The sequence below is a fragment of the uncultured Bacteroides sp. genome (genome assembly GCF_947632445.1).
Lineage (GTDB): Bacteria > Bacteroidota > Bacteroidia > Bacteroidales > Bacteroidaceae > Bacteroides.
In genome coordinates this window covers 1-51,295 of record NZ_CANRPM010000015.1, presented here as the reverse complement: position 1 = coordinate 51,295, position 51,295 = coordinate 1, and the positions used below count along the sequence as shown (strand labels likewise).

41 protein-coding genes and 2 pseudogenes are annotated in these 51,295 nt (G+C 44.3%); 17 read left to right on the top strand and 26 right to left on the bottom strand.

The annotated features are described in order from the left end of the window. The first annotated feature begins 848 nt into the window (after positions 1 to 848). The 3 genes from Q0Z70_RS05060 (at position 849) to Q0Z70_RS05050 (ending at position 3,839) form a co-directional block, all read left to right on the top strand. Positions 849 to 1,064, top strand: coding sequence for a DUF4492 domain-containing protein (locus Q0Z70_RS05060; RefSeq protein ID WP_298073032.1), 216 nt, complete (start codon positions 849 to 851; stop codon positions 1,062 to 1,064). Positions 1,065 to 1,126: 62 nt separating this feature from the next. Next, on the top strand, positions 1,127 to 2,704 hold the full coding sequence (locus Q0Z70_RS05055; protein WP_298073031.1) for a cytochrome ubiquinol oxidase subunit I: 1,578 nt from the start codon (positions 1,127 to 1,129) through the stop codon (positions 2,702 to 2,704). 4 nt (positions 2,705 to 2,708) lie between these two features. Beyond that, positions 2,709 to 3,839 (top strand): cytochrome d ubiquinol oxidase subunit II, encoded by a 1,131-nt coding sequence (locus Q0Z70_RS05050; RefSeq protein ID WP_298073030.1) that lies wholly within the window; start codon positions 2,709 to 2,711, stop codon positions 3,837 to 3,839. 844 nt (positions 3,840 to 4,683) lie between these two features. Here Q0Z70_RS05050 and Q0Z70_RS05045 read toward each other — a convergent pair. Then, positions 4,684 to 5,439 carry a NigD-like protein gene (locus Q0Z70_RS05045; RefSeq protein WP_298073034.1) on the bottom strand — a complete coding sequence of 252 codons (756 nt, stop codon included), beginning with the start codon at positions 5,437 to 5,439 and terminating at the stop codon, positions 4,684 to 4,686. A 162-nt stretch (positions 5,440 to 5,601) separates the two neighbouring features. On the opposite strand from Q0Z70_RS05045, the gene Q0Z70_RS05040 reads away from it, so the two are divergent. Next, on the top strand, positions 5,602 to 6,153 hold the full coding sequence (locus Q0Z70_RS05040; RefSeq protein WP_298073029.1) for a sigma-70 family RNA polymerase sigma factor: 552 nt from the start codon (positions 5,602 to 5,604) through the stop codon (positions 6,151 to 6,153). A 17-nt stretch (positions 6,154 to 6,170) separates the two neighbouring features. Beyond that, a complete protein-coding gene (locus Q0Z70_RS05035; RefSeq protein ID WP_298073028.1) occupies positions 6,171 to 7,445 on the top strand; it encodes an outer membrane beta-barrel protein in 1,275 nt (424 codons plus the stop codon). Positions 7,446 to 7,671: 226 nt separating this feature from the next. Here Q0Z70_RS05035 and glf read toward each other — a convergent pair whose 3' ends face one another. From glf to Q0Z70_RS04925, 22 genes and pseudogenes are all read right to left on the bottom strand, one after another. Beyond that, positions 7,672 to 8,799, bottom strand: a complete 1,128-nt coding sequence (gene glf, locus Q0Z70_RS05030) for a UDP-galactopyranose mutase (protein WP_298073027.1) — start codon at positions 8,797 to 8,799, stop codon at positions 7,672 to 7,674. Positions 8,800 to 8,950: 151 nt separating this feature from the next. Beyond that, complete coding sequence (locus Q0Z70_RS05025) at positions 8,951 to 10,684, bottom strand: thiamine pyrophosphate-binding protein (RefSeq protein WP_298073026.1); 1,734 nt, start codon at positions 10,682 to 10,684, stop codon at positions 8,951 to 8,953. 2 nt (positions 10,685 to 10,686) lie between these two features. Beyond that, the gene (locus Q0Z70_RS05020) at positions 10,687 to 11,184 is read right to left on the bottom strand and encodes an RpiB/LacA/LacB family sugar-phosphate isomerase (protein ID WP_298073025.1); all 498 of its coding nucleotides are present in this window, start codon (positions 11,182 to 11,184) and stop codon (positions 10,687 to 10,689) included. Positions 11,185 to 11,197: 13 nt separating this feature from the next. Continuing rightward, entirely contained in the window at positions 11,198 to 11,917 is a 720-nt protein-coding gene (locus Q0Z70_RS05015) for an IspD/TarI family cytidylyltransferase (RefSeq protein WP_298073024.1), read from the bottom strand. Between the two features lie 272 nt (positions 11,918 to 12,189). Beyond that, positions 12,190 to 13,107 (bottom strand): annotated as a pseudogene (locus Q0Z70_RS05010) (UDP-galactopyranose mutase). Positions 13,108 to 13,115: 8 nt separating this feature from the next. Continuing rightward, positions 13,116 to 14,024, bottom strand: a complete 909-nt coding sequence (locus tag Q0Z70_RS05005; protein ID WP_298073023.1) for a phosphorylcholine transferase LicD — start codon at positions 14,022 to 14,024, stop codon at positions 13,116 to 13,118. Further along, positions 14,011 to 15,474 (bottom strand): oligosaccharide flippase family protein, encoded by a 1,464-nt coding sequence (locus tag Q0Z70_RS05000; protein WP_298073022.1) that lies wholly within the window; start codon positions 15,472 to 15,474, stop codon positions 14,011 to 14,013. The genes Q0Z70_RS05005 and Q0Z70_RS05000 overlap by 14 nt, the downstream gene beginning before the upstream one ends. A gap of 7 nt (positions 15,475 to 15,481) precedes the next feature. Then, positions 15,482 to 16,516, bottom strand: a complete 1,035-nt coding sequence (locus Q0Z70_RS04995; RefSeq protein WP_298073021.1) for a hypothetical protein — start codon at positions 16,514 to 16,516, stop codon at positions 15,482 to 15,484. A 281-nt stretch (positions 16,517 to 16,797) separates the two neighbouring features. Then, complete coding sequence (locus Q0Z70_RS04990) at positions 16,798 to 17,853, bottom strand: glycosyltransferase family 2 protein (RefSeq protein WP_298073020.1); 1,056 nt, start codon at positions 17,851 to 17,853, stop codon at positions 16,798 to 16,800. Next, positions 17,850 to 18,527, bottom strand: a complete 678-nt coding sequence (locus Q0Z70_RS04985; protein WP_298073019.1) for a ribulose-phosphate 3-epimerase — start codon at positions 18,525 to 18,527, stop codon at positions 17,850 to 17,852. The genes Q0Z70_RS04990 and Q0Z70_RS04985 overlap by 4 nt, the downstream gene beginning before the upstream one ends. A gap of 7 nt (positions 18,528 to 18,534) precedes the next feature. Further along, positions 18,535 to 19,572, bottom strand: coding sequence for a galactitol-1-phosphate 5-dehydrogenase (locus Q0Z70_RS04980; RefSeq protein ID WP_298073018.1), 1,038 nt, complete (start codon positions 19,570 to 19,572; stop codon positions 18,535 to 18,537). After that, the gene (locus Q0Z70_RS04975; protein WP_298073017.1) at positions 19,553 to 20,260 is read right to left on the bottom strand and encodes an IspD/TarI family cytidylyltransferase; all 708 of its coding nucleotides are present in this window, start codon (positions 20,258 to 20,260) and stop codon (positions 19,553 to 19,555) included. The genes Q0Z70_RS04980 and Q0Z70_RS04975 overlap by 20 nt, the downstream gene beginning before the upstream one ends. Next, positions 20,257 to 21,108 carry a phosphorylcholine transferase LicD gene (locus tag Q0Z70_RS04970; RefSeq protein ID WP_298073016.1) on the bottom strand — a complete coding sequence of 284 codons (852 nt, stop codon included), beginning with the start codon at positions 21,106 to 21,108 and terminating at the stop codon, positions 20,257 to 20,259. Before Q0Z70_RS04970 ends, Q0Z70_RS04975 begins: the two co-directional genes overlap by 4 nt. Positions 21,109 to 21,155: 47 nt before the next feature. After that, positions 21,156 to 22,190, bottom strand: a complete 1,035-nt coding sequence (locus Q0Z70_RS04965; protein ID WP_298073015.1) for a glycosyltransferase family 1 protein — start codon at positions 22,188 to 22,190, stop codon at positions 21,156 to 21,158. Continuing rightward, entirely contained in the window at positions 22,187 to 22,945 is a 759-nt protein-coding gene (locus Q0Z70_RS04960) for a WecB/TagA/CpsF family glycosyltransferase (protein ID WP_298073014.1), read from the bottom strand. The genes Q0Z70_RS04965 and Q0Z70_RS04960 overlap by 4 nt, the downstream gene beginning before the upstream one ends. Positions 22,946 to 22,949: 4 nt before the next feature. Further along, positions 22,950 to 23,600, bottom strand: a complete 651-nt coding sequence (locus Q0Z70_RS04955; protein ID WP_298073013.1) for an SIS domain-containing protein — start codon at positions 23,598 to 23,600, stop codon at positions 22,950 to 22,952. Then, entirely contained in the window at positions 23,590 to 24,846 is a 1,257-nt protein-coding gene (locus Q0Z70_RS04950) for an HAD-IIIA family hydrolase (protein WP_298073033.1), read from the bottom strand. Before Q0Z70_RS04950 ends, Q0Z70_RS04955 begins: the two co-directional genes overlap by 11 nt. Further along, complete coding sequence (locus Q0Z70_RS04945; protein WP_298073012.1) at positions 24,843 to 25,847, bottom strand: kinase; 1,005 nt, start codon at positions 25,845 to 25,847, stop codon at positions 24,843 to 24,845. The genes Q0Z70_RS04950 and Q0Z70_RS04945 overlap by 4 nt, the downstream gene beginning before the upstream one ends. Then, positions 25,847 to 26,500, bottom strand: a complete 654-nt coding sequence (locus Q0Z70_RS04940; RefSeq protein WP_298073011.1) for a sugar transferase — start codon at positions 26,498 to 26,500, stop codon at positions 25,847 to 25,849. Before Q0Z70_RS04940 ends, Q0Z70_RS04945 begins: the two co-directional genes overlap by 1 nt. Before the next feature lie 127 nt (positions 26,501 to 26,627). Beyond that, the gene (locus Q0Z70_RS04935; RefSeq protein ID WP_298073010.1) at positions 26,628 to 27,542 is read right to left on the bottom strand and encodes a hypothetical protein; all 915 of its coding nucleotides are present in this window, start codon (positions 27,540 to 27,542) and stop codon (positions 26,628 to 26,630) included. Further along, positions 27,524 to 28,069: a transcriptional regulator gene (locus Q0Z70_RS04930; RefSeq protein WP_298073009.1), complete on the bottom strand. Its 546-nt coding sequence runs from the start codon at positions 28,067 to 28,069 to the stop codon at positions 27,524 to 27,526. Before Q0Z70_RS04930 ends, Q0Z70_RS04935 begins: the two co-directional genes overlap by 19 nt. Positions 28,070 to 28,648: 579 nt before the next feature. Beyond that, positions 28,649 to 28,801, bottom strand: a pseudogene (locus Q0Z70_RS04925) (site-specific integrase); the annotation flags it as partial. Positions 28,802 to 29,016: 215 nt separating this feature from the next. Between Q0Z70_RS04925 and Q0Z70_RS04920 the strand changes: the two are divergent. Further along, complete coding sequence (locus tag Q0Z70_RS04920; RefSeq protein WP_298073008.1) at positions 29,017 to 31,236, top strand: beta-N-acetylglucosaminidase; 2,220 nt, start codon at positions 29,017 to 29,019, stop codon at positions 31,234 to 31,236. A gap of 667 nt (positions 31,237 to 31,903) precedes the next feature. On the opposite strand, the gene Q0Z70_RS04915 is transcribed toward Q0Z70_RS04920, so the two are convergent. Together Q0Z70_RS04915 and Q0Z70_RS04910 are read right to left on the bottom strand one after the other, a co-directional pair. Beyond that, positions 31,904 to 34,066, bottom strand: a complete 2,163-nt coding sequence (locus tag Q0Z70_RS04915) for an alpha-N-acetylglucosaminidase (RefSeq protein ID WP_298073007.1) — start codon at positions 34,064 to 34,066, stop codon at positions 31,904 to 31,906. A 46-nt stretch (positions 34,067 to 34,112) separates the two neighbouring features. Beyond that, positions 34,113 to 34,328, bottom strand: coding sequence for a hypothetical protein (locus tag Q0Z70_RS04910; protein WP_298073006.1), 216 nt, complete (start codon positions 34,326 to 34,328; stop codon positions 34,113 to 34,115). A gap of 315 nt (positions 34,329 to 34,643) precedes the next feature. On the opposite strand from Q0Z70_RS04910, the gene tig reads away from it, so the two are divergent. The 11 genes from tig to mutL all read left to right on the top strand — a co-directional run bounded on the left by tig (position 34,644) and on the right by mutL (position 49,796). Then, positions 34,644 to 35,999, top strand: coding sequence for a trigger factor (gene tig, locus Q0Z70_RS04905; RefSeq protein ID WP_298073005.1), 1,356 nt, complete (start codon positions 34,644 to 34,646; stop codon positions 35,997 to 35,999). A gap of 121 nt (positions 36,000 to 36,120) precedes the next feature. Beyond that, entirely contained in the window at positions 36,121 to 36,783 is a 663-nt protein-coding gene (gene clpP / locus Q0Z70_RS04900) for an ATP-dependent Clp endopeptidase proteolytic subunit ClpP (protein ID WP_298073004.1), read from the top strand. Positions 36,784 to 36,785: 2 nt separating this feature from the next. Then, positions 36,786 to 38,030 carry an ATP-dependent Clp protease ATP-binding subunit ClpX gene (gene clpX, locus Q0Z70_RS04895; protein WP_298073003.1) on the top strand — a complete coding sequence of 415 codons (1,245 nt, stop codon included), beginning with the start codon at positions 36,786 to 36,788 and terminating at the stop codon, positions 38,028 to 38,030. A 180-nt stretch (positions 38,031 to 38,210) separates the two neighbouring features. After that, a complete protein-coding gene (gene recQ, locus Q0Z70_RS04890) occupies positions 38,211 to 40,394 on the top strand; it encodes a DNA helicase RecQ (protein ID WP_298073002.1) in 2,184 nt (727 codons plus the stop codon). Positions 40,395 to 40,493: 99 nt separating this feature from the next. Continuing rightward, entirely contained in the window at positions 40,494 to 41,969 is a 1,476-nt protein-coding gene (gene guaB / locus Q0Z70_RS04885) for an IMP dehydrogenase (protein ID WP_298073001.1), read from the top strand. A gap of 207 nt (positions 41,970 to 42,176) precedes the next feature. Continuing rightward, positions 42,177 to 43,613 carry a peptidylprolyl isomerase gene (locus Q0Z70_RS04880; RefSeq protein ID WP_298073000.1) on the top strand — a complete coding sequence of 479 codons (1,437 nt, stop codon included), beginning with the start codon at positions 42,177 to 42,179 and terminating at the stop codon, positions 43,611 to 43,613. 36 nt (positions 43,614 to 43,649) lie between these two features. After that, positions 43,650 to 44,519 (top strand): peptidyl-prolyl cis-trans isomerase, encoded by an 870-nt coding sequence (locus Q0Z70_RS04875; RefSeq protein ID WP_298072999.1) that lies wholly within the window; start codon positions 43,650 to 43,652, stop codon positions 44,517 to 44,519. A 10-nt stretch (positions 44,520 to 44,529) separates the two neighbouring features. Further along, complete coding sequence (locus Q0Z70_RS04870) at positions 44,530 to 45,897, top strand: peptidylprolyl isomerase (RefSeq protein ID WP_298072998.1); 1,368 nt, start codon at positions 44,530 to 44,532, stop codon at positions 45,895 to 45,897. 43 nt (positions 45,898 to 45,940) lie between these two features. Then, positions 45,941 to 47,602, top strand: coding sequence for an OstA-like protein (locus tag Q0Z70_RS04865; protein ID WP_298072997.1), 1,662 nt, complete (start codon positions 45,941 to 45,943; stop codon positions 47,600 to 47,602). Between the two features lie 11 nt (positions 47,603 to 47,613). Beyond that, the gene (locus Q0Z70_RS04860; RefSeq protein WP_298072996.1) at positions 47,614 to 47,907 is read left to right on the top strand and encodes a hypothetical protein; all 294 of its coding nucleotides are present in this window, start codon (positions 47,614 to 47,616) and stop codon (positions 47,905 to 47,907) included. Between the two features lie 11 nt (positions 47,908 to 47,918). After that, positions 47,919 to 49,796, top strand: a complete 1,878-nt coding sequence (gene mutL, locus Q0Z70_RS04855; protein ID WP_298072995.1) for a DNA mismatch repair endonuclease MutL — start codon at positions 47,919 to 47,921, stop codon at positions 49,794 to 49,796. Between the two features lie 81 nt (positions 49,797 to 49,877). On the opposite strand, the gene trpS is transcribed toward mutL, so the two are convergent. Beyond that, complete coding sequence (gene trpS, locus Q0Z70_RS04850; RefSeq protein WP_298072994.1) at positions 49,878 to 50,975, bottom strand: tryptophan--tRNA ligase; 1,098 nt, start codon at positions 50,973 to 50,975, stop codon at positions 49,878 to 49,880. Positions 50,976 to 51,295: the final 320 nt, after the last annotated feature.

Genomic DNA, 51,295 nt, shown 5'->3' with positions numbered 1-51,295 from the left:
AATGGCGGTCGAGGAGTAAGTGAAATAAGCGTTACGCATGTTTGGGCCTGATTATTTTAAATACTGGATAGCAGGGCTCGGGTATCGGCTGGATGCTTTCGTTCAGCTCCGCCTCGAAGCAAACAGGGTGATGAGGCGAATACGTAGAAAGCCAGTTTGCGGCTGTTTATCATTCATACGCGCGACTTGTTCATGAGCTTGCAGAGTTCATTATAAATCCTAATGAAGGCAAAAAAAATTAAGAAAACGTGTTATAGGACATGTTTTTTTATTTGGCTTGTCAAACGAAAAGCCCCTATATTTGCACCGTTATCCTAAAAACAATCTTTTTACCTTAAAAAAAGACTAATACCTATTGAAAACTGAAAACGGGACTTTGCGAAAAGTCCCGTTTTTTTTGCTCTATTTTAGAGGTCAAAAAGAATAAAAAAGAACAACTGCCATGTCAGAAGAGCATGGAATATAATTGTATTAAGTATTTGAATATTAGTAATAGAACGGTAATTTCTGACGTGAAAGAGCCTAATAAAATAAACTATATTTAGCCAAACTATTCTATGGAAGAGTTTCATAACTCCATTTTTCTATTCACTAATAAATATACGAATTATTTTTGGATATTAGATATGGATGTATCTTTCTTCTTTTTTTGACACAAAAGTAGTAAGACTGCTTGCTACAGGTGTGAAAAAATGAATATATACCAGATGGATAACGACCGGTTGACAGATTTCACTGATCAATAGGCTTTTGTGTCGGTAAACGATTTCTATTGATTTTTCCAGTGAAAATGATTGGTAGTTTCAAAGATTGGATTATCTTTGTATTATTATGTATAATCTTAAACCATGAAACATCTTAGTCTGACAGTTTGGCAATTCTATCGCGACGGCTTTCGTAGTATGAAGCTGGGACGCACGTTGTGGCTGATTATCCTTATCAAGCTTTTCATCCTGTTTTTCATTCTTCGATTGTTTTTCTTCCCTGATTTTTTGAATCAGGTAACCGACAGCGGAGAAAAAGACGGATACGTGAGCCATGAATTGATCGAAAGGATGCCGTAAGAAAGGTTTATCTGTATACAACCTATAACCATTTTATTTTCTGATTAAATTCTTTATTATTTATGATTGAACACATTGATTCTTCGCTGATTGACTGGTCGAGGGCACAATTTGCACTGACCGCCATCTACCATTGGATTTTTGTGCCGCTGACCTTGGGCTTGGCCGTGGTCATGGGGCTCATGGAGACATTCTATTATCGGACGGGCGACCCTTTCTGGAAGCGGACTGCCCGATTCTGGATGAAACTTTTCGGTATTAACTTCGCCATTGGTGTGGCCACGGGGCTCATTCTGGAGTTTGAGTTTGGTACTAACTGGAGCAACTACAGTTGGTTTGTGGGTGACATCTTCGGGGCTCCTTTGGCCATTGAGGGAATCGTAGCCTTCTTCATGGAGGCGACATTCATAGCTGTGATGTTCTTCGGATGGCAGAAGGTGAACCGTGGCTTCCATTTAGCCTCCACCTGGCTGACGGGTTTGGGAGCCACTATTTCAGCTTGGTGGATACTGGTAGCTAATGCGTGGATGCAGTACCCTGTTGGAATGGAATTCAATCCCGACACGGCCCGCAACGAGATGGTGGACTTTTGGGCTGTGGCCACTTCGCCTATGGCTGTCAACAAGTTCTTTCACACCGTTCTTTCGAGTTGGGTGCTGGGAGCCTTGTTCGTAGTAGGTGTGGGTTGCTGGTATCTGTGGAAAAAGTGCGAGCACCGTTTTGCCCTGAGTAGCATCAAGGTGGGTGCATCTGTCGGCCTGTTTGCAGCACTGATGGCCGCTTGGACAGGTGACGAGTCGGGTTATCAAGTGGCCCAGCACCAACCGATGAAGCTGGCTGCCATGGAGGGCTATTACGAAGGGCAGGAGGGAGCCGGCCTGGTAGCCTTCGGCTTATTGAATCCTGCCAAACAGAAGGCTGATGACGGCATAGATCCTTTCCTCTTCCGCGTGGAGATTCCTAAGATGCTCTCGTTGCTGGCCGAACGTAAGACCGACGCCTTTGTGCCGGGCATCAACAATCTGCTGAAGGGCGGCTATGAACTGAAAGATGGCACGACGGCTCTTTCTGCTATGGAGAAGATGGCCTACGGGCGCAAGGCCATCGAGGCTTTTGCTGCTTATCGGGAGGCACATGCCGAAGGTGACGAAGCGGCGGCCGAAGTGGCTGCCCGCGAGTTGAAGGATTATATGCCTTACTTCGGTTATGGATATATCAAGGATGCGCACGAACTGGTGCCCAACGTGCCACTCACCTTCTATATGTTCCGCGTGATGGTGATGATGGGCGGATACTTCATAGTGTTCTTCCTCGTGGTGCTTTTTGTAGCTTTCAGGAAAGATTTGAGTCGCTTGCGCTGGTTGCAAATGGTGGCCATGCTCAGTGTACCGTTGGGTTATCTGGCTGGTCAGGCCGGTTGGGTAGTAGCCGAGTGCGGACGCCAGCCGTGGACTATTCAGGATATGCTGCCTGTAGGTGCGGCCATCTCGAAGCTGGAGGTAGGTTCGGTACAGACGACCTTCTTCCTTTTCCTGTTCCTCTTTACTATCTTGCTGGTGGCCGAGGTAGGCATTATGCTGAAAGCTATCCGCAAAGGTCCCGAGAATTCAAACGTAGACATTCACTCTTCAAATTATTGACGTTATGGCATTACTTCAACAATATTGGTGGTTTGTGGTTTCCCTGCTGGGAGCCATCTTAGTGTTTCTGCTTTTTGTACAGGGAGGCAATTCGCTTCTGTTCTGTTTGGGCAAGACAGAAGAACAACGGCGCATGCTGGTATTCTCGACGGGTCGTAAGTGGGAATTTACGTTTACAACGCTCGTTACTTTCGGAGGAGCCTTCTTCGCTTCTTTTCCCCTGTTCTACAGTACCAGCTTTGGCGGGGCTTACTGGTTGTGGATGATTATCCTCTTTAGCTTCGTGTTGCAGGCCGTCAGCTATGAATTTCAGCTGAAGGCGGGCAATCTGTTGGGCAAGAATACCTACCGTGGCTTTCTGGTATTGAACGGCGTATTGGGCCCTGTTCTGTTGGGTGGGGCGGTGGCCACGTTCTTCACAGGCTCGGCCTTCTATGTGGACAAAGGCAGCATGACGGAAACGATGTTGCCCGTCATCAGCCGTTGGGCTAACGGATGGCACGGGCTCGACGCGCTGGCCAATCCTTGGAATGTAGTGTTAGGTCTGGCGGTGTTTTTCCTGGCGCGGGTACTGGGTGTTCTGTATTTTGTGAACAGCATTGCCGACGAAGAGTTGGTGGGCCGTTGTCGCCGTTCGTTGTGGAGTAATGCGGGCCTGTTCTTGGTGTTTTTCCTGACTTTTCTGGTACGCACGTTGCTGGTCGATGGCTATGCAGTCGACCCCGAGACAGGGCTTGTATATATGGAACCCTACAAATATCTGACGAATTTCCTCGATATGCCGGTGGTGTTGGCGCTGTTTTTGGCGGGCGTGGTCAGTGTGCTTTGGGGTATCGGTCGCACGTTGTGGAAGAAGGGCTTCGATAAGGGCATTTGGTTTGCAGGCATCGGCACGGTGCTGACGGTATTATCTCTTTTATTGATAGCGGGTTATAACAATACGGCTTACTATCCTTCGACGGTCGACCTGCAAAGTTCGCTCACCTTGCAAAATAGCAGCTCCAGTGAATTTACTCTGCGAACTATGGCTTATGTTTCCATTCTGGTACCGTTTGTGTTGGCCTACATTTTCTATGCATGGCTAAGTATTGACGACCGCAAAATAGAGCAACACGATACGGTGGTTGATGAATGACAGTAGGAATTCTATTGTCGTCCTAAATAAAAAAGGCACGGATACTACAGCTTGTGAACTGTCTGGTATCCGTGCCTGAATAATATAGAGACGTGAGTTCGACATAAAATCAAAAGATAGCCGGTTGCCCGTCATTGATAAAGTTCGCTTCAATGGCGGGTTCCTTTTCAAAACAACAACAGGTTGCGATAACTGACAATGAATCGGCAGTGAAATGTCTATTTTCTTCCGCCGCCACGCAGCACTTCCTGAAGTCCCGACGCAGTGCTGCGTGAGGGTGTCATGCAGTGCTTTCTGGGGAGGAGACGAAGCACTTCGTCAGAGGGTCAGCAAGCACGGTGTCAGGACGGAAAAATCTGCCCGTGAAAAAAAGAGGAAGAAAAACGGGGTTTTATCACGAATAAAATAGTCCTGTCACACCAATTTGCTGATATACAGTCGGTTACTGCGACGGTGACAGGAGCTGTGCAAACTTTTTTGAAATAAAATAAAAAATAGGCTGCCTTTAAAGGCAAGGTATTTTTTATTTTTTCGCGGAAATGTTTACCAAAGGTACTAAGGTGTCGCACTAATTTATTGATAATCTGCTACTTGATGTGACAGGACTATTTTGAGCCCCCTCCCGGATTATTTTCAGGATGTTTGTTGTCCTCCCTTTTTTATGGTCATCCGATATTTATTCCCAATAAACTATAACTTTAGACTCTGAAAACATAGTGATAATCGTTTAAATGTGATAACTTGACACTATAAATTTAATACTTTTATGACTATGTGCTTATTAATCAGATAAATATATTATTTATTATATCGAACTCACGTATAGAGGGTTTCAGAGTTTACTTTATTTGACCAAAGTCGATGAGGGGTGATGTCCTGAGCGGGCAGTGGCATTGGTTGCCGCATCTTTGAACTTTACTTGATAGAACTTTTCGTTCTCATAGATAGTGTTTACGCGGATATTCAGTCCCTCCTTGCCTTCCAATAAGTCTGCTATGTTGTCCAGTTTGTAAGATACAATGGCCGAACCGGGTACGAGTTGTGAATCTTCGTTGGCATTATGGCGGAATTCCAATGTCACATAACCAGCCTGGTCATTTTCACCTGTTGAGGCTTCGTTTACTACTAAGCTCAGCATATGCTTTTTGTCGGGAGTTTCACTGTGCATGAACTGGCATTCAATGTTCAGATAGTCTTTGCGCGTGAGCCATATCTGCGTAATGTTGATTTTGTCATTGCCGATGCTGTCTTCTTTTTCGGCAGGCATGAAGTAGATATCCTTGGTCAGGATGTCTTCTATCCAGCGAATTTTTGCATTGTAGTCATAGCCGGGCATTTCTTCGGGTAGTTCGTCAAAGAAAACGAACGCTCGCTGGCCGTCTACTGCCTTGTAGCTGTGCAAATTGCTAATGTCGCCGGGAAAAAGCTTACTATCTTCATCCAAGAGGACATAAAAATCTCCTTCACTGTCACTCAGCGTCTTGATAGTTCCCACTGTGAACAGGGGATTGTCTTTGTCGTCGTCCAGACATGACTGAGATATCGGCATGACCGATAGCAGAAGTATGCACGCAATAAAAGTCGATCGGATTTGTTTCATCATGTTCATATAGTTTTTTTAATGCTTTTTTGTCTGATAAACGTTGCTTTAAATAGAATACTGCATTCCGATTTGTTAAAGAAACAAAAGTGTATTTTCCTTCTCGGATGATGCAGTATTTTTGCGTCCAACGCATTTTATAGACAAACACGTGTAAGGAGAATGGAAGAAAAAGAGTTGGCCGAACAATGTCGGCGGGGTGACAACCGTGCCCGTCGGGAATTGTACGAACGCTACGCAGGGCGTATGTTAGCTTTGTGTCTGCGTTATTCGGGCAATCGTGAAGTAGCTGAAGACCTGCTGCATGACGGTTTTTTGAAACTGTTCTCTTCCTTTGATAAGTTTACCTGGCGTGGCGAAGGTTCGTTGCGGGCATGGATAGAGCGGGTGATGGTGAACACGGCGCTGCAATACCTGCGACAGAACGATGTGCTCAATCACAGCGCAACTTTGGACGATCTTCCTCTTGAGGCTTACGATGAACCTGAACCTGAAGCCTGTGAAACCATTCCCCGGCAAATGTTGATGCAATTTATCGGCAGGCTGCCTGTAGGTTATCGTACAGTATTCAACTTGTATGTCATGGAAGGCAAGTCGCATAAGGAAATTGCGGCCCAATTGGGTATAAACGAACGTTCGTCCGCTTCACAACTGGCCAGGGCCAAGGCTTCATTGGCAAAACAGGTGAAGGCGTGGATGAAAGCGAATGAATAACACATTATATTAGAGATATGAACGACGAATTGTGGTTAAAGAAAATAAAGGAACGTCTGGACGACTGTTCGGAGCCTCTGCCTTCCGGTGGTTGGGAGAGGTTGCAACGAGAGTTGGATAAGGCTGCTCCTGCCTTGGTTTCCCGTCGAGGTCGTCCGGTGATGATGTACCGATGGCCGGTAGCGGCTGCCGCTTCGGCATTGGTAGCGGTAGCTGCAGTCGGTCTGTGGTTGCTTCAAAGTCCCGTAGGGCAGGAGGTACAGCGTGTTGAAGTGCCTGTCGTTACTCGGCCGGATGAGATACCGGGGCCCGTTCCCGAAAACGAACAATTGGCTTCAGCGTCTGAAGTTCCTTCGCGGACACGGGATTTCAGAACAGTTATTCCGGTGGAGGTGGCTGTTTTGCCCGTATCGGAAGCGACAGAGAACAGAGAGACTGAGGAACGTGAAGATGTCATTGCCACAGTGCCTGTTGTAGAAGCTCTCAGGGCAGAAGATGGGAGCGTTTCCAACGAAGTGGAAAAGGAACCTGTGCGTCGTTCTACTCCGAAGAAGACCAGACTGGACGAACCACGTGTGATCAGCCGGCCACAAAAGACAGATGGCGGGTGGGCGTTTAGCTTGTCTGTGGGAAACCGTAGCGGTTCTTCCGCCGGCGGTGATAAAAAACTTGTTTATGATGATCCTGCGCCCGGTACAGGTTGGGTACAGGGCAGTAACGTCAACCTGAGTGAAACCGCTAATGGCGTGATAGTCATTCCCGGCGAGCAGGAGCTGACGTTCAAGGGCGGTATGCCCTATGTGTTGAAACGAACTGAAGATCCGGTCGATGCAAAACATCGTCAGCCTGTCAGTGTAGGTTTTTCAGTCAGGAAAGATTTGAATCATGGTCTGTCTGTAGAGGCCGGACTGATGTACACTTATTTGTATTCCGACCTGTATTTTGGCAAAGGCGGCAGTAGCCTGGAACAGAAGCTGCATTATTTGGGTATCCCGTTACGTGTCAATTGGAATTTTGTCGATACGCACAAGTTCTCGGTTTATTTGTCTGCCGGTGGTGCCGTAGAGAAATGTGTGTATGGTAAGTTAGGGGACGAAAAACAGACAGTAGACCCTGTACAGCTTTCGGTTTTGGGTGCATTTGGCATCCAGTATAATCTTTCCCGACGATGGGGTCTGTATGTAGAGCCGGGTATATCTTATTATTTTGACGACGGCTCTAAAGTGCAGACTATCCGCAAGGAACGTCCTTGCAGCTTTACGTTGCAGGCAGGTTTGAGGCTCACTTATTGAGTGAAAATTTGATGATAAAACCGGTTTGGCCGGTTGACTATTACTATGGGGAAATACTCCTTGAACAGCGCTTCGGCTCGTGCCGGTTGTTTGGGAGTATTTTCTTTTTGTCTCTTTTAGCTGGTAGTCCGACTATGGTTTCGTATTTTTGTACTCCCGGCCGATGGCAGAGCAATAACTCCATCACGTTGTAGATTTTTGTAGGTTTTAGGTGTTTTGCCGGTATCTATTTCTCGCACCTCCGGGCATTTTTACTCATCTCCATAGCGGCTGCCACAACCTGATCCATGTCATAATACTTATACTCCGCCAATCTTCCGCCGAAAATGACATTCTTCTCAGCATCTGCGAGCTTTTTATATTCTGCATAGAGATTGCTGTTTTTCTCATCATTCACCGGATAATACGGCTCGTCGCCTGGCTTCCACTCGCTGCTGTACTCCCGGCTGATGACGGTTTTAGGCAAGTAGTTCCCCTGCTCATCCTTGCCGAACTCGAACCATTTATGCTCGATGATCCTTGTCCATGGAGTTTCTCGGTCGGTGTAATTGACGGCGGCGTTGCCCTGGAAGTTCGGCATGTCGAGAAGCTCTGTCTCGAACCTGACAGAACGATACTCAAGATAACCTAATTTATAATCAAAATAAGCATCAATCGGGCCGGTGTAAACGATGGTTCCGGCAAGTCTGTCCAGCTCGGCTTTATGCTCCAGATAGTCCACGCCGAGCCGTACCTCGATGCCGTCGAGCATATTCTCAACCATCTTTGTATAACCGCCGACAGGAATGCCCTGATAGAGCGCGTTGAAATAGTTATTGTCGAACGTAAACCGCACCGGCAGACGCTTAATGATAAACGCAGGCAGGTCTTTGCAGTCGCGTCCCCACTGTTTCTCGGTATAGCCCTTGACCAGCTTTTCGTATATGTCGGTACCTACGAGCGAGATAGCTTGCTCTTCTAAATTCTGAGAATTCGTAATACCAGCCGCTTTGCGCTGCTCGTTGATCTTTGCCGCCGCTTCTTCGGGCGTCGTTACGCCCCACATACGATTGAACGTGTACATATTGAAGGGAAGCGAGTAGAGTTCGCCTTTGTAGTTCGCGACGGGCGAATTCGTGAACCGGTTGAAGGTCGCAAAACGGTTCACGTAGTCCCAGACAGCTTTGTTATTCGTGTGGAAGATATGAGCGCCGTATTTGTGAACGTTAATTCCCTCCATGCACTCGGTATAAACGTTACCGGCGATATTCGGGCGCTTGTCAATGACGATAACTGATTTTTCTGCGGCGTGGGCCTGTTGGGCAAATATGGCACCGTAAAGGCCGGAGCCTATTATCAAGTAATCGTATTTCATGTAGCCTCCTATATTTTAAGCTGATTTGTTATAATGAGTATCACCAGTCTTCAGCAAAATCTTTTAGCCGATAGTTTTTTTATTATTCCTGTTTTAATACAAGTTTCTGCACTCCATCCCAAGTCTTTGGTCCTGTGATACGATTTTGAATCTATATCTCTATAATTTTTCTAATTTGATTAACAACGTCATCAGAAAGCTTCGAACCATTTGTCAATGGATCAAGACCGCCATGTATATTGGGGAGCATAGAACAGTCTCCAAATTCAACTTCTAATAAAAGTGGCTTTTTGTCAACAAGCATTTCCTGATACCGTTCCAAATCCGATACATCTTTAATCTTATAACTGCGGATTCCATATGCCTGACCAATGGCAGAAAAATCGCACGAATAGTAGTCATTGCCTATCTCTGTCGTCGCCACCCGCCGACAGTCCAAATAGTGATCCTGAAACAGTATGATATGTCCCAGAGCATGATTATTAAGAACCAATATCTTAACCGGCAGCTGCTTTTTCGCAATAACATTTAGTTCCTGTATATTCATTTGTGCACCGCCATCGCCTGTTACCGCATAGGTCACTTCATCATTTCCGATTGCTACGCCGACCGATGCGGGAATCGCATAACCCATGGATCCCAATCCGCAAGAAGTAAATACCCTTGTTCCCTTTTTGATAACAGAAGACTGCGCTCCATATACCATGTTATTTCCCACATCAAGGAGAATATTTGCTTCTTCGGGCATTATTTCGCTAAAACGTTTCACAAGTGTATTTCCAAAAGTAATATCCTCCGCAGACATAAGTTTCTTCATTTTATTAACTGCATCGACCCATAATGAATGGTCATAATTATTTGTCGCTATTTTTGCATATGCAGTTGCACTTACTAAAAACGACCTGATATCTGCTTCAATATCCACCTCACATCCTTTTAGCTGACGTTCAAACTCGAACGTATCGATGTCCACGCGAATGAGTTTAGTTGCTTTAGGAATAAAATCGGCATGATTGTATCCGATGGCTTTGTTGCATAGACGCGTGCCTATGGAAAGAACGAAATCCGTATTTTTAAGAACTATACCCGCCTCACGTCTTCCGGTTCCCCCAAAATACCCAACGTGATAGGGAGAATCGGTAGGAATTAAATCAACGCCCGGTAATGTCGTTACTACCGGAATCCTAAGCAGATTTACAAGCTCACGGAATGTTTCCCGTTCACCGCACTGCGTAATTCCAGCTCCGGCAATAATAGTGGGCTTCTTGTTTTTTAACAGTTCGTCTATATAAGACGCTGCGTCAAAATGCTTTGGCGCGGGAGGTTCAATAGCGAAGAGCTCATCGCCTGCATCTATGACGTATCTCTCAATATTGATTGGGAAGTCCAAAAAGACAGGGCCCTTTCGACCCTCCATAGCTGTAACATAAGCGTCATACATAACTGCCGGGACATCCGTGTTATCGTCCACTTCGTAACATTTCTTAGTTATACTCTGCGCTGTTGCGATTGTTTGCATTTCCTGAAAACCGTACTGCCGAAATGTATAGCTCCGCTTCTTGTCTTTTGTATTTACCTGTCCGGATATGAGCATCACGGGAATTGAATCAAACCATGCATTTGCAAGACCTGTTAAGGCGTTTGTAAAACCGGGACCGCTCGTTGTAATAATTACTCCAAGCTTTCCGGTTGCTTGCGCATATCCGCACGCCGCAAATGCTGCCCCTTGCTCATTGCAGCAAGAATGATACCGTATTTTGTCTCTGTACGAACCAAGTGAATCAAAGATATGACACACCATACCGCCCTGGTATCCGAAAACATCCGTAACACTGTTGGTAATTAAAAATTCCACTAAATAATCTGCAACCGTAATTTTTCTCATAGCTATTTCCCTTTCATATGCGAATTTATCTTGTTTATAATCTCTGTCTGACAAATAGGCTTTCCCTCTTCCAAATCTTTAATCTGCTGAATTCTGGAGCAATGATAACCTCCGAGAAATTCCGTTGCCAGAAAGATATCCAAACGTCTTTCAACTTCATCATATGTCATATAATCCTGTCCAAAGGCAATTACATTTGCATCATTGTGCTGACGCATCAGCCTTGCGACATCGTCAGTATATCCAATTCCTGAACGTATTCCTTTGATTTTGCCGACCGTAAGACAAATACCGATTCCGGTGGCGCAAATCACTACCCCGCGGTCACACTTTCTGGATGCAACGAGTTTACCGACCTTTTCCGCATAAACCGGATAATCTGCTGGAAAATCCTCATCAGTTCCACAGTTTATAACAGTGTGACCTATTGATTCAAGATGTGCCTTGAGCCTATTTTTATAATCAATTCCGTTCCTATCGTTACTGATTGCAATTTTCACTCAAATATCTCCTCTATTTTTTCAACCAGTTCGGCCTTTTTGACTCCAAAAGGGCTTGAAAAATCTCTATATCTTCAGATGTTGTTATTTTTATGTTTTTCTCCGAGCCCAAAGAAAGGTAAACCTTTTTCCCCATTTCAATGTATAATGCACAAGATGAAATTGACGGGAGTAAATCCATCGTGATTGCCTTTTTGTGAACCTCAAGCAATTCATTTAGGAAAAAAGCCTGAGGAGTTTGCGTAATTTTAAGGTTATCGCGAGGAATCTGCCCCTCTGATATTACAGAATCATCTGTTGTTAGCATAACTGACGTACATGGAATTACTGTAGTAGCATTTCCACGTTCTCTGCAAACGCGAATATTGTCCGAAATAACCTCAGCACTCACCATTGGACGGATTGAATCATGAATAAGCACAATATCCTTATCGTCATAATATCGTGTTGCCAAATCGTATAAGCCGTTTCGAATAGAATCCTGCCCTGTTACGCCTCCGATTACAATGTTCTCTAACTTGGTGATTGAAAACTGTTTGGCATACGCTCGGAGAACATCATGCCACCCCTCTAAGCAAACAACCTCAATCGCATCAATCTGCGGATGAGTCTGAAATGCTTCGAGTGTATATATAATCACCGGAATATCATGAACATTAATAAATTGTTTCGGAATGTCTTGATGCGTTCTTGAGCCGATTCCACCAGCTATTACCAAAGCCAAATTTCTCATTTCTGTCACCTCAAATTATATTATTATGTATACAAATCATATTTCAGCCCTTTTTGCCTGAATTTATGTTTCATGAACGTGTTACATTTTCAAATACGAGCTGTCTGCTGATTCAGACTAGCCTTTTGTATCACATTTCTTTTCGGCACAGTATCTGCGGTTGTGTTTTTACACCTTTTTCAGTTTCCTCGGATTTTAGTTCGTTTCAACCTTATTCTCCTACTTTAATTTGTCTATGCTTATTTCTTATGTGAAAAATCCTGCTGGGATTTTTACACAACCTGATCCATATCATAATATTTATACACCGCGAACCGTATGCCGAGAACAACATTTTTCTCAGTGTCTGCAAGCTTTTTGTACTCAGCATACAGTGCCGAATTCTTCTCGTCGCTGACAGGATAATACGGTTCGTCGCTGGACTTCCACTCACTGCTGTACTCGCGACCTATGATGGTTTTCGGAGGTCATTTCCCCGCTCGTTTTTGCCAAATTCAAACCATTTATGCTCAAGAATCTGCGTCCACGGGGTCTCGCTGTCAGTGTAATTGACGACGGCGTTGCCTTAAAATTCGGGATGTCCAAGATTCTGAGTTCAAAGCTCCTCGAACGATATTCTAGTTAACCAAGTTTACACCCAAATAAACAGCAATCGAACCGATGTAAACGACCGACTCGATAAGCTTATCCAACTCGATTTTGTAATCTAAATAATCGTATAGCCGCCGATTGGAGTCCTTAATATAGTGCGTTGAAGTAGTTGTTGTCAAATGTGAGCCGCACAGACAGACACTTTATGATGAAAGAGGGTAAGTCTTTGCAGTCGCGTCCCCACTGCTTTTCGGTATAGCCTTTGACGAGCTTTTGATAGATGTTGGTGCCGACGAGCGAGATTACCTGTTTCTTCCAGATTCTGCGGACTCGTTAGAGTTCGCCCTTGTAGTTCGTGACCAGCGAGTTTGTGAAGCAGTTGAATTTGGCGAATTGGTTGAGGTAGTTCCACACGGCTTTGTTGTTCGTGTGAAAGATATGCGCACCATATTTATGGACGTTGATGCATTCGACTCGCTCGGTGTATACGTTGCGCAGATATTGGGGTGTTTATTGATGACGAGAACGGTTTTACCTGCGGCATGAGCCTGCTGGGCGAAAGTGGCACCATAGAGACGGCATAGATGAGATAGATGTATTTACTATTTTAAATTTTAGCTAAATACTCCGTATAAGATTTTTCTGGATCCATTATGGTTTCACCATGCAAGGAATTAACTTGTGTCGGTTTCATGTAATCTCCATAATTTGTACGTAAAATGTTGTCATAACCCTTCGGCACAGATAGACTCATGAACTCAAACGGCATCTCAATGGATTGCTTAAAGTTTGATTTCTTCCAGATATTTTTATTCCAAGGAGGGTTGATAAACTCGATAGGTGAAATAAATTCATTATATTTATTAGACATTTTTCGGCACTTAGCTTCATATCTATCATGAGCACGCTGAAAATTGTCCCCTGTGATCTTCTCCCAAAGCAAAAGATACATATGCAATAATTTGCCTAAAAACCGCTTGTGAATCTTACTTCTCCTATTCATTAAACATTTAGACATTAATCTCAGTTTTAAATATGTAAATCGTTCTTTCTTGTTCTCCTCAGGAACACCATCAAGTGGGAAAATATCAATCCATATACCCTGATTATAGCTAAACTTCTGCTTTAATTCTGAAGGCAAAATTCCAGTTGTCATACGATTACGCAATTGGGCGTGTCCTCTGAAAAAGTGCTCGATTTTACCTGATGCCATAAAATCATACGGTGCTGAAAAGACGCTCGATGCAATAGAAATCAATTTGTCGTAATCTTCTCTAAACATAACGACATCAACATCATCATCCCAAGGTATAAAGCCTTGATGACGAACCGCACCCAAAAGAGTACCTGCAATCGCATAATACTTCAAATTATACTGATTACATACCTTTTGAAACTCATTTAGAAGATCAAGTTCGACCGCCCATACTTTTTTCATTTTCTCCGTGACCGTGTAACCGTATCTCACTTCTTCATCCAAAAAATGCTCAGGTAGTTCCAGTTTAATCGGCAGCATCTTTTTTACCTCCTCTTTTTAATATTCCCAAAGCTATCAGTTCTCGCAACATATTATCTTTCATAAGAAGCAGTAATCCGAAATATATTGCAACGCCAGCAACGACTTGAATTGCTGATACAACAAAATTCCCGTATGGCAAATATTTTCCGAGAATCGAAACCAATATCAGCATAATAAGTCCGCTTAATATCCTTTTCCAGCTCAACTTTAATAATATCGTTCCTGACATATATTCACCGCTCATATGAACGTAAAGCACGGATATGACCGCTTCTGCAATAATAGATGCAATTACTGCCCCGGTTGCCCCGATAAAAGGTATTAGCGAAAGATTCAAGATCATATTTACAACCGATCCCAAAACTATAACCCTTGCACTGCGCGCTCTCTGACCGCTTGGTGTGAAATAATTTGCGCCAAGACAATTACTTACCCCCACAATAATGATTAACGGCGACATATAATACAATAGATTTACGACAGGTTCATAGCCTGAGCCAAAGAAAGCGGGAACAAATCTGCCAGCTACCCCGATCACACCAAAGGTGCATCCAAATCCGATTAAAAATATAAAATCCATTGTTTTGCGAATACGATTCTTTATCTCACCGTACTTCTTTTCAGCAAACAGGTAAGATATACGCGCACTCATCACGCTATTGATCGCGACAAAAGATACGGTATAGGTCATTCGCATAATTTTGTTTGCCTGCTCGTAATAGCCGTTCTGATATGTATCATGGGTAATTGCCCCAATCAGGGTTTTGTCAAGAACGGTATATATTGAAGTCGCGATAGTCGGGACAAAATAAATCAGTGTCTCCTTAAAATGTTTCTTAAAAGTCAATGTCCGTATATCAACTTTTGCAAGCATTTTGAGAAGGTAAATCCACATAGAGAGATTGCCCAACATAGTGACCATTGAATTGATCACAACATAGAGTACTAAATCTTCTCGCTGCTTTACAAAAGCAAATAGCAAAATGATTCCGGCGATTCTACAAAAAGAATTGCAAATGACAATATTTTTTATCCGTTCAAGTCCTGTAAAGTACCATGATATATCGAACATGGTGCCGAGCAGAACGGGGGTTAGAGCGATGAAATAGAGTCGGTACTGTTTGCTGAACAAGATCACAGCGCACCATGCTATCAGACATATTGCTGTCGTTCCAACCGTCATCAATTCGATTTCCCAAAACAGCTTGCTCGATTGCTGCCTGTCGTCCCGATGCTGTGCGATTTCCCTTGCACCGTAGGATGCCGTTCCAATAGCGGCAAACAGCGTGAAATATGTTATGATCGAGGACGTGTAGCTATAAATACCCACCCCATCTGCTCCCAAAACACGAGACACATACGGTGTTGTTATAAACGGCGTTATCAGGACAAGGATCTCATAAAGAGTACGGTATATGTAATTCTTCTTTACGCTTGGTTGTGACATAATTTCCTCATACGAGCGAAAACTTCTTGGCTTTCTGTTCCTTCAGTACGGTATAGAAGCACAAAAGCATCGGATTATAAGTTATAGCAATCCATGTATTATTAATGACTGTAAATGTAAGTACTGCTAAGCACCAGATAAACAGAGCTTTGTTATTCTTTTTGCAGGAATACCAAAAAAGATAGCTATACATAAAAACAACTAAAGCTGTGAAAATAATTCCATATGCAAGGATAGAATACATAAAACCAGAATCAATATAAAAGTAGAAATGCCCTTTACTATAGATGCTGTTACCTTGCATTTCAATATACTGCCCAAAAAGTTTTGGAGGATATTGCATTATTGCAGAATGAGAAAGTGAAAGTCTGCTCGAAAAAAGTATGTTCATTGTACGCCAGAAAATGTTTGCAGGGGTGTAATTTTTTGCACACCAGTAAGTGAACAGACATCCAACTGGAAAAGCAAGTGGCACAAACACACGAAGATAAGGATTATTTAAATTTAGCCAGTCAAATTTAATTAGGAGAATATCTAAAATGAGAACTCCACAAAAAAGAAAAAAAGGTAGTCTTGTAGTAGTCAATTGATAGATTTCATAATTGATGAAAGATAAGACCAGAATTTCTATCCATTTAATATTTCGTTCTTTTAAAAATAAATATCCTATTTCTAAATATAAAACCATATAAGACACCGATGAATAATATGAATATCCAAAACAATGGGCAACTCTGTCACCGGAAGTAGAAATTAAAATATAATCCTTAATAATAATTCCAAGTTTTGCACATGTCATCACTACTAACAATGGAAACAATGTTGACCAAAACGAGCATTTCACAATTTTCTTGATGCTGGTAACATCTGCATTGATAATTAACATGGCGAAAGCCATTACATAGCTTCTGTCTGTTGCCATCATAGCAATCATAAATGCTATAACGATAACGCAAGTCAGTATTAATGCAGCGAATTGCTTTCTGCTTAAATTTTTAATCAATAGATAGGAAATTTGTCGTATCAGAAATAAATATGCCATTCCTAAACATACTATCACAGTTATCAATATAAAAAAAGGATGTATGTAGGACCTAAATAACGATTGATCTATTACATAAAAGAATGAATACACTGAAAACAGAAACAAATATATTGTTTCACAAGTCAGTTTATATCTCAATGAAATGCTTAATCTTTTCAGTTTCAAGTTTTGACTCTCCTATTCATCAACCTTCTTGTATTATCTTTTATCCTTCATCTAAAGCTCGATAAAAGTAATACCCACTATGAAGCAGTTTGGAAATCTTCTTAATTGTTTTATTACTTCTTCAACAATCTTTTTAATTTCAAAATCGGCTTGAGCAAACCTTTCAAGTATAAAATAGTTATAAACCTCATCAGCGGGTATGCAAAACCGTTGGTATAGGCAAACAGTTTTACAAAAAGTTTTTCCTTCAAAACTATTTGTATTATAGCTGGATAGGATTCATTCACTTTTTTATAAAAATCTTTAATCTCGTTATAGCTGCTTTTTGACATCGGCAGATAACACAAATATTTGAACTGATTTGCTGTTTCTATTACAATCCTTTTTAACAATAAATTCTGCTTGTTTTTTGAGATGTTATCTATATTCATATACATACGCATAAGATTAAATAAAACCTTCTGCTGTTCTTTAAAATGTTTTTTTATACCTTCTATGCTAACGCTTTGTCCCTCCCTGCCGACTCTATAGCAGTATATAGGAAAACAGCAAACATAAAATCTATTTACATATGGTATCGGCAAGCTTGCATATTCTACATCTGTATAAAAACAGTGCTCTGTTATTACTATGTTGTTGTTTTTGAATATGGATGTCCTAAAAGTTGAGGAATACATACTGATAACATTTCCCAATATAATATCATTAAAATTATACTCACCTGCTTTCAAATTACCTGTTGTGCTCCATTTTTCTTGAGTATTATCTATTACATTGAAAGTAATAGATTCTGTAGCCACCATATCAACATCAATAGTTTTAAGCAGCTCTACAAAACGATACAGATTGTCCTTATCAAACCAATCATCGCCGTCCAGCTGCTTGAAATACTTTCCGGTCGCCAATCGAACGCTCGTGTTGATGGTAGAGCCGTAGCCGCCATTTTCTTTATGGACAGGAAAAATAGAGTCCGGGTATTTTTCGGCGTAACGCTTCGCGATGTCCAGGGTCTTGTCCGTTCCGCCGTCGTCAACGACAAATATCTCAAGATCGTCGATTATTCTTTCGTCTATCAGTGAATCCAGCGCCTGCCCGATATATTGTTCAACATTGTAAGCTGCTATTGAGATCGTAAGTATTTTACCCATTGATTTTTCTCCGATTGTCATTTTATTATAAACTGCTTTAAAGTTCTTATGTTATCGCTGTAATCATCTATACTGCCTCTGAATACGCTCGACGTTCCAGCGACAAACATGTTTGCACCTATGTTTCGCAGGATCTTTGCATTTTCAAAGGTTATATTCCCATCGACCTCGATTTCAATATGCTGCTTGCCGCGGTCGCTCAGGAATTTCACCAGCCGTTCGGCTTTTTTGATGGTACTCGGAACTATTTTCTGACCTGCAAAGCCGGGATTGACCATCAAGAGGTTTATTCCGTCGATGTAATCGAGAACCTCTTCAAGAACGTAGATCGGCGTGGCGGGGTTGATTGCCAAAAATCTTCGACAGCCGAATTCTGCAAGCCAGTCGAGCGTGCGCTGTATTTGCGTGGTGCTCTCATAGTGAATAGATACGGTGTCGGTGCTTTGTATTCCCACCCACTTGAATTTGTACTCCGGCGAGGCGACCATCATATGTATGTCCAGCGGGATTTTCGTAAGCTCGCGAAGCCCCCTGATGTAGTCCGAACCCAGCCCGAAGTTAGGCACGAATTCGCCGTCCATTACATCAATATGAAGGTAATCAATTCCGACTTTTTCAAAGATGCGAATGGTTTCTCTCAAATTTACCAAATCTGCACACATCATAGATGCAGATATTTTAGCTTCCTTCAACATCTATTCATCACATTTCAAACATGACTTTTACGGAAAATTTTTTCGGGTCTTTGACCGTCGCTAAGGCTTTCTCGTAATCTTTAAGGCTGAATTTTTGAGTAATGAGTTTTGCGATGTCAAGACTGCCATTCTCAAGCGCCGTAATCGTCTCTTTCCAATTGTTGATCGTGGATTTATAACTTGAATTCCATGTTCCGGTAACGGTAAGCTCGTTGCGGAGGATCTTCCAATAAATGTCCTTTTTAAATGTTATATCGCCGTATGGATTGCCTGTCAGCACTACCCTGCCGCCTTTTTTTGCATACATAATCGCATTGTTTATAGCTTTCTGTCTGCCGACGCATTCAAGCACAACATCGGCACCTTTTTCTCCCGTAATTTTAAGATAATCTTCAAGCGCATTCTCTTTCTCAGAATTTACAGTGCAAACGATTCCGACGTTCTTAGCGAAGTCAAGAGATTCATCGCGCCTTCCGACAATTATGACCTTTTTTGCACCCAGTGATTTTGCCCAAAGAGCCGCTATAAGGCCTATCGTTCCTGTGCCGATGACGGTCACGGTGTCGCCGGGTTTGATTTTTCCCGCGTCGGCACAGTGCTTTGCGACAGACGCAGGTTCGCACATTGCGGCGGTGGTATAAGGGATCTTATCTGAGCATAAAACGAGATTCCAGACCGGCACTGAGATATACTCGGCAAATGCGCCGTCACAGCGGGAGCCGAAGTAGCTATAATTCGAGCAGCGGGCGTATTCTTCCTCTTTGCAGGAATCGCATTTTCCGCATGGCAGAAGCGGGAAAACTGCGGCACGTTTGCCTATAAGAGAACGGTCGACATCGGGCGCGCAGTCGATTATTTCGCCCGAAAATTCATGTCCCGGAACGGTGGGAAAGTGATATGTACCTGTCGTATATATCCTCGGAATGTCGCTTGAGCAGATCCCGCACGCCTTTATTTTCAGCAGGACCTCGCCCGACTTCATAATCGGATCGGGGATGTCTTTATAAACCAATTTATCTATATCTTCAAGCACCAGAGCCTTCATTTTCTTCCTCCATATACGCCTCCAAAAGCGTCAGATCGTTGGGCGTAGTTATCTTTATATTCCGTTCATTACCGGGCACGGTTCTGACTGTCAGCCCGCATTTCAGTGCAAGCTCGGAGCTGCCGTTTATCTTTAAAACTTCATCTCGTGATAACGACATATTGGCGGCATAGTATTTTCCGTAATCAAACGCTTCGGGAGCCTGCCCCGCCACCAAAAGCGAGCGCGGAAGCAGCCTTGAAGCCATACCCTGCTCGTCTAAAAGATAGAAAGTGTCCTTTGCCGGAAGCACCGGCATAACGCCGTCGCAACCGTCAAGATTTTCAAGGCAGGACGTGATTAGCCTGTCCGAAACGAGCGGGCGTGCAGCGTCGTGAATGATGACCTTACCCGCTCCGCCGAGCCTTTCGATTTCCTTAAGACCGCTGATGATCGAATACTGCCTTGTTTCGCCTGGGTCCGCATAGCCCGCAAATTTTTGGATGCCTTCATCGCGCAGCCACCTGTCAATAGCCTTCCGCCACTGCTTGTCTGCTACTATGACGATGTGGTCAATGAGCGGATGGCCCTCGAAAACCGATAAGGAGTAGCTGAGGATCGGTCTGCCGCGAAATGCAAGATATTGCTTCGGCAGGTCGAGACCCATGCGGGTGCCCGTTCCGCCCGAAAGTATCAAGGCTATGTTCATACCGGCTGATCCTCGTCGATGATCTCAAAATTGTGGCTGACCCGGTGCTTCTCATCCGGCAATGTCATATAGTCACCGTAAAGCTGTGTGAGCCATGCATCATAGTTATCTACGCCTATGACCTCGATATCTTCAAACTGATATTTCGTACCTTTTCCGTACCATTCAATAGGAAAGATGTTTTTCTCCCTTATTTCACATTGCATAGTTCCTACAATTCTACAATCGTCATATGGATACTTCATAAGAGCTTTGGTAAATCTTTTTACCCAAGACTTGTGTTTCAATATCTTTTCAACTGGAAATTTAGTGCCTGCATAAACCAACATTTTTTTGTACCAAGCTCTATATCCCTTTTTTGCTTTGTTTGTAACAACCCCGCCCATTTTTAATATTGAGAGCTTATAAAAGCATTTTATAATATTTAATCTAAATAAATGAATTGTTCTAACAAAAGAATTTGCCGGCACGCCATCTATGGGAACAATATCCATTCCTATATATGTTTTTTTAGGTATATATTTATCCATTACTAAAATTTCAGTTCGTTTGTCTACAAACTTCACATCTATGGTAAAATCATTTCCCTTATAAAAAGAAATCACATCATAAAACGGATATTCTTTAACAGCTTCATCTGATATTTCCAAAAAGCGTTGAAAATCTTTTCTCGGCATATCAATATCCACATCATCGTCCCATGGAATAAAACCTTTGTGACGTATTGCACCTAACATTGTTCCGCCGCCTACAAAATATCTGAGATTATACTTATTGCAAATATCTACAAAAGCTTTTAAAAGTTCTAATGAAGTTTTTTGTGCTATTTTTATTTTATCTGACGACATAAAATCCTCCGCTTTATAAGACTAAACTGAATTGCCTTGTGAAAATATTATTTTTTTAATAATTCATACAGTTGTTCTGCACTTTTCTTCCAACTGTATTTTTTAAGAACTGCCTCCGGTTTGTCAATATACTGAGAAAGTATATTGTCCAAATCAACATCTGTGTCATATGGGTCTATATAATGAACACTGTTGCCATATATTTCTGGCAAGCAGGCAGCGTTTGAGCAAATAACAGGAACTCCTTGACTTAATGCCTCAAGTGGCGGCAAGCCAAATCCGTCATATATTGAAGGATATATAAATGCTTTACAATGTTTAATAAGAGATTTTATCTGTTCATCACTGACGTATCCTAATATTTTAACATTTGAGCTTATATCATATGTTTCATTATCTGCCATAGATTTGGCTCCCGCAAGCACAAATATATCGTTCAGATTTTTTTTTGCTGCTTTAAATACCCAACTTGTATTTTTCATTTTTGAGAGACTTCCCAATGAAAAATAATACTTTTTGTTTTCTAAACCATAATCAGTTAAAATGCTATCATCTGTATCTATATTATCAAAATGCTGCCATGCACTTCCTATCACTGTAATCCTTTCCGGGGCAATTTTATATTCATCTATAAGTTGATATTTTGAAAAATGTGATACAGTCATTATAGGCATTTTTAGTAGAGCAGCCATCCTAAAAACGGCTCTATGATATATGTTTGAAATCTTTCCGTGTAAAGTTGTTCCAAACTCAGGATGGAGTTTGTATGCTATATCATGAATAAAAATACTCCCTGGACATATTAAAGGAAAGGTATTATTAAAATTCAGTCCTTTAAGTTTATTCTTTTTTAAATAGAACGGAAAACATGTCTGCTCCCATAATGATCCCTTTATTTTACCGCATCTCACTATTTCGATATTTTTAAGTTTAGGGATGTATGTAGCATATTCCGGTACAATTAACTTGAATTCACCCGGCTTGACCATCATATCCAATTCTTTAAGAATTTCTTTTGTATATCTCATTACACCGGTTTGACGCTGAGAAAACAATAAACCATTAAAAGCATATTGGGTCATATTTGCACATCCTTTATTTTCTTATATTTCCAGACCAATTTTATGATTCTTAGATCATCCACAAAATATCTTTTAAACATTCGCTTAGGTTCCTGTAAAAACCTATAAAACCATTCAAAACCACAATTGCTTACCCATTTTGGAGCTCTTGAAATATTTCCTGCAAGGAAATCTATTGTTGCCCCGGCGCATATAGAAACTATTGCATCGTAATTTTTATAATTTTCATAGACCCATTTCTCTTGTTTGGGGCAACCGAAACAAGCTATTAACAAATCAGGCGATACATCAGATATCATTTTATTTATTTTATCTATTTCGTTTTTGTCTTTTTCAAATTCAAGTGGCGGAGAATATGTACCTACGATTTTTATATTTTTATGCTTTTGCTCCAGTTTTATTTTGGCATTTTCTGCTACGCCCTCTTTGCCACCTATAATATAGATAGAATAACCCTTACGTTCTGCCGTTTCACATAACATCGGCACCAGATCAGACCCGGATATTTTCTGACAAACAGGTCTTTTATATAATTTTGATATCCATACCAATGGTTTTCCGTCAACAAGTACCATATCTGCATTATCGGATATTTCTTTTAAATACCTGTCCTGTTCGATTTTCATTATCACATCTACATTTACCGCAACAACATACGCTTTTTTATTGTTTACTATCATTTTTTCGATGTTTTCAATCGTTTCGGACATTTTCAAATTATTTACATATGTATTGAGTAAAGGTATTTTTCCCATAATATCACCGTAATCCGAAAAATTTATCTTCCAACATCAAGCACAAACAATGATATACCGGCAAATGCAGCTCCTGAACCATATACGTCTCGGTTTCCGGCACCCTTATACACACGTCTGCCATTTCGCCGAGCCGACTCTCCTTTTGTCCGGTCAGCCCGATGACTTTCATGCCTTTTGCTTTTGCCGTAACGGCGGCGTAAAGCACGTTTTTGCTGTTGCCGCTCGTGGAAATTCCGAGAAACACATCGCCCGCGCTGCCGTAGCCGTTGACCTGTTGGGCGAAGCACAGCAGCGGCTCGCAGTCATTTTGATAGGCAGTCGAGAGCGCCGGATGTCCGTCTAAGGCTATGGCGGGAAGTGCGCCCTGCAAATTCCCTGCAAGCGTTTCTCCAAGTTCAGGATGGATGGCTATGAGCTTGTCCGCATACGCCTGTGGTAATTTTCGCGGGCTTTTGAAACCTTTCATCAACTCGCCGACGATATGTTCGCTGTCTGCCGCCGAGCCGCCGTTGCCGGCAATCAGCAGTTTGCCGCCATGCCCGAAGCACTCCGCCAACAGTTCGTAGGCTTCGGCGATGTCTGCCCTGCATACCGCCAATTGCGGATAGCGCTGCATCAGCGTGCCGAGGTGTGCCCGTACTTTATCGTTCATGGGTATTCTCCAAAATTTCTTTGACGGCTTCATATAAATCTCCGTCGGTCGGAATCCTTTTCGTCCGGCAGCCCGCGGCTTCACCTGCTTTTTCGTCGTGTTCGCCGTCGCCGATTATCCACGACTGCCGGAGGTCGATGTTAAAGTCCTTTGCCGCTTGCAACAGCATACCGGGCTTCGGCTTGCGGCAGGCACAGTCGAATTTCAGTTCTTTGACTTCGCCCTCGAAGCCGCTGTCGGGATGATGCGGACAGAAATAGATGCCGTCGAGATAGGCGCCCTCATGGCCGAGCAGGGTCTCCATTTTATTGTGGATTTCGTTAAGTTCGTTAAACGTTACATCACCGCGGGCGATGACAGGCTGGTTCGTTACGACGATCGCGAGATAGCCCGAACGGTTGATTTGCTTTATCGCCTCGCAGACCGTCGGCAGCAGCGCAAAATCGTCTATGTTTCTCAAGAAGCCGACGTATTTGTTTATCGTTCCGTCGCGGTCGAGGAAGATCGCCTTCTGACTGTTCCGCAGATTTCCCGCATACACCCTGCCGCTCTCAAAGTCCCGCATGACGGCTTCATAACGCTCCGGCGTACCCATATCCTTGACATATTCCGGGCTGTCGTAGCAGAACATCTTGCCCGTCCCTGCGAGAGGCTTCAGTAGGTGTCTGTCTAAATCTATTTTAGATAAGTTGATTTCATTTTTTAGTAAATCCGGTGAAAGGATGTGCAATCCGGCGTTGACCCTGTTTTTGTAAAATTCGGGGCGTTTGTCCTCTTTGGCGAGCCATCTTTGGACGGATTTGTCATCATCTGCAATAATCAGTCCGCTATCATACGGATGGTCATTCGGATGAGTAAACAGCGTCGCAAGTCCGCCGCGTTCTTTATGAAACGATGCAAATCGCTTGAAATCTATGTTGAATACCGAATCGGCATTGAGCAGCAGAAAATCCTCGGTGAGTTTGTCCTTTAACCGGAACAGCGCTCCCGCGTTCCCGAGCGGCTCCTCCTCGACGAAATACTCGATATGTGCACCTAACCGGCTGCCGTCGCCGAAATAAGCGATTATCTTGTCCGCCATATGGCTGACGGTCAGGATTAGGTCGGTAAATCCCTGCTCGCGCAGGCACGTAATCTCATGCTCCAACACCGGCTTGCCGCAGATCGGGATAAGCGGCTTCGGAATATCGGGGAATATGTCCGATATGCGCGTACCCCGTCCGCCGGACATGATAACGGCTTTCATTTTATACACGGCGTGTAACTTTCCGGTGAATAGTAGATGACACTTGTCCCGCCGTCCTCGAACGTGAACGGCACGTGCAAAAGGCCTTTCATCGCCTCCATGACCTTTGCGCGGTGTTCGGGTCGCACATAGAACAGCAGGAATCCTCCGCCGCCCGCTCCTAACAGTTTTCCTCCGAGTGCGCCTGCCGCTATCCCTTTTGCATACAGCGCATCTATGCTGTCCGTCGAGGTGGCCGCTCCGATCTGTCGCTTCAATCGCCACGTATGGTCCAACAGCCGTCCGAAGTCATCAAGGTCGGTATGCTTGTCCGTCAGTATGTGTTCCGCCTCATCGACGAGCGACAGCATCTCCTTCAGCTGCGCGGTTCTGTCGGCTCGCTCCTTGGCATTAGCAGCCTGCACGACGGATGAGAACCGCGTGAAGCCCGTGAAAAACATTACGAGATTGGCATTAAGTGCGCTCTTCCGCTCCGGCGAAATGATGACGGGACGTACTTCATAGTCGTTTGCGTTGAAGTCGATACGGTTGAATCCCCCGAACGATGAGGCTATCTGATCCTGCCAACCGCCCGCTTCCCCGCATAGCGTCCGTTCAAGATATATCGCCTCGTCGGCAAGACTTCTCTTGTCCTTGTATTTCCCTTTCAGGGAGTGAAACGCATTCAGCATTCCGACAGCAAATGACGATGACGTTCCAAGCCCGGAACGTGCGGGAAGATCGGACTCGTAGGTAAGGCGTATCTCGTGCATGTCCAACATTCTCATCGCATTGCGGATAGCAGGATGCTGGATTTGTTCGACTTCGGTAACACGCTCTGTCTGCGCATAGCATAGTTCAGAGGAATAGTCGAAGAACCGCGGCAGATGGCGCACGGTAACATAACAGTATTTATCGAATGTCGTCGATAACACTGCTCCGCCGTGAACGTTAAAAAAGTCCGGCAGATCCGTTCCTCCGCCGAAAAATGACATGCGGAAAGGGGTCTTGGTAATAATCATCAGCAATTTCCTTCTTTGAAAATATGTTTTATCGTTTTCCAGATAAGTTTGATGTCAGTTCTTATTCCGCGTTCGCGTATATATCTGTAATCCAGTTCGAGCTGTTCGTCGTAACTCATCTTCGTCGTGTCCGTTATCTGCCAGTAGCAGCTCAGTCCCGGCTTCACCTGTAGCCTGTCCAATGGCAATTGGGCTTGTTCCGACGGTATGAATGCCCGCGGACCGATAATGGTCATGCTGCCGGTGAGAAGGTTGAGTGCCTGCGGTGTCTCGTCGAGACTTGTCTTTCTTAAAAATCGCCCTATTCTCGTAATGCGCGGGTCATCCTCCATCTTGAAATGAACGGAGTGGTATTCGTTGAATGCGGTGAGTAGCCCTTTCATCCGCTCGGCATCCTTGCGCATAGTGCGAAACTTTACCATTCTAAACACTCTGCCGTCTTTCCCTACCCGTTCCTGTACGAACAGCGGATTCCCGAAGTCGTCGAAAATTACCGCCAGCGCAATGATGAGGTAAACCGGCAATCCTACAGTCAGACATATCAGCGAAACGACGATGTCAAACGCTCTCTTGACGAATTCGTACACCGGCTTCCGCTTTACCACAATCCGCTCTTGGGGTGGTTGAGCAATGGCCTTCGTTTCTTGAATCATGAAATGAAATCGAATTTCAATTATGGAATGGTATCGCGTAAACTCCGCACCCCATTGCAGCAGTCATTTATATCTGCCGACAGGCTGCTTGTCGTTGCTTTTGCAATTATGCGATATTACCGAAGATTTACTCCTGGATTTCCTGTCCCTTCCGCATACACAGCCGGTCGATGCAGACAGCCCGGCAAACCAACTGTGCATCGCTGTCTTCCGGCAGCGTGCGCATTTTGTCCTGTGCAAGTTGCACGATATACGCCGCCTTGTCATAACCGTCCCCGCACGGCATGCAGTACATCGCCAGCTCGTAGAGCAAAGCCAGCGTCCGGCAGTCGTCAACCGTCATGTCGGCCTGTGCTGCGAGCCGTCCTGTAATCCGCGTGTAATAGCGGTTGTACAACCGCTCGATCTGCCGGTCATGCGTCCCGTCCAGGAACATGTAGGAGTTGCGGCACAGAATATCCACCCGCTGCAGGGCTTCGCCCTCCGAGATATCCGTCCACTCCTCGTGTCCGTCCAACTCAGCCGTCCACGCCGCAACGCGTCCGGCAAAGTATCGGAATACCTTGTCGTCCCTGTCCTCCTCCGGTACCGGATAGTACCCATAGGCAATATTGCGAAGCACATCGTATTCCAGTCCCTGTGCAGCGGTTGTCATCGCATACCGCCCGAACCATGTCGAGATAATGTCGGTTCCGTATTTGCAGTAGCCTTCCACCTTGTCGGAACCGGGATCCCGACAGGTACCGTACAGCGAATCGTACAGTACCGACATCATGCGGCTGCGCCGTGCGAAGGAGTATCTTTTTGAACAACGGCGCCGGCAGATGCGGTACAGGCGGTCGATGGCCGCCCCGTATATCCTGCGGTCGCCGTAAGTGTCGTCCGGACTGCACGTGACGACCAGATTGTGCAGGGCGGCGTAGATTTTCATCAGCGACGCTATGGCATTGTCCGACAAGGCGTCCGTCAGGGGGATGGACTGCACCCAAGTTATTTCTGCCGTCAGTCCGGCGTGTGTCTGCGCTATACTCGTTGGCTCCATGATTGCCCGTCTTGTGGATAATCGTTCTGCGGCCTCGGCGGCCCGATGCGTTCGAGCCACTGGCGGGGGATGTGCGAAACGGCGACGGCGACGACCCCTTCGATGGCGACGACCAGCAGCTTCGTCCCGTGCACCCGCCGGATATATCCTTCCGCCCCTTTGAAGATGCCCTCTGTCACACGCACCCTGTCGCCCTTGTCGATGGGAAAGTCCACGGCTTCCAGTCTCCGCGCCCCACATTTCACGACGGACATGAACATCTCCATCGTCTTGTCCCAGATAGGTGCGGGACAGTTCGTCCCCGGATGGCAGTAGGCCATGCCCCGGTTCCGCGTCATCTGTTTCAGCCCCAGGACATACTCGCAGGGTGCCTTCACGAACAGCAGGTTCGGAACCAGCGGTTTCTCGCCGTATTCCAGCCCGTTGTCCGTGAAGGTCTCGGCTATCCGCATCGGCCGGTAGGTTTCCATGCCGTCGCGCTCACAGATTGTTCTGATGGGAGATACCAAATTGCGATATATCGACATCGCGTACCAGTGCGGCTGCCTGTCCTGTTGAACCGGTGTATGCTCCATAGTGAGAGAGGGAAGGATATTTTTAACTCAAGTGTTTTTTCTTCTTTATTCTGAAAAGGGTGTTTCTTCTCTTTCACCGCCGGGACACCCGTTTCCCCGACGATGCACTTCGGATTCGGCCGCCTGCGATGCACCTGTGCACGCTCCGACACACCGGCTTGTGACTATATCCGCTTGCTCCCGGTATAAAGCCGTGAATCCGGCCCGTCTGTGTGCTCTCTTCGTAAGAGTGAAGACATTTTTGTAACAGATTGGTTTGCTTTGCAATGCAACAGCATAAACCAACGATTTGTACAATTCTTATAACGTTATGTACAACCCACACCCCGTCACGGACAGGGAAACCGGACGGGGTGGGAATTGAAGAACAGACAATAGTGCATTCTGTCCTTTTTGCATTTTAATGCATCAAACATCTGTAAACCAATGATTTGCCTTTCGGGGGGGGGTATTTTTAGAGAAAATATTATTGTATTTTGTTTGGCGGATGAAATTAAAGTCGTACTTTTGCACGTCCGTTTGTATTCACTCTTACGAAGAGAGGACACAACGCAGCGACTCCAGGATTCCCCTGTTTGCATTGTCTATCACCGAATTTTCTAACATGGTCAGATAAATCTGTGTCGTGCGCTCCGATGTATGGCCCATACCTGCACTGATGACTGACACGGGAATCTGATGGTTACAGGTTGTGTGTATAAAACGAGAACCGTAATGCAAGTCGGTGTCAGTTGGAGGATTGGACGGGATGTTCGCCTCAATAATCCTACCGGCTATAGAGAAATCTATCAATATCAAATGAAGTTTCTATAGAAGTTGAAGAAAGTGATAAAATAATATCCTGAGTTTGCTTATATTCAGAAATCATGTATTTTTGCAGCAATTAATATCAAACTGCTATGAAAAGAAAACTTTTATGTTCTGTTTGGGTTGGATGTTTATCATTAGGAATGCTTTCCGCTCAGGAATTCCATCTGCAACCCACTCCCCAAGTGTATGAAGCCCTTCAAGACAGCATTGTCTTGCCAGATGCCTATAGCTTCTCGGCTGATACCGAAGGGGCGGCTTCTGATGCTGTTCGTCTGCTCGGTACGTTGCTACCTGATCGGCAAGCAAAGGCTGCTTTTCGAATAACTGTGGGTGTAAAAGGGGATAAGAATATACGTAGGTATGTCCATCTGATACCTTCCAAGGCCGAAGGTTATTATCTGAAAGTAAGTAAGAACGAGATTGTAATTGCCGGTGCAGATGCTCGTGGTGCCTATTACGGTGTACAGACTTTGTCACAACTGCTGACCTTGCCTAAACTACCTCTGGTTGAAGTGACGGATTACCCTGATATTCCTTATCGTGGGGTGGTCGAAGGTTTTTACGGTACGCCTTGGAGTCATGAAGCCCGTTTGCGCCAATTGGAGTTCTACGGTCGTAATAAGATGAATGTATATCTTTATGGTCCGAAGGATGATCCTTATCACAGTACCCCAAACTGGCGTAAACCTTATCCTGAACATGATGCTGCTCAATTAAAGGAATTGGTGAACAAGGCAAAAGAGAACAATGTCATTTTTTATTGGGCCATCCATCCGGGACAAGACATCAAGTGGAACGACGAAGACCGTCAGAACCTGCTAAATAAGTTCGAAAAGATGTATCAGCTGGGTGTACGAGGTTTTGCCGTATTTTTCGATGATATTTCGGGAGAAGGCACGAAGGCTGACAAACAGGCAGACTTATTGAATTACCTGGATGATTATTTTGTAAAGGTGAAAGGCGATGTGGAGCCACTCATTATGTGTCCTACGGAGTATAATAAGGCCTGGTCTAACGTGAAGGGTGGCTATCTGACTACTTTGGGAGAAAAACTGAATAGGGGTATTCAAATAATGTGGACAGGAAACAGTGTAATTGCTACCATTGACCGTGAAACGATGGATTTTATCAATCCGCTTCTGAAACGTAAGGCTTACATCTGGTGGAACTTCCCTGTGTCCGATTATGTACGTGACCATCTGCTTATGGGGCCTGTCTATGGCAATGCACTTGATATTAAGGACGAAATGGAAGGTTTTGTTTCTAATCCCATGGAACATGCTGAAGCATCCAAAATAGCTTTGTATAGTGTGGCCGATTATGCCTGGAATCTGTCCGACTATGACAGCGACGCATCGTGGAAACGAGCTGTTATGGATTTGATGCCCCATCATGCAGCATATTTGGAAACCTTTGCCGCTCACAATTCTGATTTAGGAGCTAACGGGCATCGTTTTCGACGCGATGAATCAGTTGCTTTGCAACCTGCTTTGGAAACTTTGCGCTCTACCTATGAAAAGCAGCATGTTATTGACGAAGATGCTTGGTATCAGGTTAGCGAGGAGTGTCGGAAGATTGTCGCTGCGTCCGATATATTGTCTGTATCTCAGGAAAACCAACCATTGATTGCCGAAATGAAGCCTTGGCTCATGCAGTTCAAACTGGTGGGACAATATGGTGAGGCTGTTCTGCAAATGATGCGTCGAGCCGTGACAGACAAATCCGGCTTTGAAACGGCTTATGAACATGCAAAATCCTTACAGCTTCTGATGTATAAGGTCGATACTTCTTACAACCAGAATCCCTATCAGCCTGGAGTAAAGAGTGGAAGCAGGATACTTCTTCCTACGTTCTATGCTTTGTTTAAGGCAAGTGTCGGACTTTATAATCAGGCTTATCAGGCTACATTGGATACACGTGCGGTTTATATGCCATATACCTGGAGCAGCGATGTGCCTCAGTTGGCAGCCTTGCCGGTATTGCGTAAAGGGAAGATGGGTAATGTGTCTCCTTCTAACGAAGTGATTCGCTGGCAGGCAGGAGGCGAGGCTTTGTTGATGATGGAGCAGATTTGTACGCTGAAGAGTCTCACTGTCGATTTCGGTATAGTCGATGCTCCCAAGCTTATTCGTTTGGAAATGACTGCTGATGGACAAAGATGGGAAGAAATCCCCCTTCAACATGCTAATGGAAAGACTCTTTATAAGGCAGATGTAGAAGGACGGAATGTACAAAAAATCCGTCTGACCAATATGACCGGACAGGAACAGAAAGTTTACTTTAAACAGTTTGGATTTGAAGAAAAGTAAATCCTCTCTTTTTCTACATAACGTGAGTTCGACATAAATCAAAAGATAGCCGGTTGCCCGTCCTTGATAAAGTTCACTTCAATGGCGGGTTCCTTTTCAAAGCAACAGCAGGCTGCGATAGCCGGCAATAAATTTGTAACAAATTTTCCATTCCCTTATGCAGTCAGGTAGCACTTCCTGAAGTCCCGACGCAGTGCTGCGTGAGGGTGTCATGCAGTGCTTTCTGAGGAGGAGACGAAGCACTTCGTCAGGGGGTCAGCAAGCACGGCGTCAAGACGGAAAAATCTGCCCGTGAAAAAAAGAGGAAGAAAAACGAGTTTTTGGTACGAGTAAAACAGTCCTGTCACACCAATTTATTGATATACAGTCGGTTGCTGCGACAGTGACAGCAGCTGTGCAAACTTTTTTGAAATAAAATAAAAAATAGGCTGCCTTTAAAGGCAAGGTATTTTTTATTTTTCACGGAAATGTTTACCAAAGGCCCTAAGGTGTCGCACTATTTTATTGATAATCTGCTACTTGGTGTGACAGGACTATTTTGAGCCCTTCTCGGATTATTTCCAAAGTGATTTGGGAGCTATAAAGACAAGATAGCTGATAAAAAAGGGAGGATGTTTGTTGTCCTCCTTTTTTATGGTCGTTCGTATGACCTGTGCCTAATTCTTTGTTAGTGGAAAATTTTCCTGTAAATGGTTTGTGCTCTGCGAATGGCGTCTCCTTCTTCAGCTTCCTGCGGATAAGAATTATGTTTCTGTGTCCAAGCTTCTTCTATTGTATAGAAGTCTATATTTTCAGGCTCCTGTCCGTTCAACTTGGCTTCCAAATAATCAAAATAGATTTTCCAGCGCAGGTAGTAGAAATCTTTCAGCAGCCCGTTCCATTCCTTATGAGCATAATCTCTCAGGCCTCCTGCATCAGCTGCCTGCCGATTGCCCCACGTAGTAATCTGTACGCGGGCGTTCCATTCCAGCCAGTCTTTTTCGGTGTCTGTGTTGCCCATATTCCGGGCCATTCCAATCCATTTCCCTAAACGGAACTCATCGCGTGTGGCCAATAGGCTGTCCTGTAGCTCTATCAGGTGGAGGAAACAGGAGGAAGCGGTCTTGAACAATTCCTTTTCTCCAGCGAGATAGGCACTTGTCACGACGGAATAGACCAATCGGCCTTTTTCGGCTACGGCTTGACGCACGATGCCTATCAGATCGTATTCAAAGTTGTTGTTGCCCTTGAAGCGGGGAGCGGCTTCTATCATCAATCCGGCGGCTTTGATAACATCCTCCGGCTTATAATAGTCTTTCATTTCCGACCAGCTGGAAGCCTGATAAGCCTTGAGCGAAGGACGTGCGCAGAAAATGGATTCGTGTGTGCCTTGCTGGGTAGAAGAGGGAGGGCAGTTGTAGATGCTGGTTCGTAACAGTTCCCATGCTTCCTCGATTTGTGGATCACTTTTTCCGTAGCGTGCCTGGATGTAATCTTTTAGCCATTCGTTGCCGGTAAAGGGAGATGTGCGCCAAGGCAATTCACACAGTAATTCGTACATCACAGGGTTGTTCTCGATTCCTTCCATCGTCAGGCCTACGCCTTTCAATGTCTGGCCAAAGCGGCTGTTCCGAGCTTTATAGAACTCGTTGATGACATGTGTCATTTTGCCGTGCAATCCCACATTGCCACCGTAATTGAGCAACATGCAGTAAAGCCAATCGTGCGCTCCGAAGCCATTCTTACGATACCATGTCGAGGACGGGTCGCCCCATTGTGGACGGCTTTCTGAGTATAGGTCGAGCACAATCAGATCGCCTGCGGGCAGATTGGCTATCATCTCTTCATAAGGGCACTGTTGCCAGGCTTGGGCCACCCATACGGCTTTCGGGTTGACCCTTTTCATGGCGGCGTGGATGGCTTTCCCGGCTGCATTGAGGTCTACACCCGTTACACTGCCTCCTTCGTGGAAGGGATCCATGCTATAGTAGTTGGCTTTTCCGTAAAGTTTAGTTAGTTCTTCGTAATAGAGATCGGCTATGTGTTGGAACTGCCGGTCGGTAGGTTGCAGGATGGCAGGGCGCCGATAACCGCACCACAGACCTGGCTCAGCTACATTCAGGCCCAACTTTTCTTTGGCGTTGTTGGGCACCATGCCTGAGTAGCCGGGCAAGACAGGCTCTATGCCGAACTCTCGCATGCGTTTGAGTATCTTCTTTTGTAATTCTTCCTGTTTCTCGTACCAGTTGGATGTATTGGGACCTCCCCAGGCCTCCAAGTTGTTCATCAGCCACCAGGCTTGGAAAGCCGGGCCGGCCACGAAGTTATTCACCTCGTCTGTACTGTAGCCTAATCGGGTAAGAACGTTTCGCCACACGCTGGCCGTGCCTGTGATGGCTAAAGGTAAGTTGATGCCATGCAGGGCCATCCAGTCTATTTCTTGTTGCCATCGTTCCCAGTCCCAGAAAGCCATGGAGTAGGAGTGGGTACAGTAGTTCAGGTAGTAACGATGCTTCAGTGTTGTTTCATGTCGCTCTTTTTTCGTAACGGAGGGAAGCACGTCCGGCAGCTTGGCATGCATGTTGTTCCATGTCAGGTGGATACCGACGTAATACTTCAGATACCAGTGGATACCTGTGGCAATACTTACATGGTTATTTCCGCGTATAACGACCTTTTTCCCTTTTTGGTCGAGTTCAAAGAAATCTGTATCCGACTTTATGTATTCGATGACAAATTTACGGGAGGCGTTTGTATCAATGCGATCCAGTAATCCGTTGATGGGTGTTCCTGCTTGGCTTGTTAGCATCAGAAAGAGCAGTCCGATGAGTGTAAACGATAGCTTTTGCATAAGCATTCCTACTTTTTAAGGTTTGAATATGGATGGTTTATAAAGTTCAGTAGGTCAGGTTGGATACTTCTCCAGCTTTCATCCCATATTTGAGGAAGTTGCCTGAACTGAAGCCGTGAACTGAAGCCGGCATGTCTGTGGGATGAAATACTGTGGCGGTTGTTACGAAGGGTAATCCGTCGGTTGTCGGAGAAGCGTTAAGCTGCCATAGGCTCGCAGCTAAAATTATTATGAGCAAGCCGATGTTTCTTGTCTTTTTCATGGGGAATACTGATTTTTCTTTGCAAAGATAATCCATTTGTATATAAATCAGTTAAAGGATTGAATTTATTAATGAAAAGAAAGAAACGATGACGATTGTGCTTATTTTGGGCGGTTTGATGATGGAATATAGAGAACAGGTGGGGCATCTGGTTGAAATGTAGCGGATTGGAAAAGGTTTCGGAAGAATGTGGAATGTCTCTCTTAAAAATAATTTGCCTCCCGTTTTTTGATAATTGAAAGAATAACACTAATTTTGCGCACCTATTTTTGAGATTTTGAAATATGATATAAATCAAATAAATAATTTGTTACGATGAACGTTTCATTGCAAAACATTGACAAGGTGAGTGCACTGCTTACCGTAAAGCTTGAGAAAGCAGATTACCAGGAGAAAGTAGACAAGGCTTTGAAGTCTTTCCGTCAGAAAGCTCAAATGCCCGGCTTCCGTAAAGGTATGATTCCGATGAGCCTCGTGAAGAAGATGTATGGCAAGTCGGTATTGGCTGAGGAAGTGAACAAGCTGCTTTCTGAAACTGTATATAAGTATATACAAGATAATAAGGTGAACATGTTGGGTGAGCCGTTGCCTAATGAAGACAAGCAGCCGGCTATCGACTTTGATACGCAGGAGGAGTTCGAATTCCTGTTCGACATTGCACTGGCTCCCGAATTCAAGGTTGAAGTAGGCACTGCCGACAAGGTGGATTACTATGACATCGAAGTAACTGACGAAATGGTGGACAACCAGGTGAAGTCTTATACACAGCGTAACGGCAAGTACGACAAGGTAGATGTATATGCTGACAATGACATGCTGAAAGGTCTGTTGGCTGAATTAGACGAGCAGGGCAACACGAAGGAAGGCGGCATTCAGGTAGAAGGTGCTGTGATGATGCCTTCTTATATGAAGAACGATGAGCAGAAGGCTATCTTTGTTAATTCGAAGGTGAACGATGTACTTGTGTTCAACCCGCATGCTGCATGGAATGGCAATCCTGCCGAACTGGCTTCGCTGCTGAAGATTGACAAGGAAGCTGCTGCCGAAGTGAAATCCAACTTCAGCTATCAGGTAGAGGAAATCACCCGTTTCGTACCTGGCGACCTGAACCAGGAAATCTTCGACCAGGTATTTGGCAAAGATGTGGTGAAAACGGAAGAAGAATTCCGCGCTAAAGTAAAAGAAGCGATTGTCAAGCAGTTTGTAGCTGATAGCGACTACAAATTTCTCCTTGACTTGCGCAGGGTTTTGATGGAGAAGGTTGGCAAGCTGGAATTCTCAGATGCTTTGCTGAAGCGTGTGATGCTGGCTAATAACGCCGACAAGGACGAGAAGTCCGTGGAAGAAAACTATGACAAGAGCATTGAAGAGCTGACCTGGCATTTGATCAAGGAGCAACTGGTGAAGGCCAACGACATCAAGGTTGAGCAGGACGATATTACAAACATGGCCAAGGAATCAACTCGTACACAGTTTGCTATGTATGGCATGTTGAATGTTCCTGAAGACCTATTGAACAATTATGCTAAGGAAATGCTGAAAAAGAAAGAAAGCATTGAAGGTCTTGTAAACCGTGTAGTAGAGACGAAGCTGGTAGCTGCGGTGAAGCTCCAAGTAACGTTGGAACACAAGAGCATCTCGGCAGTTGACTTTAATAAAATGTTTAAATAAAATTTAACTCATTATTATTATCGGGGATGCTTGAAAAACTTTTCAAACATCCCCGATTTTTTTGTCTCTCTCTATTCTTTTTTGTTTCTTTGCACCCGCAATTTAATTTAAGAGAAAGATTATGGATGATTTTAGAAAGTATGCCACCAAGCATCTAGGAATGAACAGCCATGTGTTGGACGATGTGATTAAGTCGCAGGCCGGTTATTTGAATCCCTATATCTTGGAGGAGCGTCAGCTCAATGTTACCCAGCTCGATGTGTTTTCCCGTCTGATGATGGACCGCATCATCTTTTTGGGGACTCAGATCGACGATTATACGGCTAATACCCTCCAGGCACAGTTGCTTTATCTGGATTCGGTAGACCCGGGTAAGGACATCTCTATCTATATTAATTCACCAGGCGGTTCGGTGTATGCAGGCTTAGGTATCTATGATACGATGCAGTTTATCAGCAGCGATGTCGCTACTATCTGTACGGGTATGGCAGCCAGTATGGCGGCCGTATTGTTGGTGGCCGGGGCTGAAGGTAAACGTTCTGCCCTGACTCATTCGCGTGTCATGATCCATCAGCCGATGGGAGGAGCACAGGGGCAGGCTTCAGATATCGAAATTACGGCTCGTGAAATTCAGAAATTGAAGAAAGAACTCTATACGATTATAGCCGACCATTCACATACACCCTTTGACAAAGTATGGGCTGATTCCGATCGTGATTATTGGATGACTGCACAGGAAGCAAAAGAGTATGGCATGGTAGATGAAGTGTTGATTAAGAAGTAAGTATGGCTGATTCAAAAAGGACAAAGAACAGATGCAGTTTTTGTGGTCGCACGGAAGATGAAGTCGGGTTTCTGATAACAGGAATGAACGGCTTTATCTGCGACAGTTGTGCCATACAGGCTTATGAAATCACGCAAGAAGCCATGGGAAGTAAGCAGAAGGACGGTATTAAGAAATTGAATCTGAAGGAACTTCCCAAGCCGGTGGAGATAAAGGCTTTCTTGGATCAATATGTCATTGGGCAAGATGATGCCAAACGCTTTCTTTCTGTTTCTGTATATAACCATTACAAACGTCTGTTGCAGAAAAATAGTGGTGATGATGTGGAAATTGAAAAATCAAACATTATCATGGTGGGTAGTACGGGTACAGGTAAAACGCTGTTGGCGCGTACCATTGCCAAGTTGTTGCATGTGCCTTTCACGATTGTAGATGCTACGGTGCTGACCGAGGCGGGTTATGTGGGTGAGGATATTGAAAGCATTCTGACCCGTTTGCTTCAGGTGGCTGATTATAACGTAGCTGAAGCCGAGCGTGGCATTGTGTTCATTGACGAAATTGATAAGATTGCCCGCAAGGGAGACAATCCGTCTATTACTCGTGATGTTAGCGGTGAAGGAGTACAGCAAGGTTTGCTGAAGTTGCTCGAAGGTTCGGTAGTCAACGTGCCTCCCCAGGGCGGACGAAAACATCCTGAGCAGAAGATGATACCGGTTAATACCAAGAATATTCTTTTCATTTGTGGCGGAGCGTTCGACGGCATCGAGAAGAAGATAGCGCAGCGGCTGAATACCCATGTCGTAGGTTATAGCGCTGTGCGCAATACGGCTACCATCGACAAGAATAATCTGATGCAATACATTGCTCCTCAGGATTTAAAATCCTTTGGCTTGATTCCTGAAATTATTGGTCGTCTGCCGGTGCTCACCTATCTGAATCCGTTGGATCGTACTGCTTTGCGTTCCATCTTGACGGAGCCCAAGAACTCCATTATCAAACAATATGTCAAACTCTTCGAGATGGACGGCGTGAAGTTGGAGTTCGAAGATACCGTGTTCGAATATATTGTGGACAAGGCTATGGAGTACAAGCTTGGTGCTCGCGGTTTGCGTTCTATTGTCGAAACCATCATGATGGATGCCATGTTTGAGATTCCTTCTGAGCGGAAAGAAACTTTTATCGTGACGTTGGATTATGCCAAGCATCAGTTGGAAAAGGCTAATATTGCTAGATTGCAGAATGCTTAATAGTATAAAATGAAGCGAAAGAAGTGTTTTTAGTGTTTTCCCCTAAAATATTCGAGGTATTTTGTTTGGAAATTGAGAAGTTGTTTATAACTTTGTTAATACCCTTGAAAGGGACAATCTAATTTCAAGGGAGAGAGATAAAAAAAGGACGTTTAATAAACAACATTCTAATTTAGAAACATGGCAGAGAAGAAGAACAATTTGACAGGTCAACTGAAGAAATACTTCGGGTTCGATACATTCAAGGGGAATCAAGAGGCCATCATCCGAAATCTGCTGGCTGGTAACGATACGTTTGTACTGATGCCCACCGGTGGTGGAAAATCGTTGTGTTACCAGTTGCCTTCATTGCTAATGGAGGGGACAGCCATTGTCATTTCTCCTTTGATTGCGTTGATGAAGAATCAGGTGGATGCCATGCGTAATTTTAGTGAAGAAGACGGAGTGGCACACTTCATTAATTCTTCTCTCAATAAGACTGCCATTGATCAGGTGAAATCGGATATTTTGAGTGGGAAGACCAAATTGCTTTATGTCGCTCCAGAGTCATTGACAAAAGATGAATATATAGAATTTCTGAGAACGGTGAAGATATCGTTCTATGCAGTGGACGAAGCACATTGCATCTCGGAATGGGGACACGATTTCCGTCCTGAATATCGTCGTATCCGTCCCATTATTAATGAAATCGGAAAGGCTCCTTTGATAGCTCTGACAGCCACGGCTACTCCCAAGGTACAGCATGACATTCAGAAAAATCTGGGCATGACCAATGCGAAAGTGTTCAAGTCGTCCTTCAATCGTCCCAATCTCTATTACGAGGTACGTCCCAAAACGAATAATATAGACAAGGACATTATAAAATTCATCAAGAACAATCCGGGAAAGTCCGGCATCATTTATTGCCTGAGTCGTAAGAAGGTGGAAGAGTTGTCCGAAGTGCTGCAGGCGAATGGAATCAATGCACGTCCGTATCATGCTGGTATGGACTCTGCAACCCGTTCGCAGAATCAGGATGATTTTTTGATGGAAAAGATTGATGTCATTGTTGCTACTATCGCTTTTGGTATGGGCATTGATAAACCTGACGTGCGTTTCGTCATTCATTATGACATTCCTAAGAGTCTGGAAGGTTATTATCAGGAAACGGGACGTGCGGGGCGAGACGGTGGAGAAGGACAATGCATCACTTTTTATACAAACAAAGACTTGCAGAAACTGGAGAAATTTATGCAGGGCAAACCTGTGGCAGAACAGGAAATAGGCAAGCAGCTTCTGCTGGAAACCGCTGCGTATGCAGAGTCTTCCGTATGTCGACGCAAGACCTTATTGCATTATTTTGGCGAAGAATATACGGAGGAAAATTGTGGTAATTGTGACAATTGTTTAAATCCGAAGAAACAAGTGGAAGCTCAAGATTTATTGTGTATTGTGATTGAAACCATTCTTGCTGTAAAGGAGAATTTCAAATCAGATTATATTATAGATATCATCCTGGGACGGGAAACATCGGAGGTTCAGGCCCATTTACATGAAGATCTCGAAGTGTTCGGTTCAGGCATGGGTGAAGAAGATAAAACTTGGAATGCCGTAATCCGCCAGGCTTTGATAGCCGGTTATCTGGGTAAAGATGTAGAAAACTATGGCTTGCTTAAGGTGACGGATGAAGGGCGGAAGTTTCTTAAACATCCCAACTCCTTTAAGATAACGAAAGACAATGATTTTGAGGAAATGGAGGAAGAAACACCCGCTCGTGGGAGTGGTGCCTGTGCAGTCGATCCGACGTTATATTCTATGTTGAAAGATTTGCGCAAAAAGTTGTCAAAGCATTTGGAAGTGCCACCATACGTAATATTCCAAGATCCGTCCTTAGAGGCTATGGCAACGATATATCCCATTACGTTGGAGGAATTGCAGAATATCCCAGGCGTGGGTGCTGGAAAAGCAAAGAGATATGGCGAGGAATTTTGCAAGTTGATCAAGCGTCATTGTGAAGAAAATGAAATAGAGCGTCCTGAGGATTTGCGCGTTCGTACCGTAGCTAATAAGTCTAAGATGAAGGTAGCTATCATCCAGGCAATCGACCGTAAAGTTGCACTTGATGATATTGCAGTGTCGAAAGGTATTGAATTTGATGAGCTGCTGGATGAAATAGAAGCTATTGTCTATTCAGGCACCAAGCTGAATATAGATTATTTCTTGGAAGATATTATGGATGAGGATCACATGCTGGACATTTATGATTATTTCAAAGAATCGACGACGGATAATATTGACGATGCCTTAGAAGAGTTAGGCGACGATTTTACAGAGGAGGAAGTGCGACTAGTTCGTATCAAGTTTATCTCTGAAATGGCAAATTGATTTTTTGTCTTTGAGCTAAAAAGAAAATTTATTGCGTGCAGATATATGTAGAATGGAATAAAAAACGTATATTTGCACGTAATAAATTTTATACGTCTTATGTCATTTGTTGCAGATAAAATTGTCATGGATGGGTTAACGTATGATGACGTACTGCTAATCCCTTCTTATTCTGAAGTGCTCCCAAAAACGGTCGAACTCTCGACAAAGTTTTCAAGAAACATTGAGTTGAAAATTCCTTTTGTAACGGCTGCGATGGATACAGTTACGGAGGCTAAAATGGCGATTGCCATTGCTCGTGAAGGTGGTATCGGTGTAATTCATAAGAATATGTCCATTGAAGAGCAGGCACGTCAGGTAGCTATCGTAAAGCGTGCGGAAAATGGAATGATTTATGATCCGGTTACTATTAAGAGAGGATCTACAGTGGCTGATGCACTTTCTTTGATGGCTGAGTACAAAATTGGTGGTATCCCAGTGGTCGATGATGAAGGTCATTTAGTGGGTATTGTCACCAATCGCGATTTGCGTTTTGAAAGAGATCAGAACAAGCGTATCGATGAGGTGATGACAAAAGAAAATATTGTTACGACCAATCAGACTACAGATTTGGAGGCTGCTGCACAAATCCTGCAGGAACACAAGATTGAGAAGCTTCCGGTTGTTGACAAAGACAAGAAACTTGTTGGCTTGATTACATATAAGGATATCACAAAGGCTAAAGATAAGCCGATGGCTTGCAAGGATGCCAAAGGTCGTCTGCGTGTGGCTGCAGGTGTCGGCGTTACGGTTGACACATTGGATCGTATGAAAGCATTGGTTGAAGCTGGTGCGGATGCTATTGTGATTGATACGGCTCACGGGCATTCCAAATATGTGATTGAGAAACTGAAAGAGGTTAAAAAAGCATTCCCGGATATTGATGTTGTTGTTGGTAATGTTGCTACAGGCGAAGCGGCTAAAATGTTGGTTGAGGCTGGAGCAGATGCGGTGAAGGTCGGTATTGGCCCAGGTTCTATCTGTACAACTCGTGTTGTAGCTGGTGTGGGAGTTCCTCAGTTGTCTGCTGTTTACGATGTGGCCAAGGCATTGGAGGGTACGAACGTTCCTTTGATAGCCGATGGTGGCTTGCGTTATTCTGGCGATGTTGTAAAGGCGTTGGCTGCCGGTGGTTACAGTGTGATGATAGGTTCATTGGTAGCAGGGACAGAGGAGTCACCAGGCGATACCATTATCTTCAATGGGCGTAAGTTCAAGTCTTATCGTGGTATGGGTTCTTTGGAAGCTATGGAGAATGGTTCGAAGGATCGTTATTTCCAAAGTGGAACAAGTGATGTGAAGAAATTGGTTCCGGAAGGAATAGCTGCTCGTGTACCTTATAAAGGTACGTTGTATGAAGTAATTTATCAGTTGGTTGGTGGTTTGCGTGCTGGTATGGGATATTGTGGCGCTGCGAATATTGAGCAATTGCATAATGCTAAATTTACACGTATTACGAATGCAGGTGTGCTTGAAAGTCATCCGCATGATGTAGCTATTACCAGTGAGGCGCCTAATTATAGCCGGCCTGAATAACCATTTATGTACTTTAAAGCACGGACAACACGTATTTTGCAGGCCTTTTTTAAGAGAGGAACTGTAGTAAGGTGTTGTCCGTGCTTGTTTTTATAAATATATGAATACGATTTGGGAACTATGATGTTGAAATATTGGTGGGTGTGTCTGTGCGCCTTAGTCGTGTCGGGGTGGTGTCGATCACAGTCGAAATCCGTATTGATGCATGTGGACGGAGAACCTGTCGATGTAGCCGAATATAAATATTATTGTTCTAAGTGTGCGGAGAAATCTGCAAATTTGGATCACTTCATAGATTTCAAGCTTAAGGCATTGGCTGCTGAAAAGACCAAACTGGATACAGTGTCCGATATTTGTTTTCTTTTAAATTCCTATCGTCGTGGATTGTTACAACAATGTTTGTATGATAGTGAACATGCAGATTCTGTCATCAATGAATATTATTGTCTTTTACAGAAGCGGAAATATGCGGGTCGTGTTCATGTAAGTCATATATTTAAGTACATTCCTCAGAATGTTTCCGCATTGAGGCTCCATGAGGTTGAAACTCAGATGGATTCTCTGTATCAATTATTAAAAAATGGGAAGGTGCGGTTTGATGATTGTGTAAACCGCTTTTCTGAGGACAAAGACACGTTTTGGGTAACTCCTTTGCAGATGCCTGTCGAATTTGAGGAAGTCGTGTTTACCTTACCGGTCGGTAAGGTGTCCAATCCTTTTTTCACACCCCATGGAATTCATATAGTGAAGGTATTGGATCATAAGGATCAACTTGATTTTGAAGAAGTATGTCATGGCTTGGAAGGCCGATTGTTGAGCAAACCAAACAACCGTTTGCTCCTTTCGTCAGTTGATTCTTTGAAACGGTGTTATGGATATATGCCAGATAAATCTGGAGTGGAGGAACTGTTGCGGAAGGGAAAGAGTACTGGTACATTGTTTACAATGGACGGGAAAGTCTATACAGGGGCTGATTTCGATTTGTTTGCAAGAGCTTATCCGGCTTCTGTCCGTAAACAGATGGATTTATTTGTTGCTAAATCGGTATTAGATTGTGCATATATTCATTTAGGGGATGATAATTCCGATTTAAGAGGGGAGTTGTGTTTCTTCCGGGATAGTTTGTTGGGCGATGCAATAGTGCATCGGGAAATCAGTAATCTTGTTAGGGCGGATTCGGCTGATGTGGTAAGATATTTTAAGAAGTATGCAAAATGTTATGATTGGCCGGAAGAACGTTATGATGGAATCGTTTTACATTATAAAACGAAACGTATGGCAAAACAAGTGCGGAAGTTTCTCAAGAAAATTCCGCAGGAAGAATGGGTAGAGGCTATCCGTTTAGGCGTGAATACAGGAGGGCAGGAAAATGTTGTGGTAGAACGAGGCTTGTTTGCTCCTGGTGACAATGCCTTTGTAGACAATCGGATTTATAAAAAAGGCAAACCCCAATCTTTGGCAAATTACCCTTATTGGATTGTTTTAGGAGAAAAACGTAAGGGGGCTGTACGTTGGGAAGATGTCAGCCAACAGATGTGGGCAGACTATTATCGGGATTTGGAGAATCAGTGGTCGCATCAACTTCGTCGTGATTTTAAGGTTGAAATAAACGAAGAGGTTTTAAAAACCGTTAATTCTCACTGAAGCAATTGATTAAACCGTTATCTTCGTAGTCCAGATATGAGAAAAAAAGTGGCAATTCGAAAATCTTGTCTGTTTTATCTCTGTTTGTTCCTTTTGGGAGCATGTAAAGAGTCACAGTACGACCATAAAGGGCGAACACCTTTGGTGGAACTGGACGGTAATTTTTTATACAAAGAGGATTTGACGGCTGTACAGCCTGCTGGACAAAGCCGGGATGACAGTTTGTTGTTTACAGAACACTATATACGTAATTGGGCAGAGGATATTTTATTGTATGAAAAAGCACAAAGTAATGTGCCCGATAATGATGAAATAGAAAAATTGGTGTACAATTATCGGAAAGCATTGATTATGCATACTTATCAACAGGCGTTGATTCATCAGAAATTATCGGAAGAGATTACAGAAGAGGAGTTGCAGGAATATTATGAGCAAAACAAAGCCGTGTTCAAAGCGGATGCTCCATTGATGTGTGGCTTATTCATAAAGGTCCCTTTGACAGCCCCTCAGTTGAGCCAGGTACGTCAGTGGTATAAAGATGAGAGACAGTCTGCGGTTGAACATTTGGAAAAATATAGTTTGCAGAATGCTGTGAAATATGAGTATTTTTATGACAAATGGATACCGGCTTCGGAGATTCTTTCATGGATACCTTTGAAGACGTCGGATGCAGATACCTATTTCTCTCGTAATCGTCGGATAGAAGTCAAGGATACGGCTTTTTGGTATTTTTTGAATGTAGCAGATTATATTCCCACAGGAGCCCAAGAACCTTATGAGGCAGCTAAGCCGTTGGTAAATGATTTGGTATTGAACCAGAAGCAAGTTGAGTTCCTGAATAAAGTAAAAGATGATTTGTATAAGCAGGCCATCGAAGATGGTAAGATTAAATATTGTGAGAACTAAGATATTAGGAATGAAAAAGTGTATGAACGTTAAGTTTGCAGTTTTATGGGCCTTTATGCTATTGCCTCTTGTGCCTTCATGGGGGCAGGACAATGTGATAGATGAAGTGGTTTGGGTAGTTGGTGACGAAGCCATATTGAAATCTGATGTGGAAGAAGTACGTTTGGATGCGTTGTACAATGGACGTAGGTTTGATGGCGATCCATATTGTGTCATTCCTGAAGAGATAGCTGTGCAAAAGTTGTTTTTACATCAGGCGGCTTTGGACAGTATAGAGGTGTCTGAGAGTGAGGTCGTAAGCCAGGTGGATTTCATGATTAATCAGTATGTCAGCCGCATCGGTTCGATGGAGAAGATGGAAGAATATTGGAACAAGAGTGCTACGCAGATTCGTGAAACCTTGCGTGAGAATGCCCGTGAAGGATTGACTGTGCAGCGCATGCAGCAGAAATTGGTGGGTGAGGTGAAAATTACGCCCGCTGAGGTACGTCGTTATTACCAAAGTTTGCCTCAGGACAGTATTCCTTATATCCCTACGCAAGTTGAAGTTCAGATTGTCACACAGAAACCAAGGATTCCGGTAGAAGAGGTAGAAGAGGTGAAAAAACGTTTGCGTGAGTTCACCGATCGTATTAATAAGGGCGAAACCAGTTTCTCTACTTTGGCCCGTATGTATTCCGAGGATCGTGCGTCGGCGATTAATGGCGGTGAAATGCCTTTCTATGGTCGTGGGCAGCTTGATCCGTCTTTTGCGAATGTAGCTTTCAACTTACAGGATCCTACCAAAGTATCTAAAGTGGTGGAATCGGAGTATGGTTTTCATATTATCCAGTTGATAGAAAAACGTGGTGACCGTATTAAAGTGCGGCACATATTGCTTCGTCCGCATACGCCTGAGAGCGCGTTGGAAGCCGGTATAGCTCGCCTTGATTCTATTGCAGATGATATTCGGAATAATAAGTTTACATTTGAAGAGGCTGCAACAGTCATTTCGCAAGACAAGGATACTCGTAATAATCATGGCTTGTTGCCCAATCCCAACAACAATACATCGAAGTTCGAGATGCAGGAACTTCCTCCTGAGATTGCCAAAGTGGTCGATAAAATGAATGTCGGTGAAATTTCTGAAGCCTTTACTATGATTCCTGAAAAAACAGGTAAGGAGGAATGTGTCATCGTCAAGCTGAAAAGTCGCATTAACGGTCATAAAGCTACTATTACGGATGATTATCAGAATTTGAAAGATTTGGTACTTGAGAAACGGCGTGCTGAAGTACTGGATAAATGGATACGTGAGAAACAGCGTCATACCTATGTTCGTATTAAGGAAGGCTGGAATCAGTGTGAGTTCAAATATCCGGGATGGATTAAGGATTAAGTTTGGCTGTATAGATACAATCTGTGAATGTTAGACTAACTATATGCACAATAGTATTGTTTTTAAATTTCTAAGCAGGCATAGATATCTTCTGACAGGTATTCTATGCCTGTTTGGTATCTGTCTGCTCAGTGCGCAGGATAAGAAGGAAGAGCCGGAGAAGAAAAAGACACGTGTTGACTTGTTATATGCTGATGAGGCGCAGGCTGATGATCAGGTTCGGCCGGATGTTCAGGTTTTGATAGGATCTGTAAGGCTGCGCCATGACAGTATGTATATGTACTGTGACAGTGCTTTGATTTTCAAACGTCTCAATTCCGTAGAGGCTTTTGGAAATGTACGGATGGAACAAGGTGATACGTTGTTTATTTACGGGGATTATCTGTATTACGATGGTATGGCACAATTAGCGATGCTTCGTGAAAACGTGCGGATGATTAATCGTACTACAGAGCTGACTACAGACAGTTTGAATTACGACCGTATTTACAATTTGGGGTATTATTTCGATGGCGGTACTCTGACAGACGAAGAGAATGTATTGACTTCCGTATGGGGAGAATATAGTCCGGCTACTAAAATAGCTGTGTTCAACCATGAAGTGAAGCTGACCAATCCCCGTTTTGTATTGACTTCCGATACATTAAAGTACCATGCGGAAACAAAGGTGGCTACTATCTTGGGGCCTTCCGATATTGTGAGCGACAATAATCATATTTATTCCGAACGGGGTATATATAATACCGTGACAGAACAGGCCGAACTGCTGGATCGTTCCGTCTTGACCAATCAAGGAAAGAAACTGACCGGTGACAGCTTGTTTTACGATCGCAAGCTGGGATATGGTGAGGCTTTTGACCATGTGCAGATGAATGATACGGTAAATCGTAATATGCTGACCGGCAACTATTGTTTTTATAATGAGCTGACCGGTAATGCTTTGGCTACAGACAGAGCGGTAGCTGTGGATTATTCACAAGGTGACAGCTTGTTTATGCATGGAGATACGCTGCGTTTGGTAACTTATCATTTGAACACTGACTCCATGTATCGTGAGATGCGTGTCTACCACAAGGTGCGTGCTTTCCGTACAGATATTCAGGCTGTTTGCGACTCGTTGGTTTATAATTCCAAAGATTCTTGTATGACCATGTACACCGATCCGGTACTTTGGTATGGTTCTGAACAGTTGTTGGGCGAACAGGTCAAGGTTTACATGAATGACAGCACGATTGACTGGGCGCATATCATCGATCAGGCGCTGACCGTAGAACAAAAAGATACATTGCACTACAATCAAGTGTCCGGGAAAGAAATGAAGGCCTATTTTGTCAGCGGCGAGATGCGTCAGGTGGATGTGAACGGAAATGTACTGGTTATTTTCTATCCGGTAGAAGAGCGGGACAGTTCGTTGATTTTGATGAACTATTCCGAGGGAGGTTTCTTGAGAATGATGTTGAAGGATAGAAAAATGGAACGGGGAGCTTTTATTGGAAAAGCGAACGGCACTGCATATCCGATGGGTCAGATTCCTGCAGATAAGTACCGTTTGCCTTCTTTCGTATGGTTAGACTATATTCGTCCATTGGACAAAGAGGATATTTTTAATTGGCGGAGCAAGAAGTCGGATGCTGTGCTGAAGCAAAGCTCGCGTCGGCCTACTGTCTCTCCGCGTGATATGCATATCGAACGAACTAAAAAATAGGAGAGTGCTTTATGGGTATGTTTACGATGAGAAAACCGAGGGGCTTTCATCATTCCTATATTTACGTGGACGAGCGTAAGGAAAGGTTGGACAAGATGAAAGAGAATGCCAAGCGTGAGTTGGGCATGCTGACTGAGAAGAAAGAATTTAACCCCGAAGATATTCGTGGAAAATTCATAGAAGGAACTACTCACCTGAAACGTCGCAAGGAGAGCGGAAAACGTCCTTTACATTTTATTGTCATACTGTTTTTCATTATGTTACTGGCTTATTTGTGGTATGCCATTAGTAATGGAATAATCTAAATTTGTATAGCATGAGTGATATTATCCATTTGCTGCCGGATTCGGTGGCCAATCAGATTGCAGCTGGCGAAGTGATACAGCGTCCTGCTTCTGTCATTAAGGAGTTGGTCGAGAATGCCATTGATGCAGAAGCCACAGAAGTTCATGTATTGGTGACGGATGCCGGAAAAACAGGCATGCAAGTGATAGACAATGGCAAAGGTATGTCTGAAACAGATGCCCGATTGGCTTTTGAACGGCATGCCACATCCAAGATCCGTGAAGCTGCGGATTTGTTTGCCTTACGTACAATGGGTTTTCGGGGCGAGGCATTGGCCTCCATTGCGGCTGTTGCCGAGGTAGAACTGAAGACAAGACTGGCCGATGAAGAACTGGGTACACGTTTGTTGCTGGCCGGTTCCAAAGTTGAAAGCCAGGAGCCTGTTTCTTGTCCAAAAGGAAGTAATTTCTCTGTAAAGAATCTGTTTTTTAATGTACCTGCCCGACGTAAATTCTTGAAAACCAATTCCACCGAATTGAGTAATATCTTAGCAGAGTTTGAACGCATTGTGCTGGTTCATCCAGATGTCGCTTTTTATCTGTACAGCAATGACAGCGAATTGTTCAACCTGCCTGTCATGCCTTTGCGTCAGCGTATTATCGCTGTTTTTGGGAAGAAATTAAATCAACAGCTGCTTTCGGTGGAGGTAGATACGACGTTGGTCAAGATATCGGGTTATGTAGCCAAGCCTGAGACCGCGCGCAAGAAAGGCGCCCATCAGTACTTTTTTGTAAATGGGCGCTATATGAGGCATCCTTATTTTCACAGGGCGGTAATGGATGCTTTTGAGCATCTGATACCGGCGGGTGAACAGATTTCCTACTTTATATATTTTGAAGTGGATCCGGCCAATATTGATGTGAACATCCATCCGACTAAAACCGAGATTAAGTTTGAGAATGAACAGGCCGTTTGGCAAATCCTTTCTGCGGCAGTCAAGGAGGCTTTGGGCAAGTTCAATGCTGTGCCTTCCATTGATTTCGATACCGAGGGCCTGCCGGATATCCCCGTTTATGAGCGGCCTCGGCCGGTGGAACCCCTTCAGGTACACTATAATGCCGATTACAATCCTTTTAAGACTTCTTCTTATGGGGGCGATCGTTCTTATTCACGTCCCCGGACAGAGTGGGAAAGTCTCTATACCGGATTGGAGAAAGCCAGCCGGATGAATGAGGAGGTGCCCCCTGATGCACCGGCCGGAGCGGAATGGCCGCCGGCTGCAATACCGTCGGAAGATTCGTCCTCGTCGCTCCCTCCGATGATGTTCGGGGGAGGAAGCGCAGCCGTCGGACAGCATTGGCAGTTCAAGGGGCGTTATATTCTGACGTCCGTTAAGTCCGGGTTGATGCTGATCGATCAGCATCGGGCTCATGTACGTGTCTTGTTTGACCGGTATATGGAGCAGATCCGTCAAAAGCATGGCCTGGTCCAGGGCGTACTGTTCCCTGAGATAGTTCAGTTTCCGGCATCCGAAGCGGCTGTACTTGAGAATATTCAGGAGGATATGTCTGCCGTAGGCTTTGAATTGACCTCTTTGGGCGGAGGCAGCTATGCCATCAATGGAGTTCCTTCGGGTATTGAGGGACTGAACCCTGTGGATTTGGTGCGTAATATGGTACATACGGCTTTGGAGAAAGGCTGTGATGTGAAGGAGGAAGTGCAGTCTGTGCTGGCATTGACTTTGGCCCGTGCAGCAGCCATTGTGTATGGGCAGGTGTTGAGCGCAGATGAAATGGTGGCTTTAGTGGATGACCTGTTTGCGTGCGAGGCTCCCAATTATACGCCTGACGGACATGCCGTGCTGACTACAATCCGCGAAGAAGAGATTGAACGGCTTTTTGCCAAATGACATGGTCGGGGTGAATAAGAACAGAGACTGAAATCCCTTGTGGAGAGTTCAGCCTCTGTTCTTTTATGTCTCTTTTCCTTTTTATGATTCTTCGCGGAAACGTCTGGCCTGTTCGGCTATCAGAGCAGCGTCGTCGAAGTAGTTGATCTTCATGGCACGGCGTACATCGTCCAGTGTGGCGGCAGCCGTTTCACGAGCCTTCTCACAACCTTGTTTCAGCATGTCGTAGATAGCCGGTATATCCTGTTCGAATTTCTTGCGGCGGGCACGGATAGGCTCCAGAGTTTCCTGCATGATGGCATTCAGGAAGTTCTTCACCTTTACATCGCCCAAACCGCCACGCTGATAGTGAGCCTTCAGTTCGTTCAGGTTGGGGTAATCCGGCAGATAGCGTTCAAAGTGTTCGGGACGGCAGAATGCGTCGAGGTAAGTAAACACCGTGTTGCCTTCAATCTTACCGGGATCCTGTATGCGCAAGTGATCCGGGTCTGTGTACATATTGCGTATTTTCTTCTGCACTTCGTCGGCAGGGTCGCTCAGGTAGATGCAGTTACCCAGGCTTTTGCTCATCTTCGCCTTGCCGTCCGTTCCGGGCAGACGCAGGCAGGCCGCATTGTCCGGCAGCAGGATTTCCGGCTCTACCAGAGTTTCCCCGTAGATGTAATTGAAGCGGCGCACGATTTCGCGGGCCTGTTCCAGCATAGGTTCCTGATCCTCACCTACAGGGACGGTGGTCGCCTTGAAAGCCGTGATGTCGGCAGCCTGACTGATGGGGTAGGTGAAAAAACCTACGGGAATGCTTGCCTCGAAGTTGCGCATCTGAATCTCGGTCTTTACGGTCGGATTGCGTTGCAGGCGGCTCACGGTCACCAAGTCCATGTAGTAGAACGAGAGTTCGCACAGTTCCGGTATTTGCGATTGGATGAAGAGCGTGCTCTTTGTCGGATCTAAGCCGCAGGCCAGATAGTCCAATGCCACCTCGATGACATTCTGTCGCACCTTCTCCGGGTTCTCCATGTTGTCCGTCAAAGCCTGTGCGTCGGCTATGAAGACAAACATGTCCTTGTAGTCTCCCGCATTTTGCAGTTCCACACGTCGGCGCAGTGAGCCCACGTAGTGGCCTATGTGCAGGCGTCCTGTCGGGCGGTCGCCTGTAAGGATGATCTTTTCTTTTGCCATATATCTTCTTTTTATTTGTTACAGACAAATCGGTCACGGGCGCAAAGTTAGCTCTTTTTTCAGATATACGGGTGGAAGCGGCGAGAAAAAACGACTTGCCATTCCGAACCAGGTCGGTTCCCTATCTTTTGTGATGGGATTTCTTCCCGTTGTTGATATTTTTCGTTATCCGATACGACCGGATAATGAAGTAAAATAGAAGTGTTTAATCCTTATTTTTCTGCCTTTTTTGCTCGGACTTTACAGGGATAGGGCTTCTAAGTCATTTATCCTTAGACTGTTATGTCCCTATTCAGTTATCTGCGAAATAACGGAACAAA

Excerpts from the sequence above, each read along its gene's own strand:
- Q0Z70_RS05060 (WP_298073032.1), top strand. The coding sequence starts at position 849 with ATGAAACATCTTAGTCTGACAGTTTGGCAATTCTATCGCGACGGCTTT.
- Q0Z70_RS05055 (WP_298073031.1), top strand. The coding sequence starts at position 1,127 with ATGATTGAACACATTGATTCTTCGCTGATTGACTGGTCGAGGGCACAA.
- Q0Z70_RS05050 (WP_298073030.1), top strand. The coding sequence starts at position 2,709 with ATGGCATTACTTCAACAATATTGGTGGTTTGTGGTTTCCCTGCTGGGA.
- Q0Z70_RS05045 (WP_298073034.1), bottom strand. The coding sequence starts at position 5,439 with ATGAAACAAATCCGATCGACTTTTATTGCGTGCATACTTCTGCTATCG.
- Q0Z70_RS05040 (WP_298073029.1), top strand. The coding sequence starts at position 5,602 with ATGGAAGAAAAAGAGTTGGCCGAACAATGTCGGCGGGGTGACAACCGT.
- Q0Z70_RS05035 (WP_298073028.1), top strand. The coding sequence starts at position 6,171 with ATGAACGACGAATTGTGGTTAAAGAAAATAAAGGAACGTCTGGACGAC.
- glf (WP_298073027.1), bottom strand. The coding sequence starts at position 8,799 with ATGAAATACGATTACTTGATAATAGGCTCCGGCCTTTACGGTGCCATA.
- Q0Z70_RS05025 (WP_298073026.1), bottom strand. The coding sequence starts at position 10,684 with ATGAGAAAAATTACGGTTGCAGATTATTTAGTGGAATTTTTAATTACC.
- Q0Z70_RS05015 (WP_298073024.1), bottom strand. The coding sequence starts at position 11,917 with ATGAGAAATTTGGCTTTGGTAATAGCTGGTGGAATCGGCTCAAGAACG.
- Q0Z70_RS05005 (WP_298073023.1), bottom strand. The coding sequence starts at position 14,024 with ATGCTGCCGATTAAACTGGAACTACCTGAGCATTTTTTGGATGAAGAA.
- Q0Z70_RS05000 (WP_298073022.1), bottom strand. The coding sequence starts at position 15,474 with ATGTCACAACCAAGCGTAAAGAAGAATTACATATACCGTACTCTTTAT.
- Q0Z70_RS04995 (WP_298073021.1), bottom strand. The coding sequence starts at position 16,516 with ATGGCATATTTATTTCTGATACGACAAATTTCCTATCTATTGATTAAA.
- Q0Z70_RS04990 (WP_298073020.1), bottom strand. The coding sequence starts at position 17,853 with ATGACAATCGGAGAAAAATCAATGGGTAAAATACTTACGATCTCAATA.
- Q0Z70_RS04985 (WP_298073019.1), bottom strand. The coding sequence starts at position 18,527 with ATGTTGAAGGAAGCTAAAATATCTGCATCTATGATGTGTGCAGATTTG.
- Q0Z70_RS04980 (WP_298073018.1), bottom strand. The coding sequence starts at position 19,572 with ATGAAGGCTCTGGTGCTTGAAGATATAGATAAATTGGTTTATAAAGAC.
- Q0Z70_RS04975 (WP_298073017.1), bottom strand. The coding sequence starts at position 20,260 with ATGAACATAGCCTTGATACTTTCGGGCGGAACGGGCACCCGCATGGGT.
- Q0Z70_RS04970 (WP_298073016.1), bottom strand. The coding sequence starts at position 21,108 with ATGTCGTCAGATAAAATAAAAATAGCACAAAAAACTTCATTAGAACTT.
- Q0Z70_RS04965 (WP_298073015.1), bottom strand. The coding sequence starts at position 22,190 with ATGACCCAATATGCTTTTAATGGTTTATTGTTTTCTCAGCGTCAAACC.
- Q0Z70_RS04960 (WP_298073014.1), bottom strand. The coding sequence starts at position 22,945 with ATGGGAAAAATACCTTTACTCAATACATATGTAAATAATTTGAAAATG.
- Q0Z70_RS04955 (WP_298073013.1), bottom strand. The coding sequence starts at position 23,600 with ATGAACGATAAAGTACGGGCACACCTCGGCACGCTGATGCAGCGCTAT.
- Q0Z70_RS04950 (WP_298073033.1), bottom strand. The coding sequence starts at position 24,846 with ATGAAAGCCGTTATCATGTCCGGCGGACGGGGTACGCGCATATCGGAC.
- Q0Z70_RS04945 (WP_298073012.1), bottom strand. The coding sequence starts at position 25,847 with ATGATTATTACCAAGACCCCTTTCCGCATGTCATTTTTCGGCGGAGGA.
- Q0Z70_RS04940 (WP_298073011.1), bottom strand. The coding sequence starts at position 26,500 with ATGATTCAAGAAACGAAGGCCATTGCTCAACCACCCCAAGAGCGGATT.
- Q0Z70_RS04935 (WP_298073010.1), bottom strand. The coding sequence starts at position 27,542 with ATGGAGCCAACGAGTATAGCGCAGACACACGCCGGACTGACGGCAGAA.
- Q0Z70_RS04930 (WP_298073009.1), bottom strand. The coding sequence starts at position 28,069 with ATGTCGATATATCGCAATTTGGTATCTCCCATCAGAACAATCTGTGAG.
- Q0Z70_RS04920 (WP_298073008.1), top strand. The coding sequence starts at position 29,017 with ATGAAAAGAAAACTTTTATGTTCTGTTTGGGTTGGATGTTTATCATTA.
- Q0Z70_RS04915 (WP_298073007.1), bottom strand. The coding sequence starts at position 34,066 with ATGCAAAAGCTATCGTTTACACTCATCGGACTGCTCTTTCTGATGCTA.
- Q0Z70_RS04910 (WP_298073006.1), bottom strand. The coding sequence starts at position 34,328 with ATGAAAAAGACAAGAAACATCGGCTTGCTCATAATAATTTTAGCTGCG.
- tig (WP_298073005.1), top strand. The coding sequence starts at position 34,644 with ATGAACGTTTCATTGCAAAACATTGACAAGGTGAGTGCACTGCTTACC.
- clpP (WP_298073004.1), top strand. The coding sequence starts at position 36,121 with ATGGATGATTTTAGAAAGTATGCCACCAAGCATCTAGGAATGAACAGC.
- clpX (WP_298073003.1), top strand. The coding sequence starts at position 36,786 with ATGGCTGATTCAAAAAGGACAAAGAACAGATGCAGTTTTTGTGGTCGC.
- recQ (WP_298073002.1), top strand. The coding sequence starts at position 38,211 with ATGGCAGAGAAGAAGAACAATTTGACAGGTCAACTGAAGAAATACTTC.
- guaB (WP_298073001.1), top strand. The coding sequence starts at position 40,494 with ATGTCATTTGTTGCAGATAAAATTGTCATGGATGGGTTAACGTATGAT.
- Q0Z70_RS04875 (WP_298072999.1), top strand. The coding sequence starts at position 43,650 with ATGAGAAAAAAAGTGGCAATTCGAAAATCTTGTCTGTTTTATCTCTGT.
- Q0Z70_RS04870 (WP_298072998.1), top strand. The coding sequence starts at position 44,530 with ATGAAAAAGTGTATGAACGTTAAGTTTGCAGTTTTATGGGCCTTTATG.
- Q0Z70_RS04865 (WP_298072997.1), top strand. The coding sequence starts at position 45,941 with ATGCACAATAGTATTGTTTTTAAATTTCTAAGCAGGCATAGATATCTT.
- Q0Z70_RS04860 (WP_298072996.1), top strand. The coding sequence starts at position 47,614 with ATGGGTATGTTTACGATGAGAAAACCGAGGGGCTTTCATCATTCCTAT.
- mutL (WP_298072995.1), top strand. The coding sequence starts at position 47,919 with ATGAGTGATATTATCCATTTGCTGCCGGATTCGGTGGCCAATCAGATT.
- trpS (WP_298072994.1), bottom strand. The coding sequence starts at position 50,975 with ATGGCAAAAGAAAAGATCATCCTTACAGGCGACCGCCCGACAGGACGC.